Genomic DNA, 48372 nt, shown 5'->3' with positions numbered 1-48372 from the left:
TTGTAAGGCATGATTTTTTAACTGGAAACGAAGATAGATGGCTATGATAAAGTAAGGCACGCTCAAATCAAAATTGATGATTTAATGAGCGCGTCAACAAAGCCATGATAAAACCCATATATCGACACTTGTATAGCTGCATCAACCGCCATTAAAGGCAAATGCTAAACATATATCGCCTTTGAGCTAGGAGCACATTGCATTAACTGGTGAGTACCGTTGGCCAAATCCTTAACGTAGGGTAATTTACTAATTCCCTGTCTACCCTTTAACTGAGATCAGAAGTGATATTGGATATTTGTTATTAATGCAACATCATCTTCTATTTTTACAGTTCTATAAACATAATTATTTGAAAGATTTTGTTGTTCATGGGTAGTTAAAGAAATTTCACCTCCTAGACTCCAGTTTTTTGCAAATTTATAGTCTATACCTGTTTGTACACCTCCGATCGTGCCGTGTATATCATTTAAGTCGTTATCAAAGGCAAATTCATAGCCCATATGCACCCCAGTAGTCCAGCTCAACTTTTCAAAGAGTGGTAAAATATAATCGTAATTTATAGAGATAACACCGAGATCGACTCCTTCAGGAGCATCGTCCGGTTTGATATCATCGTAAACAAAACTCATTTTTATACGGTGGTTATTATTTATAATTACACCAGAATTAAGACCGACGATAGGTTGAGCTCTTAAATCGTAGCTGGAAGTCTCAACCCCCTCATAACTTCCTGTTAAATATTGTCTTTGCTGTTCTAATTTCCCACTAATTCGAGTTCCAACGTCAAGTCCAACAAAGTAATTATAATTGTCAGATGCATTGGCGATAAATGGTGTGCTAACAATCAGAGCTACCAGATTGTTTACTAGTATATTTCTCATAATTTTCTCTTTTGATAAATTTAACCGGCATTGTTGCTCAAATCAGCTTGAGGTTCAACGACGCCATATTTGACTAATAGTTAGCTTCTAACAGGCATACCTAGTCCTATGACTTTGTTTATAGCTTTGACATTCGCCATGACTTCTCCCACTTGAACGTTGTAACATCTCAAGCTCAATTTACCGCTAGTTAGTCCTTTATATCGAGACATTGCAGTCTCAGATATTGAGCGATAGTGGTAACCAGACTCAGATTTCCACTCCGTTATTGTTCCGTTTTCAAGAGCCTCTACAGCTTCATTTCTGGGATGCCCACCTTCCCAAAGAGCCGCATTCTTTCGAGGTGGTATCAACGGAGTACAGCCCTTATTTTTCAGAGTCTCATGGCAACTTTTTGTGTCATATGCTCCATCAGCAGATACTGTATGGATCTTTCTACGTAAAGGGTTGAGTAATGTTGGCAGCACTTCGTTATCGCCAAAACTTACAAAACTGACTTCTGCACGAATAACCTCATGAGTTTCTACATCAACAGCTAAGTGCAGTTTGCGCCAAGTTCTGCGTTTTTCGGCACCATGCTTTTTCACTTTCCATTCACCCTCGCCAAAAACTTTGAGACCAGTCGAGTCAATGGCTATATGGCGAATATCTCCTTTGGATTTATTGCGATATTTGACCTGAACTGTCTTCGAGCGTTTGCTGATACAGGTGTAGTCAGGGGACGTCAGTGGAACATCCAATAGCTCAAAGATAGAATCAATAAAGCCTTGAAGAGCACGTAATGGCAGAGAGAAGATCCCCTTAATCATCAAAGCAGTTTCAATCGCGGTATCAGAATATTGGAAACCTCTACCACGCTTGCACAGAGCCTTATTGTATTCCGCCCAGTTAGTTATCTTCTTTTCCGCTTTACCTATGTCACCACCGTTCTAACTACCATAAAGGATCACAGGACTTGGAAAAGGTTCAACTGATTTAAGCAACAACGCCAATTTAACCTGTAAAAACAACCGCTAAATCATATTTATAATAGACTACATCATCAACCCTGGCTTACCAGGAATATCAATTATAACCTTTTATTATCACAGAAGGCTTGAACACCCTATAGAGGTGCTTGTGGTTTTGTTGCGTAATTCGACGGAAATAAATAATGAAATTGCGATCTGATCAACCACGTCATCTAGCGATTACAATTGAGATCATGGTGAGGCGAATGTCAAGGTAAGGATGGCAAGAGTTGAGTGGCTTTGTTGACGCGCTAATTAAATCATCAATTTTGATTTGAGCGTGTCTTCCTTTAGCCTTGCCATATATCTTCATATCTAGCTCAATAACCATGCCTTACAAATACAACGAATCCAGACGTCATAATTTCAAAAAGCCCACCTATCGGCAAAGCAATTATGCCGAATACAACCTAAGTCTGCGTGATCGGGGGGCGCATTGATATCTGGTTACCCGACGACATTATAGAGAACTGACAAACTGAGCAATGCACTTACGATGGCACTGGGTCATCACCAAAATATCCAACAGCACACTCATGGCATGCCATTATTTGAGACTCGTATTCAAACAACCTCTCTGGTAGATTCAAGGCTTTATCGATAGTCTTCTCAAGGATATGAGCGACACAAACTTCTCCTGTCCTGACTTTTCGTGTCTATCAAAGCGTCTCTGCAAGCTTGAACTTAAGACGCCAACATTCAAAAAAAGACAAACCTGATGAAGGTTTAGCTGCGATAGCCATTGACTCCACTGGCCTTAAAGAATTTGGTAAGGATGAATGGCATCAGGGAAAACATGAGATTAACGCAAAGCGCACTTTGCTGTCGGTGATGAGCATATTATTCGTGTTATGTGGGCAAGTTGATGTGGACGTTGACCATATTTCAGCAGATAAAATGTACGATACCGATGACGTCTATGACGCATTAACGAGCGAATTCCCAGAGACTGACATAGCCATTCCTCCCAAATAAAACCTGTATGCTGACGACGCCCATAACCGAAAAGGATGAGTAATTTTGTGGCGTACTCTTCCTTAGGTCCCATGTGCTGGCAAAAGACAAAGCAGTATGGAAAACGGAATGTCTCAGAGAATACGATGCACCGTTACAAAACAATTGTTGGCCCCAAATTACACAGTAGAGACTTTAATAATCAACAACAGGAAATGATTCTAGCGGCATCAATATTAAATCGATTTACGCAGTTTGGTATGCCCGAGAGCTATCGAGCTGCCTAATGACATCAAAAGGCAGGGTGGGTTGAGTACGGAAACAAAGCCGATTCGAAGTACTCATAAGGCTGACAATCGTTAGCCTTCACGGTTTCGATAAAACTTAATTAACGAGTTCTGTGGTGGACAGTTTGTTCAAAAATGCCTTTTGATTTAATGGCTTCGAATAGTAATAGCCCTGATGTAGAAACACGCCCTTTTTCCGTAAGTAATCTGCTTGTTCTTCATACTCGACGCCTTCAGCTATCATGGTTATATTCGCAGTGTGTCCAAATTCTATGATGCCGTCTAAGACGTTAATCTTGATGTTATTTGACATAATTGTGTCAACAAACATTTTGTCAATTTTTAAAATATCAAAACCTAATTCTTGTATGTATGAGAAACTTCCATAGCCTGTCCCCGCGTCGTCAAGCTCGAAAAGAACACCGAGCTGGGATAACTTCTGCATTACTAATCGTGCTTTTTTGGGATCTTGAAATGGTTCCCTTTCTGTGATTTCAAAGGCGAGTTTAAATGGAGGAGACGGATGACAAAAATCCAGCAGCTCTTGCACAAATTCAGGACGCTCTAGTTGAGAAGGCGTGAGATTAAAACTAAAGATAATTTCCTGACATATCGTGTTATTTTCTTTTACCATTATCCGTGTTTGATTAAGTAAGGAGACGGTAATTAAATCGATGTATCCCGTTGATTCCGCCAACGGAATAAATACGTTGGGCATCATAATCCCCTGTCCGTGTGTCCAACGTGCAAGTACTTCACAGTGTTGTCTTTTATTGTCTCTTGAATCCACAATTAACTGAAAATGCGGTACGATTTCGTGATTATGGATGGCTAGCTTTAGGCGGTTTTGGGGCGACTGATGTTGGTTTTTCCTCCAAATCACAATATAACTAAGGACGAATATATAGAAACAGATGGAAACCACACTTAAAATGAAGGCATGTTTAGCATAAAAGTTGTGGATGGTCTTGATGTTGAACTTGAACGAAACAGGGATGTCCCCTAGGTAAAAACCCACCGGATGACCAGGTTGCTTTCCAATGCTGACCGATGCGCAATTTTGGCAGTCATGAGCACTAAAATACAGAGTCCATGGCTCTAATAATGAGAACCAACGTTTGTCACCGATTTTTTTCGTCAACATTAGCTGTGAGCGACCATCAAGCAGTGATATTACGTCTAACTCTATGTCTTCTTCGTAAATGTATCGATTCAGAATATTAGGTTTTTCAATTATCACATGGCTGTAACCAGGTCGGCTGGTACACGCCTGACGGTTATCCTCTAACCAGCCAATTAGTCGAGAGTTCAAGTCAAAGAACTCTTCGTCTCTTAGTCTAACTATGGCATCTTTATCGCAAACACTTAAATCAGACGATAAAGTGATGATTCGCTGTGAGGTGTCGTTAAGCTGCTGTTGAAATCCTTTGTGAAACGCGCTCTGAAAGTTCTGTTTAAACAACGTAGAATATGTGTAGAGTGTAACCTCAAATGAGGTTACACCAATAACTATTACGCCCCCTAAGGTAAGTAATACTTTTCTTTTTGAAATGCCTGATATCATTAATATTAGTCCTTAACTTGTGACACTGTTGTATAATTAATAGCTCTTTTCTGACGAAATTCCAAATTGTTAGTGTTCTTAGTTGCGCTCGTGTTTTTACTGCTGCCCCCCCTTGCTATATGGACTTTCTAATCTGAAAGGAAGTGGTGATGCGCCACTCTGTGATTGATACATAAAAAAGCGTAAAGCCGTGCGCTCCATTACGGTTTAGGATGTGTTGAAACACCGTCACGAGGTTGGTGTTTGCTTTTTTATTCCTTAGGATCTTTGATGTCTAGGGGCGCTCGAACAAAGCCCCTAAGTTTTTTAATGTCTGTTTTCAGTCAGTACAGCTGCTTATGCAGCTGACTAATGGCGAAAGTGGGCTTTGTTACGTAAATTTAATACAACCAAATCAATAATCTACGATCTGTTCAGCTACATTCACTCCCTCCCTCTCGTAGCCCTATTCCTAAACCTCGTTACAAAACAACCAACTGGAAGCAATACAACCAATCACTCATTAACCGTGGTTCTCTGACCTTTTGGATTGAATGAGTCGATTTTAAAGAGTTGCTAGGAGGACGATTGAGCTTAAGAAATTACAATGCACAGGTGGGTGAAACTTACGCGATGATAAAAGTGCTGAACAAGCTTACTGGGCTTGGTGTGCCTGAAACTTGCCGCTTTGATTAAAAAGCAAACTAAGCGAAGCATGATCGTATCTAAAATAAATTACGGAACAAAGCATCAGTACGTCTAAAAGCTCATGCAAGGTTTTCTCCTTATCCTCACATCTAATCCCTTTAAAGGCTTTGAATCGGTGACCCACGAATTATCTTTATCTGGATTATCAACCTCACCACTCAAGGTTAACGCGGTAATACCTCCAGCACCTGCGGAGCACTCTGCACACCTCTAAAGTTGGCGTATACCGTGACTGAACCTTCCTTTCGAGCAAAACCTGTTCGCTCTTTTTCTGAAATGTACAAGATCTCCGGATCCGTGGATACAAACGTGATCTCAGATAGGGCTGAAATGTTCACACTGGATGGTTGGCTATGTGTGGTAATCTCTTGTGAGTCATCAAACAAAGCTTCCGTTTCAGCGAACACCTCAAACGTGACGGTGCTATTCACAGGTAAAGTGTTGCTGTTGACGGTGACGAGTAAGCTGCGGATCTGAAACGAACGTGTTTTCACCTCCACGTTACCGAGGTCGACCTCTTTGTGCTGGGTCTTGTCTTTACAACCGACCAATAACATACCGCTGATGAGTAACGTACTTATCCATTTTATGGTAGTTCTGTATTTTTTCATCCTTAATATCCTTACGACATTTTAACGTACTACGAGGAATATATACATTATGGTCTTAAATTAATAATGATAAGGTAGTTATACCGTAAGCGTCCCTAAATCGACTCATTGACTTTCTAATATCTCCGCAGATACCGCCAACTAAGGCTGTATCTGTCATTCTGAACGCTATTCGGGGAGGGTGGACTATTCCGTTTTTGGCATGTTCCAAGGTAGAAGATGACCATGATCATCCTCACTATTCAGTTTCGGGATTTCTCGTATCACGAACTCGAGGTACTCATACGGCTCGCAGTCGTTAGCCTTCGCGGTTTCGATAAGACTGTACAGCACGGCACTGGCGCGTGCTCCATTATGAGTATTAGAGAACAACCAGTTGTTCCGTCCTACCGTGAACGGACGTACTGAACGTTCCGCTCGGTTATTATCCATGCTTAACCGGCCATCATCGATAACTCTTACTAGCTTCGACCATTGATTGAGGCTGTAGCTAATCGCCCCACCCAATTTACTTTTAGGGGGCACCTGAGTGACCGATTTATCTAACCACATCTTAAACTCATTGAGCAGAGACTGAGTCTTTGATTGGCGGGTAACATATCGCTCTTCCCTCGGCATATCTTTGAGTGCTTGTTCAACACGATAGAGCTTTTGGAACCAACCAACTGCCCACTGGATCTTTCCCCTGATTTATGAATTTAGAATTTTTTCGCATTCAGCATCAACGGCTGAATTAAAGCCTTTGTGCCATTCTTTGAAGTGAGGAATAGCAGAACCAACTACACCCGTTGTATTAGCCTGTAGCCACGCCATTAACACCGGATCATGTGCTGGCATGGTAATGCCTTTAGCGTGAGCTTCTTTGCCTAGTTCAAGTGGTGATTTGGTCATACAAATTCCTCTCTGTCGGTACAAAGGCGGCGAACCGCCCAATGATTAGTCAATTAGTTAGCGACCACTAAGGAAGCTATTAACCCGTTTAAATAAGCGCCTTTGTGCTCTCTCATAAGTGGTACTGGTAACAGTGGCTTCTTTTATTGCACGTTTCTCTTCCATCATTTTCGCCACTGCTGTATGTGAAGTCGGCTCATCAATACAAGATAGGTTCGCTCTTTGCATATAAAGAGCGTTAACTTTTGCTTTCTGCTCTCTCCACTCATTCAACTGCGGATAATAAACGTCTTGTCTATCACTAAATTCTGGAGTTCCTGATGCGTCCATCATCCATTGCGCCGTTTTCTCTAACTTAGAACCCAAGGAAGTAAGTTGCTCTTCCTCCGTTTTTAGTTGGCTAATAATTGGGTTGATAGTTGCGTCCGTCATAGTTACTTACCGTTGTTTGCCTAACCGATAAATAAATTATAAGCACAACTGTTTATTTTGTATTCTTTAAAATCACTTTCTTTGAAGTCGCTTTATAGATCTCACCAGTTTCCAAGTGAACACTGTGAGTCTTCTTCCAACGTGTAAGCTCTTGGGGAAGTATGTGAGGATTGTCCTTGATGAACTCAGCTTGTGCGCCTCTGTGCGTCCCGTATCGAGTTTCAATGTATTCAGCTAATGTCATTTCTATGTACTTACAATTAAATCAGCCTTAAATATAAACAAACGTGCTTATAAACACAACCGTTAATAAAAAACCACTTCGTAGTGAAGTGGTTTTTAAACTATCGCCATACGTGAATAACGACTATATAACTGCCGTTATACCTTTCTCATCAATGATATTCAAAAGACGCAATGCAGCCCCTTGAGGTTTAGTTTTACCTTGCTCCCACTTTTGAACGCTTTCGCTACTCATATTCAGCACAGTTGCTAAAACAGCTTGGCTTATATGCTCACGCTTTCTCAACTTCTGAATTCTGGCTGCGGTCATATCTTCACGCTTGGCACTCATAGCCAAGGCATCAATTTTACGCATGGTTAACTGATCAATTGAGCCGTTGGCATTAAAGCGCTTCGCCATTGCTTGCATTCTTTCTAAACGATCATCCATCATTTCTAACCTCTCTTAGCAGACCATCTAAGATGTTTTGTTCAATCTGTTCATCCGTTAAGCTACGGAAGCTTTCACCGAGTAACTTGTAGGTTTCCAATAACTTATCTGGTATTTCTTTACCTTTTTTTGGGACATCTTTCTTTCGCCAACCATCGATGAAGAACACCCTATTACCTTTTTGAATAGCTATAACACTTCGGTTTGACTCTCGTTTACCTTGACCTGGTGACGGAACACGCTTTTTATATAGCTTTCCACTTTGTAGCTCACCATCATGCAAACCATTGTTAAGCTCATTCGCCACCTTAACGATAATTTTATTATCTAATCTGGCTTTAATCATCAATTTTTCAAATTCGTCAGTGATATAAATCTTCACTATTTCCACCTCCAAAGTGTAGTAAAGAATACCATAGTTTCAATTTTGACAACAACTTCAAAATGCCATATCAGCAATAGCTAACATACTTACTGTATCTGTTTCGATTAGTCTTAAGGTTGTTTCAAGAGTGATCCGCACCAGCAGTTTTGGACACTGAGTTAAGTGAGTACAATCACTAATGAGGTGAACCATGACAAGCAAGAAGAAACGTATTATCCATTCTCCTGAATTTAAAGCAGAAACCCTGAAGCTGGCAGATAAAGTGGGGGGTCGCTGCAGCCGCAAGACAGCTCTCATTACATGAATCTCAGATCTACGGTTGGCGAAAAGCCACAAAGAAGAATTCTAATATTAGCCAACGAGAACAAGAGTTGGCCGTTGAAGTCGCTAAGCTAAAGAGGCAGTTGGCAGAGCAAGCAGAAGAGCTAGAAATCGTAAAAAAGGCCGCCACCTACTTCGCGAAAAATCTAAAGTAAATTGCTATGAATTTATGCTCGAACACCTGCTGAGTTTTAGTGTTACTCGCATGGCTAAGGAGTTCAGAGTTTCTCGAAGTGGGTTTTATTATTGGGTTGAGAATCGTCACAAGGCGATTCAACGCGAGGCAGCTCGCCAAAAGCTTTATACCAAGGTCAAAGAAGCCTTTGACGTTAGCAAAGAACGAGATGGCTCAAGACGTATTCAAAAGGAATTGGCTGAGAGCGGTGACAACCATAATGTTAAGACCATTGCTGCCAGTATGAAACGTCAGGATTTAGTAGCGAAAGCAGCACGCAAGTTTAAGTGTACAACGGACAGTAAGCATAAAATGCCCGTTGCTCCAAACTTGCTCGCTCAAGATTTTAACGCAACAGCTCCGAATCAAAAATGGGCAGGAGACATCACCTATGTTGCCACAAGCGAAGGCTGGCTGTACTTAGCTGTCATTATTGACCTCTATTCAAGACAAGTTATTGGTTGGTCTATGAATACGAGAATGACGGCCTCACTGGTCTGCGATGCCTTATCAATGGCTTTATTTCGCCGAGGTTTCCCTGAGCAGGTTATTACTCATAGCGATCGAGGTAGTCAGTACTGTTCGAAAGACTATCGAGACCTAATAAGCACTTATAATCTAAGGCAAAGTATGAGTAGGAAAGGAAATTGCTGGGATAATGCTTGTGTTGAGAGCTTCTTCCATTCTATGAAAGTTGAAGCAATCCAATACGAACCGATCATGACGAGAGAGCAAATGATGCTAGCGGCATCAATATTAAATCGATTAACGCAGCTTGGTATGCCCGAGAGCTACCGAGTCGCCTAGTGATATCAAAAGACAGGCCGGGTTGAGTACAGAAACAAAGCCGTAGAGCCACATATAGGGGTTTTGCGCCCATTTCGGTGAACAATCCAATATAAACCGCCAGACCTTTATTTATAAGGGCAGGCGGTTACGGCATATTTTCTTTCGTAGCCCTCTGAAATACGAACATATGACAACGTCGCCTGGTGTTCACAATTCTTGAAAAGTGAAGTTGCGGGACTTAGCACAAGCAGTAAGCTTGCGCTCATTGGAGGGTTTGATTCTTATTGGCACGCACTAAGTGCTGTTACGTTAAATCCAGATAAAATACAAACTCAATATTCATATAGTTTCACATTTAGTGTATCATTTAAAGAAAACCATTTTCTATAAAAATAAAAGCGATGAGCATGATTAAAACTTTAATATTCAGTCTATTAAGTGGGTTTTTACTTGGATCTTCTGTTGAGGTCGTAAAGGAATACTACGAGAGTGGTGCTCTGAAGAGTGTGTTTGAATACCGGAATGGAAAGCGAGAAGGTATAGGAAGAATCTACTACGAGAGTGGAAACCTTAAAAGGGAGTTTACTTATAAGAAAGGTAAGCTAGATGGGATTGGAAAAGTTTATTACGAAGACGGAACTGTTGATAGTGAATTTACTTATCAAAATGGTACGTTAAAAGCCTACACAAAAAAGTAAAACTACTTAGCTCAACAACTAGGTATGGCATTAATAAAAATAACAGCAAAGACAGGCACGCATGACTTTAGCGGTTTTCAACTCAATGAAAAAAGAAATGGTCACATAGTAAATGTGACATTTTAAAATTGTTGCAACAAGAGATTGGAAAAAGCCTCTAGCACAACGGGGATTACGTTAAATTAACGGCAATTATAATATAAAACTTTATATTATAATTGCTTAGTACTACATTTAAATCAAATTACTATTCATTCTTAACGAGTAAGTGAAATATGCGTATTTTTTTATATTTTTTTTCCCTATTTGTTTCCTCTCTATCATTTGCGGGTTTCACCCCCCTGCATGATAAGAAAACTGAATACATAGCTCTTGACACTTTAGAGGTACATTTAGTCGAAGAAGGATTGAAAAGAGAGGATGCAGAAATAGCTCTCGCATATATAGACGGAAGAACAAAGATTTTTTTCTTTTTAGTACGTGAGCATGGCGAAGATGGGGAAGAGCTGTATAGAATAAACTGCATCAAGGATAAATGCCGATTTAAGTATAATTAATCTACCGAGACAGATAGATCTAGGTGTTCAAAGGTAAGGAATCTCAATGATTCCTTACCTGAACAATCGCGGTTTAACTCACGTCAAAATGAATGCCTGACTGACCCAACTCCTGCTCTACAATCTAAACACGGGTATTTAATGAACGCCTTCAGGCTGTTTTGGCAATTTCAGATACACTAATCCTACGAAAACCCTAAATTGACCGTAAGCGTCTGCGAACCGACTCATTGACTTTTTAATATCAACACAGATACCGCCAACTAAGGCGGTATCTGTCATTAGAGGCTCTTCACTTGCCGCAGCTCGACATCCGCTCGCAGTCGTCCCTCCTTCTTCAAGCGAGCAATCACATTGGCGTATGAGGAATGTTTGTCGGTGTTTAATGTTTTAGGCTGATTGTCTACGTCGTAATATCTCAGGCGACGCCTAAGAAACTGATAAGTAGCTTCTTTATTACGTTTGTGGGAGAAATAGAAATCCAGCGTCTCGCCTTGTTTATTGATAGCACGGTAAAGGTAGTGCCATTTCCCCTGCACTTTTACATAGGTTTCATCGAGCTGCCACGAAGAGTCTGTCCGGATAAATTGATGGCGACGTAACTTCTTACGTAATGTCGGGCCATATTCAATGAACCAACGATAAATGGTCGAACGATTAACCGAGATCCCCCGTTCTGCCAGCATGTCACTGAGGTTTGCATAACTCATCGGGCTCGAACCAGACAAGCGAAGGCACCAAAGGATGATCTCAGGGGCAAAGTGTTTCCATTTGAATTCGGGGTTGGTCATTGAATCGCTGGATTCGATGGGAAAGAAATGATTCTGAGCCCTGGCCTGATTTTTTGCAACAACACCGTATAAAGCACTTAGCCTCCATAGGGCAATCAAGTGTTGCGTTTCATCTGGAGGACGGGGAACTGAGTTATATAGCCCGTAGCATAATCTCTAATTAATGTGATCTCTAGCCCAATCACTTAATATGCACTTGATTGGATCATATGTTGTGCATTAAAAATGAACAGCTTTTTTAGCGCATACTAATAACGTCAAGGCTTAACAATATGAAATTAAAACAAATTATCGCTTTCAGTGCTCTGCTCATGGCTTCATCAGCTTTTGCGAATACCTCAACCTACGTTTATTGTGGGCTGCCTGATGGCAGTGATTGGGATTGGCTATTAGATGGCAATAACAATTATGAGACCATTGAGGGGCGGTGGGCACGTATCAATCAAGCGAATGGCACATACTTCAAGGTATTTCGAGTAAGCGAGGCTCTGTTCGATTCTAAAGCGTTTAGCTGCCCTGGGGGTTACGTCCCTCAGCCAGCAGATAGTGGTACTTCTCGCTGGGAAATATTTGAAGTCATTAGAGCTGATGGCACCAGTTATTTTATTGATGGCTATAAAACCTACTACAACTCCGGTACGAACTCAGCTGCGGATAATTTCCAGTTAAGAGTTTAAAGGCCGTATAGTCTAAGTAAAGCTAGGGCGTGTTGATCTTTGTTGTACATTTCGTGTTCAACAATACATCGGTAGCCACATTAACATGAATGCCAGCGATAACATGCTGGCATAATCCCTTTCTAGCTTGTCATATCTACTTGAAATAGCTCGATAATGCTTAATTCTCCCAAAGGCATTTTCGACCAAGTGACGATACTTGTACAGACACCAATCCATACTATCTTTGTCTATATCTTGTCCGTAATTGCGTTTAGCAATTACCGTTTCTCCGCCACACTCCTTAACAAAAGTACGGAAAGGTTCGCTGTCATATCCTTTATCACAAACGATGGTATTAACTTCATCGAGTTGCTCAACTAAGCTTTCGGCATGCACTATATCGTGGCGTTGTCCCTCTGATAAATCAAAGCAAATCGGCAGGCCACCACTATCCACGGCTAAGTGAATTTTGGTTGAGTTGCCCCCGCGACTTTTGCCTATTTGCTCTGAGCTTTCAGTAGCTGCACCTGTACTATGCTGATGCGCTCTAACTATAGAGCCATCAAGAAATACCCATTCAAAATCAGCCATACTAGATAAGCTTTTGAAAATATTATCTAAAATCCCTTTCTTTGAGCAAAGATTAAATCGTCTGTAAACGGTACTCCACTCTCCGAACTCAGAGGGTAGATCCCTCCAAGGAATACCTGTTCTCATTCGATAAAGTATTCCTTCAAATGTCATTCGATGTTCAGTTTTATCGTAAATACGACTTGTATTTTTCATAACTTGGAGTAGCAGTTCCCAACGAATATCAGTTAGCATTGTTCTTGGCATGGTATTGGTTATGGTTTTACTTTTGGCGAAGCAAATTATAACTCTTTACCATGCTGTTCAAAAAAACACTCACGAAAGATCAACACGCCTTAGTAACTCTAGCATCGGAGGCTTCTTTTTCATTCACAATATGTAAAAGAACTGAGCTTGGATACGAAGGTACTGAAGGTTAAGCATTGATGCTTTACTAGGGTAAGCATGGCGGAACCTGTAAATTGTTACTTTTTGAATATCTATTCGAAACATACTTAATAGCAACTGAGATAAATGCTATTTTTCACCCAAAAAAGTAATATCAGGAGAGCTAATTAGAGTTTTATATCTAAGTAACTTTTGCCCAAAAATCAGTTAGTCTAGATTTTGTTCGATTGTAATTTAGCGACAATTGCCCTGTATAACTTAATTGCATATTCTTGGTTGTGAATAACTCTCTTGTTATTTAAGCCACTTACGTTTTACCACTTTCCCTACTCTTGGAAAGTGGTTTTTTTTAACTTTTCCATACCTGTAGGGCTCTTCTCCGCTTAGATGAGCTTGACAGAAGGGTATAACATTGAATTCACCTCAGGTACTGAAAGCTGTTTGATCTTCAGTTTGAAGTATTCGGTATCTCTGATCCCTCGTGCTCTTCTGCGCAACAATCCTATTGATACATTGCCAGCTTCGATTATGGCTATTTTTGCCCATCCCCCGATATGGTCTAATCACAGTATCTAGACGAAATTAAAGTGATAAATAACGATAGAATGTTGCTCGAGAAATAGACAAGGACTGACAGATAGCATCGATTGGGAGAGACTTTTTCTGATGCATTTCTTTCGCCATCTGAACTTTTGGATTGCTGTCACGAATCTTTGGTCTGCCCCCATTCCTTCCTCTGGCTCTAGCTGCCTTCAGTCCAGCATGTGTACGCTCCTGTATTAGGCGACGTTCAAATTGTGCCAGTGCACTGAATATATTGAACATCAACTCACCAGAAGCTGTGGTTGTGTCGATTGCACCATCCTGAATCGATTTAAAGCCAACGCCTTTTTCAATTAAGGATTCAATCAGGTTTATCAGATGTGACATCGAGCGGCCTAGCCGATCCAGTCGCCACACTATAAGTGTGTCTCCAGAAACCAGCGTTTCTAAGCACTCTTCCAGTCCAGGCCTAGACGCATTTGCTCCCGAAATCTTATCTGTAAATATTACTTCGACTTTACACCCTTCTTTTATCAGAGCATCAATCTGAAGATTCAGTTCTTGCTCATGGGTACTGACTCGCGCGTATCCAACTTTTCTGCTCATCGTCTCGTTTATTTGCATTTTAATGAGTTAATGTGATTATGATAGTAGAGATGTGTATATGAGACAACTAAGTACAGGTTTCTTGTACATAGTGATTCTCCGTTCATGCCTCTCAAAAAACGACCGTTTGTTGAGATGGATGAGAGTCCTTGATAATAAAGAAGGGTTAATAATTGTCTATGGCAGTGAATCCCAACCGACTGAACATTCTTACTCAATCTGAAATTCAGGATTATTTCGGTTTCCCTCGATTTACCCAGGAAGACCGAGAGTATTACTTCGATATGACCAACAGCGAAGTCAGCCTTATTGAAGAAAAGTGGCTGCTTAGCTCAAAGATATATTTCGTGCTTCAGCTCGGCTATTTTAAGGCCAAAAGAATGTTTTTTAGGTTTGATGCTGAAGAGGTGGTAAACGATACTTCCCACATTGTCGGCACATATTTCCCATATAGCATCGACCGTGATTTCAAAGTGCCAAGTAAACAAACTCGTATCAACCAGCAAAAAATTATTTGTAGGCATTTCAGTTTTCGTCGATACGACAAACAAACTGGCACTGAGCTAAAAGATGTTGCTGGGCGTATTGTTCGCCGATCTGCCAAACCTATTTTTATTTTACGGGAGCTGCTTGGCTTCCTGAATAAGCAGCACGTTGTGCCACCGGCGTACAGTACATTTCAGGATTTGATTGGTCGTTGCCTCTCTGAAGAGCGTCAACGGATCAGTAAACAGCTGATGCGAAGTATGGAACCTGAAATTGAAGAGGCGCTTTCCGCTATTCTGGCTGATGATTCTACTGGCTTGCACTGGGTCACTCAGCTTAAAAAGGAGCCCAGAGATTTCAGTTACAAAGAAGTACTCAGTGAGGCAACGCGAGTCAAGCAACTCAAACCACTGTATGACTTCGGTGTGCGCTGGTTGCCGACCATTGAGCTTTCTAATGAAAGCATCCGGTATTACGCTGCACTGGTAGAGTACTATTCCGTATACAAGCTTCGTCGCTTTGATACGCCGACTGCTTACTTTTACCTAATCAGCTATGCTTATCATCGCACCCATACGATCCATGATAATCTCATCGATGCTCTGATTTACAACGTGCGCCATTACGAAGAGCAAGCCAAGATGTATGCGCGAGACATCATCTACCGGCAAACCTCCCAGGCCAGCGAAGACATCAAGATGACGGGCAAAATTTTGGAGTTCTTCCTGAGTCCCGACATTGATGACCAGCTATCCTTTGGTGAAATTCGAGAACGCGCTTTCCAACTACTGGCGCGCGAGAAAATGGTGAATGTAACAACTTTTATTAATTCTGCCGGATTTGATGAGGAAGAGTACCAGTGGCAGCATTTGCAGTCATTGTCTGGCTCCAACAAGAAGAATGTACGGCAGATCGTCAGGGCCATTGATTTTAAAAGTAACGCCGAAGAAACCCCTTTAATCGAAGCTACTACCTTTCTTCAGACCAATTTTGAATTGGGCCGTGTCATACGACGAATATCCACATCCAAATTTCCAACGGGTTTCCTGACCAAGGCACTTAAAAAATATGTTTATGCAGATAGCACACCTGGCAGTCTCATTGCGGAACGCTACGAATTTGCTGTGTATAAACTGCTTCGCAAAGCGTTTGAGTCTGGAGATATATTTAATCATAAAACCAATAAATACCGCAGTTTTACCGACTATCTCATCCACGTAGAGCACTGGAACAAGCACAAGGAAATAATACTGACTGAGCTGGATCTCCCCATTTTAATGGCACCGATCGAACAAACCCTATGTGAACTTAAAAAGACACTGGAAGACAAAATACAACACGTGAACCAGCGTATTATGGCCAAGGAAAATAAGGATATTAAAATCACTGGCCAAGGTGAAAAAATAAAATGGACACTGCCATACCAGCGGGATGAGGAGGAGGACAATCACCAGTTTTACCAGTCAGTCCCTATAATTGGTATCGCCAGCCTGCTCAGTTATGTCCAGCGAAAAACCGGTTTACTTGATGGCTTTACTCATGTGCTGGATCGCTATGTCAAAGGCACCAAGGATGAGAAAACGGTTTTCGCTTGTATCGTTGCGCTGGGTACCAACATGAGTCTGGGCCGGATGGGGGATATCTCTGATGTGGATACCCAGGAGCTACAAACCACTTACCGGAATTTCTTCCGCCTGGAAACACTGAAAGAAACCAATGATCTGATTGCCAATGCCACCGCGAAACTTCCCATATTCCGGCACTATGACATTGAAGCTGATGTGTTGCACTCGAGCAGCGATGGTCAGCGATTTGAAACTCAACGAAATACTTTCAACGCCCGACATGCCTCAAAATACTTTGGCTTGAAGAAAGGTATCTCAGCGCTAACCCTGATTGGAAACCATGTACCGATCAATGCGAAGGTGATTGGCACGCATGAACATGAAAGCTACTTTGTATTTGATCTGCTCTATAACAACACCACCGATATTGACCCTGATCGTCACTCGGTCGATACCCACGGCACAAATCAGATTAACTTTTGGATCCTTCATGCCTTTGGTTACCAGTTTGCCCCCCGATACCGCAATTTTTCATCTAAGACTGATAGTATCGTGGGCTTTCAATCTCCAGCGAACTATGACGATGAGTTTTTGGTCAAACCTGGTCGAAAAGTCAATGAAGAGCTTATTATCGAGGAGTGGTCCAATATCCAGCACATCATGGCGTCACTGGGACAGAAAGAAACTACGCAGTCTGCCATCGTGAGAAAGCTCAGTTCATACGCAAGGCAAAACCGAACCAAGAAAGCTCTATGGGAACTCGATAATATCTATCGCAGTATATACTTACTGGATTATCTGGATGACCGCCTGCTTCGTAAACATGTGACTAAAGCGCTAAACCGGGGTGAGGCTTACCACCGACTGAAGAAAGCTATTGCCCATGTAAACGGTGGTAAGTTGCGAGTGAAAAGCGAAATTGAACAACACATCCTGCATGAATGTACGCGTCTGATCGCCAACGCAATTATTTATTTTAATGCGGAATTGCTCTCTGGGCTGATAACCGGTGAGTCACCTGATTCAATACTTACGCCTGAGCAAATCAAGAAAATATCACCAGTCGCCTGGCAACATATTAATTTTTATGGTCGATTTGAATTCAGCGATCTGGGGGCATCATTCAATGTGGATGAATTTATGCAGACAGTTGACTTCAATAAATTAGCCGCGGCACTCAAATCGGCAAACATCAGTACAAATGATGAAAATTTGGCCTAGGAGAGAGAAGAGTTTACAACAATAGCAGGTTAGTAGAATGCAAAGCTGGTTGTTGCGTTGGACATTGAATATGTGATTGACATCATATTAGACCATTTCGGGGGATGGGCAAAAATGGCCAGACCGGTATGCTTAAATGATTTTAGAGAAAGATCCAACCCGTTTCGCTTATTTCTTAGTCAACACGACAAGTTTCAGGCATACCTAACCCAGTAAGCTTGTTCAACGCTTTTATCATCGCGTAAGTTTCACCCACCTGTGCATTGTAATTTCTTAAGCTCAGTTTCCCTCCTAGCAACTGTTTAACTCGATACATCGCTGTTTCTGAGAGTGAACGTTTGTGGTATCCATACCGCTTTTTCCAATACTTATTTGAGCCGTATAATTTCTGGCAACCCACGGCGGGATTTCGAGGGTGACCACGCTCCCAGAAGGCTGCCCCTTCTCTTGGGGGAATAAGCGCAATAGCCCCCTTAATCTTAATAGAAGCGTGACACACTCTCGTGTCGTAAGCGCCATCACCAGACACCTTAAGGATACTTCGCCGTGTTTGTTTCAGTAAGTTTGGGAGGGCTTCTCCATCTGTAACTGTTGATAAACTTAGCTCGGCGGCAATGACCTCATGAGTGCTTGTATCGACGGCAATATGAAGTTTTCGCCAGACTCTACGCTTGCCATCCGTCCCGTGCTTTTTGACTTTCTGTTCACCTTCGCCATAAACCTTAAGGCCAGTAGCATCAATGACTAGGTGCTGTATCGCTCCTCTCGTTTTAGTCTTAAATGAGACCTCAACTTGCTTGGCTCCTTATTCTGTTTGCTTTGCGCCCACCCGCTAATCGCCTCTTGATCAATCCAAAAGGTCAGAGAGCCACAGTTAATTAGTGATTGGTTGTATTGCTTCCAGTTGGGTGTTGTGTAACGAGGTTTAGGCACAGGGCTACGAGAGGGAGTGAATGTAGCAGATCAGATCGTAGGTTCTTGATTTAGTTCCATTGAATTACGCAACAAAGCCACAATAAGAATAGATACAGTAGGGTGGTGCAACACCTCCACTGCTCCCATTTTCATTGTCCCAATAGACTGTATCGCCTTTGATCAACAACGCCCTTCAAGTATGGAAAATCACTTAGTGTGGTATTCAGAATTGATGGTGTGGGGTAATAAATTTTTTGAGTAATCATTGACGGATATAACTTTTCTCAAACGCTATACATTATTGCTCTAACTTAGGGTTTGAGAAGATATAAAGAAGATTGGTTGGCGTGATTGGAATCGAACACAATGACCTCTGTTAAGTTGGAACAGCGCTCTACCACTGAGCTACACGCCTTCTATGAGCATATTTATACACATATAATGAATGCCTGTAAAGAGATTTGTTGCATATTGCTGATATAAACAATCGGACAGGTTAAAAACACTCTTCAATCGTTTATTGTTCTACTTCCTCTTAAATTGAAACAACTTAAAGCTAATCAGGTTGGAATTATTCAATTTTCATGTAAAACGATAGGTATACACTTCATCAGGTCGGGATTCCACTTTGAATAAATATTAGCCAAAGATTATTTTTGAGCGATATTCACCAGACCAACCTGACTTTCTACGTTTGGCAGCCAAGCTATCCTTGTCACTCTCATCCTGCTTTATCGTGTTCAATGTAGCACTATTAAATGCCACTAAGTGGGCAGCTGGAAGCAATACAACCAATCACTAATTAACTGTGGCTCTCTGACCTTTTGGATTGATCAAGAGGCGATTAGCGGGTGGGCGCAAAGCAAACAGAATAAGCGCGGGAGGCCACGTCGGTTCAGTGATTTAGCTATCACGACAGCACTCATGGTGAAACGAGTTTTTCCATGCCATTGAGAGCGCTGCAACGATTTATCGACTCGATATTTAGATTAGCTCATGTACCGTTAATTTGTCCGCATTACACCTGCATCAGTGGTAGAGCCAAGCAAGTTGAGGTCTCATTTTAGACTAAAACGAGAGGAGCGGTACAGCACCTAGTCATTGATGCTACTGGCCTTAAGGTTTATGGCGAAGGTGAATGGAAAGTCAAAAAACACGGGACGGATGGCAAGCGTAGAGTCTGGCGAAAGCTTCATATTGCCGTCGATACAAGCACTCATGAGATCATTGCCGCCGAGTTAATTTTATCAACGGTTACAGATGGAGAAGTATTCCCTAACTTACTGAAACAAACACATACGGCTCAAATAAGTATTGGAAAGGGAGATATGGATACCACAAACGTTCACTCTCAGAAACACCGATGTATCGAGTTAAACAGTTGCTAGGAGGGCAACTGAGCTTAAAAAATTACAATGCACAGATGGGTGAAACTTACGCGATATACTGGGTTAGGTATGCCTGAAGCTTGTTGTATTAACTAAGAAACACACGAAACGGGGTAGCTCTATCTCTAAATTTAATAGCGCAACAAAACCACACAAACCAACTAATTTTAAGTCAAAACAAACAAGTTATGCATTTATTTTTATAGCCTACTGTTGCATTATGTTTTTTTCATGCTATGTTCCTCGCCTATTTATTGTAACGAAATGTTTCGTTACATTTTTAATGGGAGATAAAGTTACATGATTGAAGACACCTGCAAACCTACTTTTACTCAATATCACCGAGTAGATATGGAGACTATTAAAAGTATTGTAGAAAGCGGTATTGAAAAGAATTTAGGCGAGGTGAAAAACTTCCGAGCTAATGAAGAAATTAATCGTTTTATTCCTGAGCAAGCACGCCTAGCTGTAAGTTGGGTTCGACTGGCTAAAGGTGAAAAACTGGATCTACACGTCCATCCAATTTCTTCGTTGTATATTATTTGCGAAGGCGAAGCAATATTACTTGGGAATGGTATTGACCGCCTGGCAGTTCCTGGCGATGTAATCTGCATACCACCCGGTGCAGATCACGGTTTTATTGGTGTAGGAGAAAATGGTTATTGGGGACTCTCTATACAGTTTGAAGAGCGTGGACTTTATGAAGACCCAGACATGCCTCTTGTTAATTTCAAAAAAGACCCATATGCGTACTACCATCTAATAAAAGAGCGTAATAACCAGTACATCGAACGCTATAAAGACAACAAAATATTTCAAACGTTTTCTAAAGACAAAATATTTTCTCATTCAAAAAAAGCTTTGTTTTTAGATTACCTTCAAGTTTTGTCCGACCAATTCCAAAAAATGGTTTTATTACGTAGCGCATTATGTGAAGACGATAGTTTCTCAAAATTCTTTAGTGAACACCTCAAAGAGGAATTTGGTCATGATGAATTACTGAAAAATAGCCGTGAAAACTTTCAGAAACGGGAAGACCCAATTTTTGAAGCATTATGCATATGGTTCAATCATCAGATGCTCACCTTGGATAATTTAGAGAAAGCTATTTTGGTACATTTTGTCATAGAAGGTTCGGCGTTCATCTTTTATAACAATATCAAACACGTTTTTGACCCTAGCAAATATAACCACTTTGATGATCATTCCGAATTTGATGGTGATCACCAAGAAGTCGATAAAATGTTCTTCAAAGATATGACTGAAGAGCAGTTTAATCGCACTCTAGCCTTACTTGATAAAAGTTGGAATATCGTTGAACAACAGTACGAGAGATTTGCTGAACTTATTGAAGAGTAAATAAAACAGGCCATCTGGAGAGATTATGAAAATTATTTTTTTAGGATTTGGAGGTATTGGACAAGAGGCACTAAATGCACTGTTGAACGTATCCGAGTTACGAAACAACGTTAATGAAATAGTTATTTTTTGCCGGAATGTCGAAAAATCACAAGCCATTTACGAAGATATTCTAGATGGCCTTTTAGTACGACATATCTTCGAAAACCACACTAAGGTACGCTTACCTAAAACTTTTATTACCGATAATTATTGCCATCTTGACGGGGCTGATGTAATCCTTTGTTGTTATGGTGTTCCGTCAACTTTTCCGATGAGTGATCGTCAAACCCTACTTGAAGAACATGTACATCTTAGCGCTAAAATTTTCAACCAAATTAAACCGCTCATTACCCCAGGGTGTCACATTATAAATGCAGTTAACCCTGTGGATAGTATTAGTTATTACATAGAAAAAGTATTGCTTGATTCTAACTGTAAAGTCATTGGTATAGGCGCTATACACAATACAGCTAGGCTTTTGAAAAACATATGTCGCGTTTCTAAATTAGACCCGCAATGTATTAACACAAGTAGCTTGCAAGTTTGCGGAGAGCACGGCAATGGATTGGTGCCATTGCTCAGTTTAGTCAAGACTAACAAAGGGCCTTTGAATCAATTACTTTCAGCACAAGAGTTAGAAGAAGTTATCAATGATACTTGTAATCAGGGCTTGAGCATATACCATAAAATGAAGCGCCCTCCTAAATATGGCCCGACTGCTTCTATTCTAATTGTTCTTATGCGATTGGTTCAAAAAGATAAAGCACCTTTCTGTGGTTCGATTTGGCTCCCAAAATTAGGAGTATTTATGTCTTGGCCTCTGATACTAAAGAATGGCGTATTTGAACCTTTATCTGTGTCAACTAGCCAATATGAACAGCAACAAATTAACCTCTCAGCAAATAAATTAAGACAAATTATCAAAGGTTTTCACTAATGACAAGCCAACAAAATATACAGAATTTTCGCGATCTGTATATGCCATTACATCCCGAGTACCGCTCAATATCACCATTGTATGGTGTATTATGGTGCAACAATGAAGTTGCTGAAAAATATTACCGATTTCTCGGAGAGGACCACCCGTTAGGGCAACTTTCTCGATCTTTATTTTACCGAACTGACTTAGTTGAGTTCGACGTAAGTAATGACGTCAAAAATCCATTTACTTGGTTCTCACCCACCACTATTGCTCATGTGATGGTGTTTATGACCAGACATAATTTCACTGATACTGATACTGATACTGACACGCTCTATCAATATATTAGAGATGAGACAGATTTTCACAACTCTATTGAGAAACAGCATCTACTTTCGTCACAGATACGTCAGTTATGCAACATCGTACAACAGCAATTCGAAAATACAAAAATACAGTTAGCTACAGAGGAAAGCGAATTACTTGCTTGTGAAACGATTTTAAAAGACCAGAAAAAAAGGTTAAACCAAGTATTGCAAAAGGCAGAAAATAGTGTCGAACATAAAAACTTAAATATTCAACAATCGCGCGCTGCATTAACTAAGCTAAAAGGGAGAAAAAAAGAACTGATAAAAGGGAAAAGTGGGGAAAGAAAGTTACAGCTGATTAATATTAACAATGAAATTAAAATCCTGGAAAAAAACCTGAATGTAGATCTAACTGAGGCGGTACATAAAGCTGGATTAACCTCATCCATGCAAGAAGCTCAAGTTAACATTGAAAATGCTAACCTTCGTAAGGATGAAGCAACTTTACGTGCAAGTAAATTAGTAGATAGTTTTACTGAAAACACTTTAAACAAACTGAACCGAGAGGGATTTGAGGCAGACTTCATTACGCAACATCTACCTTTTAATAAGTTTCACCGTTATTTACCGCGACGTGTTCAAGATTATGTCAACATCCATTGTGCCGAGAGGGACGGCTTGCTATCCGAATTATATAACCTGTGCCGCCAACTAATCTCAGGAATGCAAACTGCCGAAAATAATCACGATGTATTTCATCTACTCAATACCTCTCTATGGCTTAAATGTAAAGGTGATTTCGAAAATCTAATAGTATATATGAGCCAACTGCGCATATTGCATCCTGCTCTGTTCAACGAAAAATTTATTGATGATACGTATTTCCCTGATCTTTGTTGCGAGTATTACGACCGTGAGGTACATAATCGCTACTTTCCACCACTATGTATAACTAAGAGTTGTCGACCAGCTCCGGAGTCCAAAGTATCATTCTCTGATTGTGGAGAGAGCTCGCTTCGAAATTTTATCAATATTTTAGTTAAAAACCAGTCCACTTCTTCATTTGATGCCGAAATACTCAAAAAAAGCGGATTAGTTATAGATCCAAGCGTCATTGAATTTTACGAACAAAACCCGAATCTAGAAAGGATAAGAAATCAGGATGTGCATAGCCAATGGGCAGAAATAACTTCATCACTAAATAAGTGCGACAGTAATATAAAATATCTAACCCCGAAAAAAGGCGCTTATTGCGAGTTGGCTGCAGGCGGGAAAAACATGCAACGTATGTTAAAAGCATTATTGGGTGAAGAAGATTTAACTTCTATCTGCAAAAAAATATCTTCTGTTTCAGGCACGGAAATTTATTGCGATCTTAGTGACTTCCACCCCGATCGACACGACCTAGAAGATTTTAGTAACTTTATTCGTCTTGAGTTTGAGGGAAAATACGTTTTTTTCTGGTACTTCCTCAAGCAACATTTCCGTTGCTCAACGACAGACCTTTTCAACGAAGAAGAGAACTACATACTTCAAACACTGACAAAGTTGAATAATGACCTGAAGCAGCAACGCTTGGACCGAGATCAACATCGTGCACTTCTCAGCTTCCACTTAAAAGAAAAACCTGTACCGAAGGTTAAAGCAATGTTTGATGAGCTGGGCATGTCTTTAGTGGGGGATGAGATGACATTTTTAATGCTGAGTAAGTTGAATTCGATTGACTCAATGTTCGATTTTTGCATGAACGTTTTAATCATTCCTAGACTTAAGCATAGTAGTCAAGTATTAGCAACCGTCACTTCGATTATTAAAAGTATTAGTCCTCACCCAGTAATCTATGACCAACGTAAAAATCTTATTGAAAGAATACGAGATATAGAGATAGAACCCTTATTGCCTATCGTAAATCAATGGGAAAAAGAGAGTTTGGAAAAAGCGTAAAATTAAATATTTAGGAGACATTACTTTCATGTTCAAAATCACCCAAAATTTCCCCAAAGAAATATTAGTAGTCTTTATAGGCACTTTTTTGACAAGAGCCTGCTTTTTCATGATTTGGCCATTCATAACTATTATTATGAGAAATAACTACTCTATGACACCAATAGAGATAGGTATTATGATGAGTATAGCGTTAACCATATCTATTGCTTTTGGCTATCTTTTTGGTGGTGCTTCGGATAAATATGGCCGTAAGTCCATCATGATTTTAGGTATTATAGCTGCTGTGATTTCTTTTACTATACTAGCGGTAGCTAATTCACCTACTTGGTATTTTATTGGTATTTTGTTGAATGGCATATCTCGTTCATTAATTGAACCAGCTAGCAAATCTGTGATTGGAGATATTCTGCATAACCAACAAGAACGAGAGCGTTCGTTGAACATTCGGTATTTTCTTATGAACGTTGGGGCTGCAGTTGGCCCACTTGTTGGTGTATTTTTCGGCTTAGCTGCACAGAAAAGTACTTTTTTTATAACTGGATTATCATTCTTGTTATATTTAATTCTAGTGCTTATCGTCTTCAGGTATGGAAAATATAAAGAAACACGCAACCTCAACTTTTCATTCACTGGCTCCTTGAAGGTTATCTGGAATGATCAACCGTTCAAGATTCTAGTCGTCGCCAATATTTTAGTTATGTTAATATATGGCCAAATAGATGTAACGCTACCTCAATATCTTTTGATAAGCAAAGTACACAACCCCGAATACCTTCTAAGTGTAATGATCTTCATCAACGCAGCCACCGTGATAACATTGCATTACTTCACCGTACGCTTTACTCGCCATATATCATTGGAATTGAAAACTAAATTGGGCGTGTTTTTTTTAGCGCTTTCGCAAATTGCTTTCTTACTTGTATCAAGCGAAAGTTGGGTGTTGTGGTTGGTAGCCATGTTTCTACTTAGCCTAGGAGAAGTTATCCTGTTTCCTACGCTCAATATCCAAATTGATCGAATGGCTCCGCCCCACCTAAAAGGAGCCTATTTCGGTGCTGCTACATTCTATGAATTTGGTTTAGCATTAGCACCATTTGTTGGCGGCTTGTTATTAAAACAAAGTGGTAATATCTTGTACGCTACAATGTTTTTTTTATGTATAGGTGTTCTCCTTCTTTATACAATTTCAGATAGAATATCAACAAGAAGAGAAATTACAGCATAAACGAGTAGCGCAGATCCAAAAGCATGTACAACAGAGAGACTTGTTGGATTTTACAGACATACTAGGGCGTGTTGATCTTTGCTGTACATTTCGTATTCAACAATACATCGGTAGCCACATTAACATGAATGCCAGCGATAACATGCTGGCATAATTCTTTTCTAGCTTGTCATATCTACTTGAAATAGCTCGATAATGCTTAATTATCCCAAAGGCATTTTCGACCAAGTGACGATATTTGTATAGACACCAATCCATACTGTCTTTGTCTATATCTTGCCCGTAATTGCGTTTAGCAATTACCGTTTCTCCGCCGCGTTCCTGGACAAAAGTACGGAAAGGTTCGCTGTCATATCCTTTATCAGGGATTTGAAGTCCAATGGAACGAAAACGTACGCTAAGGCCAATCATCAAAATCTGAAGGATTTTTCAGTAGCCTTAGCTGCCCCTTTATCACTTGATCTGCTAACGTAAATGAGTGGTGCCCAAGCATATTAACGTATTTGTAACCAAGTGGTGACAACCGAGCCTCATCTTCTTCTTTTATCTCAGTATCTTGTTCTCGCAGATGATCCAGTGAAGCCTGCATATATATTGTATTCCAGAGCACGAGAGCATTAGTGACAAGACCTAGGGCACCAAGCTGGTCTTCCTGTCTTTCTCGATACCGTTTTCTGATTTAACCTCGTTGACCATGACAGATGGCACGAGCCACAGCATGACGGCCTTCTCCCCGGTTCAATTGGGTTAAAATCCGACGACGATAATCTTCATCATCAACATAGTTCAATAGGTACAACGTCTTATTAATACGACCAGCTTCAATGATGGCCAGTGCCAGGCTTGAAGGACGCTCACTTTTTAGCAAAGTGCGGATTAGTTCAGAGGCATGTACGGTGCCGAGCTTAAGTGAACTGGCAATGCGCATCATGTCATCCCAGTGCTGCTCGATCTTATATGTATTAATGCAGCTACGTGCCAGCTCATTTAATACTCCGTAATTGGCAGCTTTGTCTACTCGCCAGAATACGGATTCCCCAGCATCTGCCAAACGTGGTGAAAACTGGTATCCAAGTAGCCAGAACAGACCAAATAGGGGTTCTACGCCGGAACCCCAGATTTTTCCGTTATTCCAGTTTCAAACTAGCAATTAACTCATCCAAATCAATAATTTCATTACTGTTTTGGAAGGTATAGTGTCCGTTCAATAAAATGTGTTGCCAGGCCACCGGTGATATCCGAGTTAGAGCATCAATGCCTTTAGTATTGCCTTCCGCTTCTAGTCGTTCTAGTAATCGTGACAGAATCGCTGAGTTGTAGTAGATGATTGCGTTGGAAATTAACCGACCACATTGGTTGCTGATTTCCGTTTCAATGTCATTTTTTCCTGTTAATTCCTTCTTTCCACCAACTTTGGCTATTGCAGCACGTAACTGGTGGTAGGATTCAACCCTGTTCTGGGAGCGCCGTATATTACGCTCTAACTGCGGGTCACGCAGGTACTTCAACGTGTAAATACTGCGCACCAATCGGTCATATTCGAACAGAGCTTGTCTTGTCGGATTGGTTGTTGAATATGTGCACAATTTGCGGACTAACGTCCCTTGCGTCATTTCTTTCAACCCCAGCGTGGCGACAATGCGATCAAGGTTGTTTTTTTCACGACTGATAAGGTCAAGATCAATCCGTCCTGCTGGTTGAATTAGACAATTTTTATAGGCCGATGGAGCTCTGGCGCAATACAACTCCTGTAGTTGCTTGTTCAGATTTGTAAAATGAGGTTCAAAGCGCAAACCAAACCAGTGCAAGATCGCAAAGTTGGCTTTGTTTAAGCTGTGCATGTCACCAGTGATGGCTGTAGGTTTTACCTCAGAAGTGTTTCTATACCAGATGTCAAAGACATGATGGGCTTCATAGTCGTTTGTACCAATTAGGTAGCCGTTAATCGGAATGTGATTACACACCATTGTGTAGGCCACCATACCCTTACCTCGACCAAAATATTTACGCGAATGTCGCGCCTTTACTGTTGGTCGTTCAACACCATACTTTTGTCCGTCAACAGCACCATAAAGTGTTTCGGGATCAAATGAATAGTATGGAAAAATCGGCAGTGCCTCTATCGCGTTGGTAATACAGTCATTGGCTGTAGCAAGTGACGCAAAGCGGAGATATTGTTCGTATGTGCTTTCTAATACATGGAATGGAATATCGCTGGTTCGAGCCATCACATGATTACCATGATTCATTGCTTGAGCAACGATAACCGCCATCAAACTATCAACATCAGCATTCTTTTTAGCATAACGGGGTTGTAGTGGTTTCATGGTTTGAAGAAAATTGCACTGCTCGTTAACAAAGTGGAAAACGTCAGCCACATCACAAAATGGTAGTTGTTCATAGAATCGCGTCTCCTTTGCTTTATTACGATTGACAACGGGTTTATGCCAGGTCAGTTTCTGCGTTTCTTTATCGTACATCACATGCTTCAACTTCCCCTGTTTCAGCTCGCGGTTGAATGCTTTCCATTGTCGATGCAGTTCAGATTCCAACTTCTTTAGTTGTGTTTTGATCGGCTTGTGCAAAAATGGGATATTCATTTCAGCCAGCACCGTCGCCTTTTTTCCTTCTGGTACCAGTTCATCAGAAAGATGACGATGACGGAGGCTGTTGTTAAGGTGGAATTCACCTGCCTGAAAGCGTTTTCTAATCTGTCGGTAGAGCCAGAACTCATAGCGCCCAGCATTCAGTCCAATGACCTCTCCACTCTCGTCAAACTCCAGCAAATACGGGCGTAATCGTTTGGGTAACGTTCCCTTGGGGCATTCTATTAGGGGTCGCTGCGAAAGCGTCTGCTTTTTACCAAACACCACTTTAAGCCAGTTCATAGCTTCAACCCACGGACTAGCGCTGACTGTGCTGTTGAGGTCGAGCGACAGAAATAATGGTCGAAGGTGACGCCGGATTAATGCGGTCATACCATCGACAGCTTGCCACTGTAATGCCAGTTTGCTGACAGGTTTTACGCTCATGCGCTGAGCGGTAGTTTGCAGTGTATCCCGTGGCATAATCTTCCAAGCTCTACGGCGGACTTCGCCAAAAGTGGTAAAGTCTGAGACACTATCATCAACATAAAGAGACAGTAGTCGTCCAATCTTGGGCGTTTCACGCCGGTGTTTTTCTTGAACGTCAACCAGAAGCTGCTTAGCTACACGGCGACTCTCATCCTCGAGTTTTTTCAAATGGAAAAACATGGCTTCCACCAAGTTATCGCTGAACTGACGATAACGAACCCATGCATAGCACAGCAGATAAAGACGCGCCTGCTCGGGTTTCAGTTGACGCAGATCGTAAACGGTATAGAAATTTGCCAGACTCGCGTAGTACAGTAGGTTTTGCTGAGAAATATTCAGTGTAGGTAAAATATTGCAGGCTTTATGGTGCAGTGGCTCTAAAATGGTTCGTTTTTCTCTTTCTTGGGCCATCTGTCGCCATCCGAAGTCACGCGCATCCTGTCTGAGAATAGCAAGGCGAGAAAGGGTTTCATCGCGTTCAATCAGTTTGTTCAAATGATCAATGGTTGCGTCATCAAGTTGTTCCGTTAAAACACGTCCCAACCTCTGCCTTTCATCAGAAAGCACCTTGCTGACCAGCTCTTGGAGTGTGGTATAGCCGGGGCGGATAATTTTGTTCTCATTGAGCCAGATAATCAGTTCAGTGGCAACAAATCCAGGAGCGATATCGCGGTGGACAATATAGACTGCTTGCTGCTCAATCAGCGAAGACAATGCTGATGACCACGGACGATAATTATACAGTTTGCAGATTTTTTCTCGTTGAATATAACGTTCATATTTAGAGGGCGATTGTTCTGGAAGTGACTCACCAGGGAAATAGCGACTCAGGATAAAGTTGCAGTCGTCCAGAACATCGTTCCACTCGAAACGAAAAAACAGACTTTTAGCTTTAAAATAAGCAATCTGGAGAATACAACAAAGCTGTGCATGAAGTCCTTTTCGGCCATTGGCTAACGCTAACTCAGATTCATCCAAAGTCAGAAACTCCAACCTCTGCACATCATCGAAATCAGGAATACCATACAGCGCTTCCTGCTCGGCCTCTGAAAGAATACTTAAGAGTTTATTTTTGCTGGCCATTCTAGAACCTTATAAATTATAGGTGTCACATTATCCTAAGATACAGCCTTTACTTGTCATAGTTTAAATGACGGGTAATGTGACTACTATTGACAGTATCATGTACCAAAATCACAATGTCACATAATCGAACGTATATGTGACAGGTGTGAAATGCTAATTGGTTATATGCGAGTATCAAAAGCCGATGGTTCTCAAATAAATGATTTGCAGCGTGACTCGTTAATTGCTGCAGGTGTTGATATCACCTATCTTTATGAGGATCGAGCATCTGGCAAGCGAGATGACCGTCCTGGACTCATTTCCTGTTTAAAAGCTCTCCGACCAGGCGATACTCTGATTGTATGGAAACTAGATCGACTTGGTCGTGACCTTCGTCATCTCATAAATACGGTGCATGATCTGACTGGGCGTGGGATAGGTTTGAAGGTATTGACTGGTCACGGTGCGACCATTGATACCACAACAGCAGCCGGTAAGCTTGTTTTTGGTATCTTTGCAGCATTGGCTGAGTTTGAACGTGAATTGATTGCCGAGCGAACAATTGCTGGATTAGCTTCAGCAAGAGCGCGCGGGAGAAAAGGTGGACGACCTTACAAAATGACCCCAGTAAAATTGCGAATGGCAATGGCATCTATGGGTCGACCAGAAACAAAAGTTAGTACCTTATGTAAAGAGTTAGGTATAACGCGACAAACGTTATACCGTCATGTTTCCCCTGACGGTCAGCTACGAGCGGACGGGATAAAGTTACTCAATCGAGAATAATCTCACAATCGGAAAAATCTGGGGTTCCGGCGTAGAACCCCAAACCAGAATGTCTCGAAATTTCTTGCCACTGGCTCTCTTTCAACACAAATCAACTCTTGTTTTTTTGCGTCGAAATCTTCGTAAAATTCTCGTGGCTTATACTCAAGCACTTCGATAGCATCATTGATTGAGATAACACCTTCGTTTTTTGCGACAAGGTTTTGTCCGAAAAATATTTTGCCTTGCTCGTTGGCTCTAAAACGCGAAAAGGTCGTTAGTGGCTCTTTACTGGTCCTAAACTCCCCATTTTCCATGTCAAGTGTCGTTAATATGCATCGCTCACAAGGCTCTACTATTTCCAATTCGACATCACCTATCTTGATACGCTTCCATGAGTCTTCGATAAAGGGGTCGTCTGCTTGAACCACAAGGTTGGTACGAAACTGTTCCATTGTATGAACTTCGCTGCTACGTCGATTCAGCTCTTTTAACGAACTTGAGCTAATAAGTAACAGGGGAAAACCATCGGCAAAGCTCACATTGTGACCAATACTTTCTCTTACACGATTAGATTGCTCCCCAGTAAACAGTAGCTCGACTCGTTTTCCAATCACTTGACTAAACCAATTATTCGCTTCGTCGGTTGTCGTATAGGCGGAAAATCTGTCTCTCCAAACACTGGCATCTGTAGTCTGCATTTTGAAGGTAGAGTAGTATAATTTAAGAGTCTCCATCCCTGGGTAAGAAAAAATGACACCGGTTGGTAGTAAAATGGAACTCACCTTCACCATATTTGGATACTGGCGCGCCGTCACCATGGTTGGGTATTTAGCTGAGGCGGAGATATCATCACCAGTTAACGCCAACATGAAGCGGCGATCAAAAGCAAGGCCTTGCTTTTCGACCCACGCAGAAGAGAGAGAAAGTCCGCCAATGGATTTGACTGGATAGATATTGATCTGGGAAAGTACGGTAGGATTTACCACAATGTCACCCTTTATTATTGTGTTGATTTATTGAACCGAAAAGAACGGTTTTAACGACCTAACAATGCAGATGATTTATCTTGCGACCACAAAGATTGCCTCGCGGGCTTAAGCATGAATCGCATCGAAACCAACGCATTCAATGTTATTTTTTTTTAACCAGAAAGCAAAATCATCGTTGGTTAAAATCTTCCACTCTTCAACACGAGCATGAGCATAACTAGAGATTCCCTCTAGCTCTTCACTTAGCGTCCTTGCTGGGTGGCACATTAACTCAATAGTACCGTTAGGCATGCTGTCTTGATAAGCTAGCAGCATTGCTTTGAGATATTCAATATTGACACCTTCAGCATGAAAGCCCATATCAAACGCATCTGGGGTAGGTACCGACAGTAAGTTTTGACCTCGTATAAAGCTATCAATACGCCTCACTGGAAGACCTATTTCATTCGCTGCCTGCGTGAAACCTATTTTAAGAGGACGGTAGGCACCAGCAAAGTGGTGGCTATCGATATGATTGATATTAAATCCTGCGTCCAAAGCTGCTTGATATTGCGTCATACACTCTTTAAATACTTCATCAGCAGAGACATTAGATTTGTTAAATAGAATCTTTCTATCAAAAAAATGGCCATTCTCGTCGACCAGTGTTGGAATTAATTTAGGATCCGATATTGATCTGCCTGATGTCACTGTAAAATGCAGCCCAACTTCATGAATAAGACCATGTTGATAGAGTTGTGACGCGTGAGAAACTCCTGGTTGGTTCATCATTATAGTCGTCGATTTTACCGTTCCGGCACGAAAACAATCGGCGATACCCAAGTTTACTGATTCCGTAAGCCCGAAATCATCAGCATTTAATATAAGTTTCATCGTATCTATTCCAAGTTACGTTTCATCGGCTTTTATAACGGCTCTATCATATTTTGAGACTCACACACGACAGCTTTGCCTTTTTGATTTAGTCACAATTAACATCTTCCCCACACATCGCTATGTAAGGTAATTTATAGTGACTTACACGCTCAAACAAACGAATAAAACCCCATCACTAATTAACAGGAGTAATGCATGAGCTTAGCAATCAACCAACAACTACTTTCATTGCTTCATACTTTCAGCGTTGCAGCGCGTCACTTGAGTTTTACTAAAGCTGCAGAGGAACTATTTCTCACTCAAGGTGGAGTCAGCCAACGAATTAAAAGGCTTGAAATGCAACTTCAATTTAGTTTATTTATTAGAAAAACCAGAAAACTAGAACTCACACCTGAAGGACAAAGAATTCTTAGTGTCCTTAATACATCATTTGAATCCATATTTTCTACCCTCTCTGACATTCAAACAGGAGAGCTTACTGGTAGCTTGTATATAGCAACATCACCTTATGTCGCCTCTGCTTGGCTGATTCCGAGACTCCCCTCACTTCGTCAGCAATACCCAAGCTTGAGCATCAAGTTGCAAACCAAACAAAATCAATCTGATTTTCAATTTGAGCCGTACGATGTTGCAATTTTTTATAATAAAAGACGGTACCCAAATCACTACAGTGAGCGATTGTTTTCTGGAAAGAGAACGCCAGTGTGCAGTGTTGACTACGCCGCCCAGAATGGTCTTGATGACGGAATAAATGCTCTATCAGACGTTAATTTTATCCATAGAGGTGATACCAGTGCATGGCGGTATTGGTTAGATGAGATGAATGTAGACATTGACTGCGAAAAACGATGTGATTTCTATAGTGATAACAGGCTGGCGATGGAAGCTGCGGAATTATCGCTTGGTGTGTTTATTGCTCGATTAGAATTTGCGCTACCTTTAATTCAATCGGGGAAGTTAGTCGCGCCCTTTCCTTATATTGAATCAGAAAAGGGCTACGATTTGGTTTGTCCTAAAGGAATGGAAACAAGAGCAAAATTCCAAGCGTTTTCTCACTGGGTACATTCTGAGATAGGCAACAGAGCCTCCTTCTAATGATTATGGTCACCAATGTTTTTGTAAGCTCTATTCACAAATCAACCTTCAAGATCTTCGCAGAGAATTAATAAGTTACCTTGTCACCTCCAGTGCTATGAGTCGCTGTGCGACGAATACCAGAACGCGCTCACGCAGTGAGTAAGATAAGGACTTATCCTCCAGATTAAGTTTAATGAATTGATCATACCTACGGCACGAAAATTGCCCTTCGCCTTGCTAGAATGCGCGAGCGAAGCGAGTAAGACGTACGTTGTTGGCTGATGTAACTCGTGGTTATTGTGGTGGTTCCACGAAATCTTACGTGTATGCCAAGAGTTTCCTGTCGAATGACAAAAGAAAGATCCAGCGCAGCCAGCGATGGCGTTGTTCTTTTTTAGTTTATTAATGTTTAATGCTGGCTGTGGGTATCATGGAGCGAAGCGACCGTTGTTGTAGGATCGATCAAGTTAGACTTGGGGATGTGACTGACGCGCTATCGCTTGTCGGCTTCACACCGGCTCTACATACAAGTATGTAGCAGCCAGCGTGAACCTTAATTTTCTATCTAATGTTTACTTAAATATTTATTTATATACGAAGTTTAACTACGGAGTACACATAACCGCAGTCCATTTTTTAGTGCTATCTTTGTGCTCTTTTCTTACACGCTTTTATTGCACTCCCTTTAGAAATTGACATAAAAAAGCGACTCAGAACAATCAGGAGGGGAAGGGGATCAGGGTTAAACTCTGGTAAATACGAAGAATATTGGTGGATATTCAACCAAAAATAGGCTGCAGACGTGCAAAATCCTCCGCCGTTAAGCGGATACTTCTCTATAGCTAGTGTGGGGAAGGGGAGTAGTGAGGCGTTGCTGTGAACAGGTTAGCCACGTTCTTAGCAAAATCATTACAGCGCGTTGCGTTGTAGATCTCCTGAATGCCAGAAGCAATGGTGCGGAAGTTTAGCCAGTCAAAACGCAAGCCTTTCTTTTCCATGCGTTTGCGAGAGGCGATAATCAACTCACAAATATTAGGATAGCGCACCACTTTAATGTCTCTAAAGAAAGCTTCGGTGAATTGCTTGTAAGCCGCTGCGCTGCGCACTGTACCTTCGGCATCATCGACGCACACATTAATGCGCTCACTGTACAAGTAAGTCGCACGTTGCAAGTATCGAATCACCTTAGCGAACGACTTCGGTGAGATATACTCGCCCCAACGTAGCGCGTAGTCTTCCTGGAGCTGGTCATAGCTGATGGTTTTCAAACCGGCTTCGGTCGGCACACCGATACGGCCACCAATCAAATCCGTATTCGGTAAGATACAAGCTAAGACTTTGGCGATCAGCGTTCGGCACTGGATGTTATTGATCGCCGCACCGCCCCAAGCGAATAGGGCAGGGAAGCGCTGTGGGTTATTGATAAACTCTTGGCACGCTTTCAAGATAAAAGCGTACTCGTGGGGAAGATTGACCACCTCACCACTACGAAGCAGACGTTGAGCCTTAAAACCGATCGCGTAATCGTCCTGGTCAAGTTCAACCTCGTGTTGAGCTGACTTAGGATTGAGCACTTCATGGTGCATCTCAATGAGTTCACGCTTACGCGCTTTACGCATCAAACGATACGCTTTGTCGTATTGGGATTTGGCTAACGCTGGTGCGAGGTTATCTGCAAACATGAGACTCGCCCTCTAAGCCATAACCGAGCCAGATCAAAGTGTGAGGATCTGATTCTAATGCGGTTATTGCTGAGGTCTGGAGTCTGATGGTCGCTTGCCATAAGCAAGACACAATGGGATTATTCATGTTTTGATTCCACAAGGTTTTTAGGGTTGTTTGGATTGGTGGTCCAAACAATGAGCTTTCAATTTACACAAGATCGCCAGAAAGATCAAATGCTTAAATTTCAGGCACAAAAAAGCCGTTCACTTGTGGGAGAACGGCTGCTTTGCGAATGCTATATAGTCGAAGTACCACCTCCAACACACTCTCAATTCTTAAAAAATACACTACATAGAAAACTATGTAGTAGCGTGCTATGTAATGCACTTTTCACTCTAAGAATCTGCACTAATTATAGCGCACTTACTTTATGGGGCTCAAGCCTTAAATCACACTTTCACAAAATCGCTTTACATAATGGACATTATACGCAGTTATATCAATAACTTACATGTCTTCATTATAATCTGTGATATCTAATCACATATTATACTTTATTAATATAAATTTCATAGTCTTTATATTTATTTAATCGCTCAATTCTTAGCCGCACCCTCACCACCCATCTAACTTTTCTATTACTTTTCAATAACTTAAAGTGGTGCGTATTATGTCCATTATGTTAAATGCAAGCAATGAGTGACGCCGTTTTGAGCCAAAAATCATCCAGCCCTAAAGGTACACACGTCAACGTGAAACTCTCAGGCAAACATAACCAAATTCTGGAGAGCTCAACGGCTCACAATCGCCGTACAAAACGCGCGGAAGCCCAAGCTCGCCTAGAGCACCACCTTGATGTGTTCGGTGTGAACTGGGAAGTACCCAAAGATAAACCGTAATTTTTTCAAAAAAAAGATCCCCGAATGGGATCAATGACATCAAAACGATTGTCGATTTGCTCTTTAACAACTTGCGCCATGAACGACTTAACACGGAACTTGTTTTGTGTGGGTCACTCCGAGCAAACCAGTGACGGAGGACAGGAATTCACTGAAACAGACCTTATTGACCGCTATGGCGACCGGATGCATGACCTATAGATAATGGAAGTGCATAAGCTGGTATGGCTGAACTGTGTGAATGACCCGAAATGTGAATAAGCCCCGCCTACTGTCTCGGCGGTCAGGTAGAGACAATCTCCAAAGCCTACTTCTACAGTGGGCTTTGGAGAGAACCAAAATAAACCACGCAGAGGAGCGACCCCATGAAATCAAAAATGACCGCCATTCAAGAGCTTAGATTTTGGGTTGATGTCATCGAGCAAGCCGCTATTCCGGCCAACGGGGAGCGTTTAACACAAGACGAGCAAGGTGCGCTATCCCAAACGTATCGTGCTCTCGCGCAAACTGCGCTCTACGCAGCGGACAAGCATAACAACACAGGAGAAAGTTCAATTAACTGAGCAATCACCGTGCGCTAGGCTTGGCCATTCACTCGCTTTTGGCTGCGATAAACGAGGCTAAGCCTCTTGTTGAGACAAAAGGAGTACCGCGTCAACGGATAGGGTAAATGTTTTTCAATGCTCACTGACCAGACAGAGGTTTACCCCTGAAAACGGCATAGAAAACCGTCTGTTCACAGTCAAACTGTGAGTGATGCCAACACTTAACTCACTGGGGAGTCAGTCTTGTAAGCGTCTCGCCCAAAACACTCTGTGTCCTATCGACCGTCAGTGAGCATTGAAAAGCCAAACCGCATTAAAAATACCTTGCCTTCTTGTCTATCCGGCAAGGAGATAATACGGGGGGAACCCCTCCTTTATCTATTCTCTTTTGCGCTTAACCGCGTGAGTAAACTCTTCCGGTCTTTCGGCTGGTCGCTTTTTGGCGCCGCGTCGCGGCGTCTTGTTCTCTTAGAAACAAGGAAACTTTCCTATGCAAGTCAAAAAAACACCCCTTAAACCCCTGCCATGGCTGGCAGGCGTGGCCATTCTATCGGTTGCCCTGGCCCAGCCCGCACTTGCCGCCGACTTATTTGCCACGGGTAAAGACATGGTGAAAGAAACCGCGGGCGATGATTCGGGGATTGAAACCGCGATGCTCGGCTTTTCCGCGCTCAGCGCGGCGGTGGTCGGCATTACATCGCGCAACTGGTTTGGCGCCGTCGGTGGCTTTGCGGGCGGCATGATGTTCTGGGAGGTGGTGAAGCCACTGGTTGGCTTAGCGTAATCATAAGGCGGCGATGACATGGAAAATAAAGCGCAGTATTACGCGATCCCTAAGTACCTCAATTCAGGCAAACGCCTGTGCGGCCTTCCAAGAGAAGAGCTCCTTCCTGCAGTGTGCATCTTTGCGCTTGGCTTTTTTGCCAAACACTACGCGATTGGTTTTGTCCTCGCGGCGGCTTGGTTTATGGGATTGAGGTACATAAAAACGCAATACGGTGAACACATCGTCGCCTACGCCCTTTATTGGTGGGGCAGCGCTTCGATTAATCAAATGCTGTTCAAACATACCCCACCGGCGATTAAACGCTATTGGTTGTCTTAAGGAGTCGTATGGAAATTTCGAACAAAAAAGACCTGTTGGCGATGAGTAAGATGCTCAACGTGTTTTTGGCGGTGGGCTTTTTTACCGCCAGCTTCGCCTGTGTGGTGCTCGCAGCGGCGTTGACCTACCTCTCACTCAAAGAGAGCCGAACGCTGGTTCCGCCGACGCTCTCACAAGCGTTTTCGGTGTCCAATGGTGATGTGGATGAGTCGTATTTGATGTTGATGGGCAGTTACTTCTTGCACCTGAAATACGACATCACCCCCGCCAGCGTCTCCCGTCAATACGGGTTACTTCTCGATTATGTGCCCGCTGAGTCCTGGTCGGCTGTTCAACCGACCTTGCTGTCGGACGCGCAACAAATCACGACCAGCAACATCTCCAGTCGATTTGTGGCGGATAAAGATGGCGCCTTAGTGGCGTTGGGAACGATGCAGTTTAAACAGACCGGCACGCTCTACAAGTCTGTGGGTGACCGCGACTTAGCGCCTGAAAAAGTCACGTATGTCGTGCAAATGGCGTATCCCCATGGGGTACTGGAGCTGATTGGCATTAAAAGAGAAGGAGAACCCTCGTGAAACGCCTGCTGACCTTAGTGCCGTTACTGGCGGCCTTATCAAGCCCGTTATCGCTGGCCGACAATGTGGCGAAACGAGAAATTGATTTTAACGATGGGGATACCATCCCCGTCACCCTGTCTTCCCTTAACATCAACCGTTTGATGGTCAAGGACGATAAAATCGTCAACATCACCTGCCCCAGTGGCTTTTGTACCACGACCGCCAATCAAAAGGATAAGACGGGCTCGGTGTCGCTGAAAATCAACATTCAATTGCCGTTCAATGTTCACGTCACGACCCGTAAGGGGCGGGTCTTCTCCCTGTTTGTGAGCCCTAAAGCGACGCCGTCGGTGGTGACGGAGTTTTTACCTTCGGACAGAGCGCGTCAACAACCTTCAGTGTTCGACCGTGCGTTTGATTACCCCTCAGCGCTGGCCGAATTCACTAAGCAAATGATGCATTGGCAATTCGATGGGACGCCAGTTTCCGGTTTCACCGTGCATCCGGTCGACCCTGACACGTTACCGCCTGACGAGGGCGCTTTACCCCTTATTCCGCAAGTGGTGTTTGTCGGGCAAGACTACTCGGGGATCATTTACGAGGTCCAAAACCGCTCTAATGAGACCGTCACGTTGACCACGGCGCAGTTTTACAGTTACGCGGCGCGCAGTGCGGCGCTCGACCGTTTAACGCTTGGCCCCAACGAGAGCACTCAGCTTTACTTGGTCACGGGTGGAGGGGTGAGCGATGTTCGATAAATTCAGAGAACGCTTTTTTAGCGATAAAGAGGGCGATTTTGACCGTGGCGGAGACATCAACGCCGAGACCACCAAGCGCAATCAACACATTACGTCCGTGATTGTCTTGTTTCTCGTGTTGGCTGTCCTTGGGGTGTACCAGTACACCCGCCCTAAAACGGTCAAAGTGGCGCCCACGACAGCGGTGGAGTTTGGGGCCATCGTGGATAAAGGCTTCACAGAAAAAGACAATCAGTCGGCCCTCACTCAGCAACAGATGTTGATTGCCACGCTCACCAAAGAGATGCGCGATCTGAAAGGGAAGATGCAAGGGTTTAAAAAAGAGACCGAGCAGCGTATCCGCAGCGCCAAGTTGGACACGGCGTCTTTGGTGGAAGACAAGGTGCGGCGTGAAATGCAAAGCACGGTGGACGAGCTGAAAGCGAAGATGGCGGCGATGCAAAGCCCGGCCTCACCGCCTGTGGATGGGTTCAATGATGGCGGTGAGGCCGCGTATCCCCTGGTGGGTGGCGATGAGACGTTTGGACAAGCGAGGCTCCCTCCTCGGCCTTTGCCTTCCTCAGACAACAACCCCAACCTCGACACTCTGGCTTACCCCCCACGCCAGCAACGCTCCTTTGCTCAGCATCAGTTTGATAGCACCGATTTTTCGTGGCAGGAAGAGACCGAAGCGCCCCGCCGAACCACGGACAATTATGTTCCGACGGGCACGTTTGTCACGGCGGTCGTGACGGGCGGCGCGGACGCGAATGCGGGCGTTTTAGGGCAAGGCGATACCACCCCCATGGTCTTTCAGACCTTGAACAACGGCATCTTACCCAATGGTAAGCCCTCCAAACTCAAAGATTGCACCATCACAGGGGCGACCTACGGGGAGATCTCATCGTCACGGGGCATAGTTCGGACTCACCGCATGAGCTGCATCTTCGACAATAAAGACATTTTAGACGTGGCGGTCAAAGGCACGGTGTTCAATTTTGGTCGTAACGGCATTCGCGGTACCACCATTTTAAAAAATGGCAAAGTGGTACAGATGGCCGGCATCTCTGGCATTTTGACGGGGCTTGGGGAAGCCGGTAAAGGTTTGTCGGAAACCACTTCTACCTCGGCGCTTGGCTCAACGAGCAGCGTCTCGGGCCAAGACATTGGCCTCAATTTGTTGGGGAATGCCACCGCGTCGGTGGGCGCGAAGTTGGCCGATTACTACATCGGGCTGGCAGAGATGTATCACCCCATTGTTGAAATCAATCCAGGCTCGGTGGTCAACATCGTCTTTCTGGAGGGGTTCCCGCTCGATCCGCTGGAAGCGGCCGAGTATGAACAGGCCCAAGCCCAAGAGCAGTCCTCTCAATCGAATCAACTCATGGAAGTGATCAGCAACGTGACTCAGAACCCATTAGCGAACCAAATCAACGCGCAAGGCATCCAAGTGCCGTCGTCGCCGTTTGGTCAAAAATAAGGAAACGTCATGCACAAACTCATTGTGTTTTTACCCTTGTTGCTCGGTGGCTGCGCGGCAGGCCTGGGCGAAGATTTCAGTTGTACGCAGGTGGGCGGCACATCCGGTTGCACCACCATGGATGAGATACGGCGCCAACCGATGGGGCCCTCCCCAGTGTCTGCGGCGCAGGGGGCCCCTGACAATATGTTCTTAACGTTGCCACGGCGCGATCGTCAAGGGGTGCCTAAACGCACTCAAGATACGGTGAGAAAAATCACCATTTTCCCATTCACGGACACGCTCGGGCATTACGTCGACACCACGGATATTTACGTGATACTCGATGAAAGTCGTTGGTCTGGGCGTCCCGTTAATGCCATCTGGAAGGATTAAGCATGCTCAGTCAACTGTTGAAACGTAAACCTTCGTTGGGGCTTGGCGGTTTAGTCGCCGACGCCAATCAGCATCAAAACCACTTCCATCATGAATTGCCGTACCGCGACTTTGATGCGCAGACCCAACTCTTTCATAACCGAAAATCGTATGGCTTTGCGCTTAAGCTGACGGTGCTTGGCGGGGCCAACGACGAATTGGTGATGTCGCTCAACAAGATGGTAATGGATTTCCCTCAAGGCGATAAATGGGATTATCAGCTGTCGATGTTTGGTCACAATCGAGTCGCGCATTACTTAGAAGCCAATGGGGACATCATGGCCAAGCGAGGCGGCATTTGCCAACGTTTGGCCGAAGAAGAAGTGCGCTACGCGGGGTTTTCTGCGGCGAAAGGTTTTTTCCACCGTCAGCGACATAAGTTTGATTTGCGCGATTACGACGCGTATTTCTTCGTGTCGACGAAAGAGAAAAAGACCGACAAGTTGGATGATGTGCGCGCGGCGATGGAAACGGCGCTGTTGCAACTCGGTGTTGAGACCGCGCGGGTCGACCCTAAAGGGCTCATTACCTTTGCAGGTGATCTCTTGAACTTTGATGCCAAGCAAGACCGCCCGATTGAGCGTGACTACAACCCATTCGACCCTATCAACCGCCAAGTGCTGTCGCCGGATACCGAGATGATCATCAAACGGGATCACATTGCAACACGTCACACCAATCCTTTCGGTCAAGAGACGCGCGGGCGCACGGTGTGCATGGGACTCTCTAGAGCCCCCACCGACTTTCGGTTGTACGCGATGCCCGAAGCGTTTGCGTCGATTCGTAATGTCTCGCGCATGTTGACGTGCCCACATGTGTTGTCGTTGAGTTTTCGTCACAACGTCACGGGGAATTTTGAGCACGAGAACAACAAGAAAATTAATGATTTGACCAAAACACTGAAATCCCCGATGGCCATGTTTTCGCCCACCGCGGGTGAAGAGTTGGAAGAGCGCACGGCCTTGCAAAAGGGGTTGGCCGACAAAGCAACCTCGGTGTGCTCGATGGTGTTGAACTTGACCTTGTTTACCCATAAAGCGCAGCAGCGCCACGATGTGCAATCGGCCAAAGAAGCGTTTTCGGCTACGGGACTCGACATCAAAGAGCAAATCATGATGCAAAGTCAAAGCGTGCTCAGTGCGCTGCCGTTTTTAATGAGCGAAGGCGTGTGGGAGGATTGTGGTCGAGCGGGTCGCGTCCGAACGTTAAAAAGTGCCAACGTGGTCAATTTCTTTCCGATGGTGCTCGATTTTAAACGCCTGGTCAGTGGCATGTTGCTGCCGACGATGCGCGGGCAAATCTCGTTTTTTGATCCCTTTCATTGTGGCAGTGACAACAAAAACATCGCCTTAACCGGCGGCTCGGGGGCGGGAAAAAGCTTTTTTACCCAGGGTTTGGTGCGCAGCGTCTACGCCAAAGGGGGGAAGTGTTGGATCCTCGACAAAGGGGACAGTTACAAAAAGCTCACCCTAATGCTCGGGGGCACCTACCTCAATCACACCAATATTTTCCTTAATCCGTTTACCCATCTAGAACAAGTCAAAAACAGCGCGCATCACGAGCCGGTCGACGGAGAGAACGTCGACCCGATGAAAGAAGCGCTCAGCAACATCACCGCCTTGTTCGCGACCATCGCGTCGCCTCATGCTGAATTGGAAGGCTATCAGATGGCGGTGCTGGGTGACGCCATTTTACGGGCGTGGGAGGACAATGGCACGATAACGATTGTGGATGACGTCCAAGCGCAGTTGTTTACGTTGGCCGATGAACATGGCCACGATCGCCGTATTCGAGACATCGCCGTACAACTGAATAAATATTGCGCAAAGGGCATTTATGGCGACACGTTCAATAAGCCTTCAATGCTCGATCCCACGGTGGATATCACCACCCTAGAGCTTGAAGGGTTCCCTGAAGATGTGCTGCGTCCGGTGGTGTTTGCGCTGATTGTGTCCATCAACCAGCAGATGTACCTCTCAGGCTCTCGCTCAACCCCCAAAATGTGCATCATCGAAGAGGCCTGGAGCTTGATGTCAGGCACCAATGCCCAGACGCGCAGTTTCATTAACACCGGTTATCGAACCGCGCGTAAATTTGGGGGATCATTTTGTACGGTGACCCAAGGTATTGGGGACTTTTTTGTGAACGAAGAAGCGCGCGCCTCTTACGATAATTCCGACATTCACATTACGCTGCGCCAAGGCGAAGGCTTTGAAAAGTTTTTGCAAGACAACCCCAAGGCGTTCAACGAAATGGAACAAGGGATCATCAAAAGTTTCCCACGAGCTGGGGACGCTGGGTACAGCTGCGTGCGCATCAAAGCCGGTGGCCACACCACCTATCACCGCGTGTTTTCCGATCCGTTTACGCGAGCGTGCTACAGCACCGAAGCGACCGAATTTGAATACTGCGAAAACTTAGTGAAACAAGGCATGCCGAGTATCGAAGCGATAGAAGCGACCGCGCAACATTTCTACGGTCAAGAAATCGCCGACTATCAGCAAGCGCTTCAACAAAAAGCACAAGGGGTTTCCCATGACGTTTGATTTACACGGCCTATTTATAGTGGCGTGCGTGAGTATTGCCTCCTCGGTGGTGACCACCTTAGCGCTGGAGTCGCCGCCTCGCTTAGTCAGCATGGACGTAAAAAGCACCCTCGACCAATACCATAAAGAATTGCTGAAATCCCCCCTTTCTCTGCCGGAGCAAACGGATAAATTGGCGCACTTTGCCCACGTCATGAACGAAGAAGTGGCACGTTACGCCACTGAGCAAGGGCAAGTGGTGTTGGTCAGCGCCGCGGTCGTCGGCGGCACACCGGACATCACCGCGCACATCCAACGTGCCATTGTTGAGCGCTATGAGCAGTAGGAGTCAGTATGCGACACCTGATGATGGTCTTCGCCCTGCTGCTTTCGTTAGGGGCGGTGGCGAAGGACTTAGGTCGAATGGGATCGACGTTCCCGATTGGCGAAATCGACATGCTGACGTGGATAGAGGCGCGGCTTAAACACTTTGAGACAACGGGTAAACTTGAGCAAATGCAAACCGAGTTTGCTGAGCAAGTGAAACAAAGCGTGGAAACGCCGCCGCCGCTTTCCTTATCGACCACGACCACCCCAAAAACGTTTTTGGTGGATCCCAGCATCACCGTGCCCAAGGATTTAACCGACGCCCAGGGGCGAGTCTTTGCCAAAGCGGGGACGCGAGTGAATCCCTTTGATACCCGCACTTGGCCAACGGGCGCAAAATTACCGCAGTTTGAGTATTCAAACGTGCTGGTTTTTTTTGATGCGCGTGATGCCAAGCAAGTCGAGTTCGTGGCCAACCTAGAGCACGCCAAACCCCTTCGCTACATTTTAACCGGTGGTAGCCCTAATCAAGCCGCTAAACGATTCAATACCCGTATGTACTTCGACCAACAAGGGACGCTCAGCGACCGGCTTCACATCCAAGCGGTGCCCAGTCTTGTCGAGCAGTCGGGGCACGCATGGCGCATTCAAGAGTTTGATGTGCAACACATTGTGGTGGGAGCGAAACCATGAAAATATCGTCTTTCCTCGGGTTACTGACTCTGTGCGGCGCCTTGCTGGTCAGTTCGACCGCGAAGGCCGGAGGACCCGCGTGCGTCAGCCGATTTATCAACCCCATCACCGACGTGTGTTGGAGCTGCCTATTCCCGATGACGCTGGGCTCTGTGCCCCTTATTCCGTCCATTTACCCTGACACCAACAACCCCACAATGCCGATCTCTTTTTGCCCAAAACCGCCGCCGATTTTCATGCAAATTGGGTTAAACATTGGTTATTGGGAGCCGTACGCGCTGACCGATGTGACGCGGGTGCCCTATTGCATGGTCAATATGGGAATGCAACTGGCCGGCGCCAATCAGCAAAAACTCGGTGGTCGAACCACCGCGCGCGATTCCGGTTCGAGTGATGGCGGTTTTTATCACGCGCACTGGTACAAATACCCCCTCATCTACTGGCTGCAATTGATGCAATCGGCGGCGTGCATGGCCACCGATAACTTTGATGTGGCCTACCTGACCGAGGTCGACCCTCTGTGGGATGACGACGAGCTGGCGTTTATCTTAAACCCCGAAGCGATTTTGTTTGGTAACCCCATTGCGCAGTTAGCGTGCGTACCGGAGTCCATTGCCACCACGACCAATGTGGTGCTCCCGTTTGATTTTTTGTTTTGGTGTTTGGGCTCTCAAGGCAGCGCTTACCCGTTAACGGGCAACACCAACTATCGAGACACCCCGATACAAGCGGGCACGCTGATTATGGAGCGGCTCAATTACAAGTTGCACCGGCAAGGGATGGTGTGGGAGACGCGTGGAGAAGATGGGGCGATCTGTTACCAGTACCCGACGCCAATCTTACCCAAGTCTCGATACCGCTATCAAATGAGCGCGCCGATCACGGACGCCGCATGGTGTCACCCTTACACCACGACGACCACCATTTGGGAAATGGGCCACGATAACCCCACTACGGGCGATAACTTCGGTTACGTTCAATGGCGTAAGCGCAATTGCGTGTTTCTTTAACCTGAGCTCGCTTTTGGCTGGGTAGGCTTGCCTGCCCCGTCAAAAGGAGTACCACGCTTGCGTGGAGCTTTTATTTATTTGAGGTTTTTATGTCCCCCTTGCTCTCCCTAGTCGCCACGGCTGCCTTGTGCGCGGCGACGCTGTGTCACGCGTACACTCAAGAAGAGCTTCAAGCGTTCACCGAGCTTGAAAAAACGATGGTGCAAACAGCCATGCCGTCAGAGCTCGAACGTCATCTTCAATCCCAGCAACGCGCCAGCGATGAGATAGTATCTGATGCGAAAGCCATGGCACGTTTTTGGCAAGACAAGCTCAAGCCGCAACACCTTAAGCGCGTCATTGATATTCCCGAGCCAACGCAAAACCCCAAAACTGCCCCAACGGGGGTTATGGTGTTTGTGTCTTTGACCATGCCAGAGGCGTCCTTGCGCGCGCTTTTAAAACAAAGTGAGCAATGGCAAGTGCCTTTGGTGATACGCGGTGTGTTGCCAAGCGGCTTTCCGGCGACCGCAAGGCGCATTCAATCGCTACTGAAAACCCATCAACCAGACCAACCCATCCAAAGTGGTTTTGCCATTAACCCTGAGTGGTTTCGGACCTTTTCGGTGACTGAAGTGCCAACGTTTGTGGCGATAAAATCTGGGAAGTGCTTACCCAAGCAGCCGTGCAATGAAACGGACTATGACCTCATTAAAGGCAACCTCTCGATCCCCGATGCGCTGAATCAATTGGTTCGTGGTGACAATCCCGAGGTGGTGAATGCCGTCTTAAGGAGGCAGCCGTGAAACACGTTCTATTGATCGCGAGCCTGGCCATCGTTAGCGGCGCATTCGCAAACCAAGGCGACCATTATTACGACAATGTGGATTGGGTGAAAAGCGCACAGAAAAATATCCCTTCAACGGCGAAGGGGAAGCTCGATGTGGGGGATTACTGCGCGGGGCAAGGGTGTGACAATGATCTGCGTAACCCTGAGCAGGCTCAGCTGAACGACGGCAATATGGACGCGAACGCGCGCACTCATTATCAGTCCAATGATAAGGCGCAAGCCGTGCAAACCCGTTTTGATAAAGGCCGACCGGATGTGAAAAGCGACCCCGCGTATGAATTTGCGCTCATGGTCCAGGATAATGCTTATGAGATATCTCATGGCTTATCCAATCAATACGTGGATTGTGACAACGCGACGCAATGCGTCATCGATGACATTCCCAAAGTGTGTCGTCAACCGACCAATAACACCGTGCCTTGCACTAAAATGCCGACGTTCACCGCGGTCACGTCTCCTGTGATTTACAGTTGCCCATCAGGGTGGTCTCGTCATGGGCGATTTTGTAAAAACACCCGACAAGAGTGTCGCTATGATTCTAGAAATTATGTTGAACGCTCTTGTGGTGATTTCTCTTTTCACTGGCAAGGGGCTGGGTTTGGGTTTTGGAAACGTGGTCATTCTCGATACCGCTCAGAGCAGGGGTGTGGAAGAGAGAACGGTACTGATTACCGCGAGAAATATGAAATATGCGGCAACATTGAACAACAAGTCCTTGCGACCCTATCTTGTCGTGGTGGTTATACGCTTTCAGGCGGTAACTGCATCAAAAACACCGTGCGTTGGACCACTCATTGCAATCTATTAAGTGAGTGTAAAGTCGTGTCCCAAACCTGTGTCGAGGGGCGAGGCACACGCCGTATTAACGGCGTGCCCACCACGCTCGATTGCTGGAAGTACCAAGTTAACCACCAATGCACGCGGGACAATACGTGTAATGCGCTGCCGACCGATTGCACCACCACCGCGACGCATTGCAGTGCCAAACAAAAAGGCGTGTGCATCGAGGAAGAGCTCCAAAAATCCTGCCCAGAGAAGCGCTGCAGCGCCACCAACTTAACCTGTGGCGAAGAAAGTTTTTGTCTCGACGGTGATTGCTATGCGGGCACGCCTAAGCCCTCCAGTGATTTTAATGAATCGGCGGCGGCTTTAGCGGCGCTGGCCAAAGCGGCAGAAGGGCTCGGTGATCCGCCTCTCATCTTTACTGGGCAAGGTCAGAAGTGCACTAAAAAAATGCTCGGCATTTCGGACTGCTGTAAAGATGGCGGTTGGGGCACCGATGTGGGGCTCGCTCAGTGCAGCGAAGAAGAAAAAGCCCTGGGTAAAGCGAAAGATGACAAGTTGACCATTTATCTCGGCAGTTACTGCGCAGAAAAAGTGCTCGGGCAATGCTTACGCAAGAAGAGAACCTATTGCGTGTTCGACAGCTTATTGGCGCGCATTATTCAAGAGCAAGGAACGCGCGACCAACTGGGATTGAGCTTGGGCACCGCTAAGGTGCCCATCTGCGGGGCGATCACCCCAGAGCAGATGCAGCAAATTAACTTTGAAGATATCGATTTCTCGGATTTCTTTGGTGAGATGAACAGCAACACCCACTTGCCGTCCAGCCAAGAAATTCAACATCGGTTATCCAGTGCTTTAGGAGATCCATAACGTGATGCCCTCTTTTTCGACCCCTTTGGTGAGGGTCGCCCTGATGTTGGGAGTGATGGGCGCGTTCAGCGCCCAAGCCTCGTCTAACCCGCAAGGTTGGAAGTGGTATAACGAGCCCCATGCGGCCCCAACCTTAACCCCGCCGCCCCCAAAACCCCTTGAGCCCAATACCACCACGAGGATCATGAGCGCTACCGAACAGATG

42 protein-coding genes, 1 tRNA gene and 9 pseudogenes are annotated in these 48372 nt (G+C 44.2%); 28 read left to right on the top strand and 24 right to left on the bottom strand.

The window, feature by feature from the left end; translation table 11 throughout:
* Positions 1-278 precede the first annotated feature (278 nt).
* Positions 279-884 (bottom strand): autotransporter outer membrane beta-barrel domain-containing protein, encoded by a 606-nt coding sequence (locus F0228_RS25205; RefSeq protein WP_171763026.1) that lies wholly within the window; start codon positions 882-884, stop codon positions 279-281.
* Positions 885-964: 80 nt separating this feature from the next.
* Positions 965-1801 carry an IS5 family transposase gene (locus F0228_RS25200; RefSeq protein ID WP_171763028.1) on the bottom strand — a complete coding sequence of 279 codons (837 nt, stop codon included), beginning with the start codon at positions 1799-1801 and terminating at the stop codon, positions 965-967.
* Between the two features lie 771 nt (positions 1802-2572).
* Between F0228_RS25200 and F0228_RS25920 the strand changes: the two genes are divergently transcribed.
* Positions 2573-2869, top strand: a complete 297-nt coding sequence (locus F0228_RS25920; RefSeq protein WP_253820342.1) for a hypothetical protein — start codon at positions 2573-2575, stop codon at positions 2867-2869.
* A 363-nt stretch (positions 2870-3232) separates the two neighbouring features.
* Here the strand turns inward: F0228_RS25920 and F0228_RS25190 are convergent, their stop codons facing one another.
* Positions 3233-4699 (bottom strand): EAL domain-containing protein, encoded by a 1467-nt coding sequence (locus tag F0228_RS25190; RefSeq protein ID WP_171763025.1) that lies wholly within the window; start codon positions 4697-4699, stop codon positions 3233-3235.
* Between the two features lie 546 nt (positions 4700-5245).
* Between F0228_RS25190 and F0228_RS25185 the strand changes: the two are divergent.
* Positions 5246-5374 (top strand): annotated as a pseudogene (locus F0228_RS25185) (IS5/IS1182 family transposase); the annotation flags it as partial.
* Positions 5375-5550: 176 nt separating this feature from the next.
* Here the strand turns inward: F0228_RS25185 and F0228_RS25180 are convergent.
* The 7 genes from F0228_RS25180 to F0228_RS25150 all read right to left on the bottom strand — a co-directional run bounded on the left by F0228_RS25180 (position 5551) and on the right by F0228_RS25150 (position 8375).
* A complete protein-coding gene (locus F0228_RS25180; protein WP_145572202.1) occupies positions 5551-5997 on the bottom strand; it encodes a hypothetical protein in 447 nt (148 codons plus the stop codon).
* 186 nt (positions 5998-6183) lie between these two features.
* Positions 6184-6675: a transposase gene (locus tag F0228_RS26015; RefSeq protein ID WP_345775992.1), complete on the bottom strand. Its 492-nt coding sequence runs from the start codon at positions 6673-6675 to the stop codon at positions 6184-6186.
* Positions 6676-6687: 12 nt separating this feature from the next.
* Positions 6688-6888, bottom strand: a complete 201-nt coding sequence (locus tag F0228_RS25170) for a hypothetical protein (RefSeq protein ID WP_171763024.1) — start codon at positions 6886-6888, stop codon at positions 6688-6690.
* A gap of 57 nt (positions 6889-6945) precedes the next feature.
* Positions 6946-7320, bottom strand: a complete 375-nt coding sequence (locus F0228_RS25165) for a hypothetical protein (RefSeq protein WP_171763023.1) — start codon at positions 7318-7320, stop codon at positions 6946-6948.
* A 52-nt stretch (positions 7321-7372) separates the two neighbouring features.
* The gene (locus F0228_RS25160) at positions 7373-7564 is read right to left on the bottom strand and encodes a hypothetical protein (RefSeq protein WP_171763022.1); all 192 of its coding nucleotides are present in this window, start codon (positions 7562-7564) and stop codon (positions 7373-7375) included.
* Between the two features lie 123 nt (positions 7565-7687).
* Positions 7688-7996 carry a helix-turn-helix domain-containing protein gene (locus F0228_RS25155; protein WP_171763021.1) on the bottom strand — a complete coding sequence of 103 codons (309 nt, stop codon included), beginning with the start codon at positions 7994-7996 and terminating at the stop codon, positions 7688-7690.
* Positions 7986-8375 (bottom strand): type II toxin-antitoxin system RelE/ParE family toxin, encoded by a 390-nt coding sequence (locus tag F0228_RS25150; protein ID WP_171763020.1) that lies wholly within the window; start codon positions 8373-8375, stop codon positions 7986-7988. Before F0228_RS25150 ends, F0228_RS25155 begins: the two co-directional genes overlap by 11 nt.
* 418 nt (positions 8376-8793) lie before the next feature.
* On the opposite strand from F0228_RS25150, the pseudogene F0228_RS25145 reads away from it, so the two are divergent.
* From F0228_RS25145 to F0228_RS25135, 3 genes and pseudogenes are all read left to right on the top strand, one after another.
* Positions 8794-9681, top strand: a pseudogene (locus F0228_RS25145) (IS3 family transposase); the annotation flags it as partial.
* Positions 9682-10070: 389 nt separating this feature from the next.
* Positions 10071-10361, top strand: a complete 291-nt coding sequence (locus F0228_RS25140) for a hypothetical protein (protein WP_171763019.1) — start codon at positions 10071-10073, stop codon at positions 10359-10361.
* Positions 10362-10636: 275 nt separating this feature from the next.
* On the top strand, positions 10637-10918 hold the full coding sequence (locus tag F0228_RS25135; RefSeq protein WP_171763018.1) for a hypothetical protein: 282 nt from the start codon (positions 10637-10639) through the stop codon (positions 10916-10918).
* A gap of 138 nt (positions 10919-11056) precedes the next feature.
* Here the strand turns inward: F0228_RS25135 and F0228_RS25130 are convergent, their stop codons facing one another.
* Both F0228_RS25130 and F0228_RS25125 read right to left on the bottom strand, forming a co-directional pair.
* A complete protein-coding gene (locus tag F0228_RS25130) occupies positions 11057-11200 on the bottom strand; it encodes a hypothetical protein (protein ID WP_171763017.1) in 144 nt (47 codons plus the stop codon).
* A gap of 8 nt (positions 11201-11208) precedes the next feature.
* Positions 11209-11709 (bottom strand): annotated as a pseudogene (locus F0228_RS25125) (IS6 family transposase); the annotation flags it as partial.
* Positions 11710-11981: 272 nt separating this feature from the next.
* On the opposite strand from F0228_RS25125, the gene F0228_RS25120 reads away from it, so the two are divergent.
* Positions 11982-12386, top strand: coding sequence for a hypothetical protein (locus F0228_RS25120; RefSeq protein ID WP_171763016.1), 405 nt, complete (start codon positions 11982-11984; stop codon positions 12384-12386).
* A gap of 57 nt (positions 12387-12443) precedes the next feature.
* Here F0228_RS25120 and F0228_RS25115 read toward each other — a convergent pair whose 3' ends face one another.
* The 3 genes and pseudogenes from F0228_RS25115 to F0228_RS25105 form a co-directional block, all read right to left on the bottom strand.
* Positions 12444-13205, bottom strand: a complete 762-nt coding sequence (locus F0228_RS25115; RefSeq protein WP_171763015.1) for an IS5 family transposase — start codon at positions 13203-13205, stop codon at positions 12444-12446.
* Positions 13206-13729: 524 nt separating this feature from the next.
* Positions 13730-13879: pseudogene (locus F0228_RS25110) on the bottom strand (ISL3 family transposase); the annotation flags it as partial.
* Positions 13880-13928: 49 nt separating this feature from the next.
* On the bottom strand, positions 13929-14495 hold the full coding sequence (locus F0228_RS25105) for a recombinase family protein (protein ID WP_171763014.1): 567 nt from the start codon (positions 14493-14495) through the stop codon (positions 13929-13931).
* A gap of 179 nt (positions 14496-14674) precedes the next feature.
* Here F0228_RS25105 and F0228_RS25100 point away from each other — a divergent pair, with 179 nt between their 5' ends.
* On the top strand, positions 14675-17767 hold the full coding sequence (locus tag F0228_RS25100; RefSeq protein WP_171763013.1) for a Tn3 family transposase: 3093 nt from the start codon (positions 14675-14677) through the stop codon (positions 17765-17767).
* A gap of 175 nt (positions 17768-17942) precedes the next feature.
* On the opposite strand, the pseudogene F0228_RS25095 reads toward F0228_RS25100, so the two are convergent.
* Both F0228_RS25095 and F0228_RS25090 read right to left on the bottom strand, forming a co-directional pair.
* A pseudogene (locus F0228_RS25095) lies at positions 17943-18700 on the bottom strand (IS5 family transposase).
* A 321-nt stretch (positions 18701-19021) separates the two neighbouring features.
* Positions 19022-19097, bottom strand: a tRNA-Leu gene (locus F0228_RS25090).
* Between the two features lie 353 nt (positions 19098-19450).
* Here F0228_RS25090 and F0228_RS25085 point away from each other — a divergent pair.
* From F0228_RS25085 to F0228_RS25065, 5 genes and pseudogenes are all read left to right on the top strand, one after another.
* A pseudogene (locus F0228_RS25085) lies at positions 19451-20166 on the top strand (IS5 family transposase).
* 204 nt (positions 20167-20370) lie between these two features.
* Complete coding sequence (locus F0228_RS25080) at positions 20371-21429, top strand: cupin domain-containing protein (RefSeq protein WP_216619396.1); 1059 nt, start codon at positions 20371-20373, stop codon at positions 21427-21429.
* 25 nt (positions 21430-21454) lie between these two features.
* A complete protein-coding gene (locus F0228_RS25075; RefSeq protein WP_171763012.1) occupies positions 21455-22408 on the top strand; it encodes a malate dehydrogenase in 954 nt (317 codons plus the stop codon).
* On the top strand, positions 22408-24645 hold the full coding sequence (locus tag F0228_RS25070; protein ID WP_171763011.1) for a hypothetical protein: 2238 nt from the start codon (positions 22408-22410) through the stop codon (positions 24643-24645). Before F0228_RS25075 ends, F0228_RS25070 begins: the two co-directional genes overlap by 1 nt.
* Before the next feature lie 28 nt (positions 24646-24673).
* Positions 24674-25873: an MFS transporter gene (locus F0228_RS25065; RefSeq protein ID WP_171763010.1), complete on the top strand. Its 1200-nt coding sequence runs from the start codon at positions 24674-24676 to the stop codon at positions 25871-25873.
* Between the two features lie 96 nt (positions 25874-25969).
* Here F0228_RS25065 and F0228_RS25060 read toward each other — a convergent pair.
* The 3 genes and pseudogenes from F0228_RS25060 to F0228_RS25050 form a co-directional block, all read right to left on the bottom strand.
* Positions 25970-26236, bottom strand: a pseudogene (locus tag F0228_RS25060) (transposase); the annotation flags it as partial.
* Between the two features lie 34 nt (positions 26237-26270).
* Positions 26271-26987, bottom strand: a pseudogene (locus tag F0228_RS25055) (Tn3 family transposase); the annotation flags it as partial.
* Between the two features lie 13 nt (positions 26988-27000).
* Positions 27001-30030 carry a Tn3 family transposase gene (locus F0228_RS25050; RefSeq protein ID WP_171763009.1) on the bottom strand — a complete coding sequence of 1010 codons (3030 nt, stop codon included), beginning with the start codon at positions 30028-30030 and terminating at the stop codon, positions 27001-27003.
* A 153-nt stretch (positions 30031-30183) separates the two neighbouring features.
* On the opposite strand from F0228_RS25050, the gene F0228_RS25045 reads away from it, so the two are divergent.
* Positions 30184-30798 (top strand): recombinase family protein, encoded by a 615-nt coding sequence (locus tag F0228_RS25045; RefSeq protein ID WP_171763008.1) that lies wholly within the window; start codon positions 30184-30186, stop codon positions 30796-30798.
* Positions 30799-30842: 44 nt separating this feature from the next.
* Here F0228_RS25045 and F0228_RS25040 read toward each other — a convergent pair.
* A pseudogene (locus tag F0228_RS25040) lies at positions 30843-31766 on the bottom strand (MOSC domain-containing protein); the annotation flags it as partial.
* A 108-nt stretch (positions 31767-31874) separates the two neighbouring features.
* Positions 31875-32642 (bottom strand): carbohydrate deacetylase, encoded by a 768-nt coding sequence (locus F0228_RS25035; RefSeq protein WP_171763007.1) that lies wholly within the window; start codon positions 32640-32642, stop codon positions 31875-31877.
* 198 nt (positions 32643-32840) lie between these two features.
* Between F0228_RS25035 and F0228_RS25030 the strand changes: the two genes are divergently transcribed.
* On the top strand, positions 32841-33740 hold the full coding sequence (locus F0228_RS25030; protein WP_171763006.1) for a LysR substrate-binding domain-containing protein: 900 nt from the start codon (positions 32841-32843) through the stop codon (positions 33738-33740).
* Between the two features lie 824 nt (positions 33741-34564).
* Here F0228_RS25030 and F0228_RS25025 read toward each other — a convergent pair.
* On the bottom strand, positions 34565-35404 hold the full coding sequence (locus tag F0228_RS25025; protein WP_102482224.1) for a hypothetical protein: 840 nt from the start codon (positions 35402-35404) through the stop codon (positions 34565-34567).
* A gap of 678 nt (positions 35405-36082) precedes the next feature.
* Here F0228_RS25025 and F0228_RS25020 point away from each other — a divergent pair.
* The 14 genes from F0228_RS25020 to traN all read left to right on the top strand — a co-directional run bounded on the left by F0228_RS25020 (position 36083) and on the right by traN (position 48167).
* A complete protein-coding gene (locus F0228_RS25020; protein ID WP_171763005.1) occupies positions 36083-36286 on the top strand; it encodes a TraY domain-containing protein in 204 nt (67 codons plus the stop codon).
* 365 nt (positions 36287-36651) lie between these two features.
* Positions 36652-36849 carry a hypothetical protein gene (locus F0228_RS25015; protein ID WP_076645893.1) on the top strand — a complete coding sequence of 66 codons (198 nt, stop codon included), beginning with the start codon at positions 36652-36654 and terminating at the stop codon, positions 36847-36849.
* A gap of 472 nt (positions 36850-37321) precedes the next feature.
* Positions 37322-37615 carry a type IV conjugative transfer system pilin TraA gene (gene traA / locus F0228_RS25010; protein ID WP_069593581.1) on the top strand — a complete coding sequence of 98 codons (294 nt, stop codon included), beginning with the start codon at positions 37322-37324 and terminating at the stop codon, positions 37613-37615.
* A gap of 18 nt (positions 37616-37633) precedes the next feature.
* A complete protein-coding gene (gene traL / locus F0228_RS25005; RefSeq protein WP_016768463.1) occupies positions 37634-37936 on the top strand; it encodes a type IV conjugative transfer system protein TraL in 303 nt (100 codons plus the stop codon).
* An 8-nt stretch (positions 37937-37944) separates the two neighbouring features.
* Entirely contained in the window at positions 37945-38514 is a 570-nt protein-coding gene (gene traE / locus F0228_RS25000) for a type IV conjugative transfer system protein TraE (RefSeq protein WP_016768462.1), read from the top strand.
* Positions 38511-39254, top strand: a complete 744-nt coding sequence (gene traK / locus F0228_RS24995) for a type-F conjugative transfer system secretin TraK (protein WP_171763004.1) — start codon at positions 38511-38513, stop codon at positions 39252-39254. The genes traE and traK overlap by 4 nt, the downstream gene beginning before the upstream one ends.
* Positions 39244-40713, top strand: coding sequence for a TrbI/VirB10 family protein (locus F0228_RS24990; protein ID WP_171763003.1), 1470 nt, complete (start codon positions 39244-39246; stop codon positions 40711-40713). The genes traK and F0228_RS24990 overlap by 11 nt, the downstream gene beginning before the upstream one ends.
* 9 nt (positions 40714-40722) lie before the next feature.
* Positions 40723-41088 carry a type IV conjugative transfer system lipoprotein TraV gene (traV, locus tag F0228_RS24985; RefSeq protein ID WP_171763002.1) on the top strand — a complete coding sequence of 122 codons (366 nt, stop codon included), beginning with the start codon at positions 40723-40725 and terminating at the stop codon, positions 41086-41088.
* 2 nt (positions 41089-41090) lie between these two features.
* Positions 41091-43673: a type IV secretion system protein TraC gene (traC, locus tag F0228_RS24980; RefSeq protein WP_076645890.1), complete on the top strand. Its 2583-nt coding sequence runs from the start codon at positions 41091-41093 to the stop codon at positions 43671-43673.
* Positions 43663-43998 carry a TrbI F-type domain-containing protein gene (locus F0228_RS24975; RefSeq protein ID WP_171763001.1) on the top strand — a complete coding sequence of 112 codons (336 nt, stop codon included), beginning with the start codon at positions 43663-43665 and terminating at the stop codon, positions 43996-43998. The genes traC and F0228_RS24975 overlap by 11 nt, the downstream gene beginning before the upstream one ends.
* Before the next feature lie 8 nt (positions 43999-44006).
* Positions 44007-44672: a type-F conjugative transfer system protein TraW gene (gene traW / locus F0228_RS24970; protein WP_171763000.1), complete on the top strand. Its 666-nt coding sequence runs from the start codon at positions 44007-44009 to the stop codon at positions 44670-44672.
* Entirely contained in the window at positions 44669-45682 is a 1014-nt protein-coding gene (gene traU, locus F0228_RS24965; RefSeq protein WP_171762999.1) for a conjugal transfer pilus assembly protein TraU, read from the top strand. The genes traW and traU overlap by 4 nt, the downstream gene beginning before the upstream one ends.
* Before the next feature lie 89 nt (positions 45683-45771).
* Positions 45772-46467 carry a type-F conjugative transfer system pilin assembly protein TrbC gene (gene trbC, locus F0228_RS24960; RefSeq protein ID WP_171762998.1) on the top strand — a complete coding sequence of 232 codons (696 nt, stop codon included), beginning with the start codon at positions 45772-45774 and terminating at the stop codon, positions 46465-46467.
* Positions 46464-48167, top strand: a complete 1704-nt coding sequence (gene traN / locus F0228_RS24955; protein WP_171762997.1) for a type-F conjugative transfer system mating-pair stabilization protein TraN — start codon at positions 46464-46466, stop codon at positions 48165-48167. The genes trbC and traN overlap by 4 nt, the downstream gene beginning before the upstream one ends.
* On the opposite strand, the gene F0228_RS25775 is transcribed toward traN, so the two are convergent.
* Positions 48153-48372, bottom strand: a 220-nt coding sequence (locus F0228_RS25775) for a hypothetical protein (protein ID WP_216619395.1), incomplete at its 5' end; no start/stop codon positions are given. The genes traN and F0228_RS25775 overlap by 15 nt on opposite strands.

Origin of the sequence: Vibrio sp. 99K-1 (assembly GCF_013114585.1) — a bacterium.
In the GTDB taxonomy this organism is placed as follows: domain Bacteria; phylum Pseudomonadota; class Gammaproteobacteria; order Enterobacterales; family Vibrionaceae; genus Vibrio; species Vibrio chagasii_B.
The sequence above is the reverse complement of the archived record's forward strand: the minus strand, read 5'-3'. Positions and strand labels throughout refer to the sequence as shown.

Coding starts and splice junctions, on each gene's coding strand:
- traU (WP_171762999.1), top strand. CDS start 44,669: ATGAAAATATCGTCTTTCCTCGGGTTACTGACTCTGTGCGGCGCCTTG.
- F0228_RS25075 (WP_171763012.1), top strand. CDS start 21,455: ATGAAAATTATTTTTTTAGGATTTGGAGGTATTGGACAAGAGGCACTA.
- traV (WP_171763002.1), top strand. CDS start 40,723: ATGCACAAACTCATTGTGTTTTTACCCTTGTTGCTCGGTGGCTGCGCG.
- traW (WP_171763000.1), top strand. CDS start 44,007: ATGCGACACCTGATGATGGTCTTCGCCCTGCTGCTTTCGTTAGGGGCG.
- F0228_RS25180 (WP_145572202.1), bottom strand. CDS start 5,997: ATGAAAAAATACAGAACTACCATAAAATGGATAAGTACGTTACTCATC.
- traE (WP_016768462.1), top strand. CDS start 37,945: ATGGAAATTTCGAACAAAAAAGACCTGTTGGCGATGAGTAAGATGCTC.
- F0228_RS25080 (WP_216619396.1), top strand. CDS start 20,371: ATGATTGAAGACACCTGCAAACCTACTTTTACTCAATATCACCGAGTA.
- F0228_RS25130 (WP_171763017.1), bottom strand. CDS start 11,200: ATGACAGATACCGCCTTAGTTGGCGGTATCTGTGTTGATATTAAAAAG.
- F0228_RS25035 (WP_171763007.1), bottom strand. CDS start 32,642: ATGAAACTTATATTAAATGCTGATGATTTCGGGCTTACGGAATCAGTA.
- F0228_RS25025 (WP_102482224.1), bottom strand. CDS start 35,404: ATGTTTGCAGATAACCTCGCACCAGCGTTAGCCAAATCCCAATACGAC.
- traC (WP_076645890.1), top strand. CDS start 41,091: ATGCTCAGTCAACTGTTGAAACGTAAACCTTCGTTGGGGCTTGGCGGT.
- F0228_RS25135 (WP_171763018.1), top strand. CDS start 10,637: ATGCGTATTTTTTTATATTTTTTTTCCCTATTTGTTTCCTCTCTATCA.
- F0228_RS25120 (WP_171763016.1), top strand. CDS start 11,982: ATGAAATTAAAACAAATTATCGCTTTCAGTGCTCTGCTCATGGCTTCA.
- F0228_RS25105 (WP_171763014.1), bottom strand. CDS start 14,495: ATGAGCAGAAAAGTTGGATACGCGCGAGTCAGTACCCATGAGCAAGAA.
- F0228_RS25140 (WP_171763019.1), top strand. CDS start 10,071: ATGATTAAAACTTTAATATTCAGTCTATTAAGTGGGTTTTTACTTGGA.
- F0228_RS25190 (WP_171763025.1), bottom strand. CDS start 4,699: ATGATATCAGGCATTTCAAAAAGAAAAGTATTACTTACCTTAGGGGGC.
- F0228_RS25065 (WP_171763010.1), top strand. CDS start 24,674: ATGTTCAAAATCACCCAAAATTTCCCCAAAGAAATATTAGTAGTCTTT.
- F0228_RS25100 (WP_171763013.1), top strand. CDS start 14,675: ATGGCAGTGAATCCCAACCGACTGAACATTCTTACTCAATCTGAAATT.
- F0228_RS25070 (WP_171763011.1), top strand. CDS start 22,408: ATGACAAGCCAACAAAATATACAGAATTTTCGCGATCTGTATATGCCA.
- traL (WP_016768463.1), top strand. CDS start 37,634: ATGGAAAATAAAGCGCAGTATTACGCGATCCCTAAGTACCTCAATTCA.
- F0228_RS25155 (WP_171763021.1), bottom strand. CDS start 7,996: ATGATGGATGATCGTTTAGAAAGAATGCAAGCAATGGCGAAGCGCTTT.
- F0228_RS25015 (WP_076645893.1), top strand. CDS start 36,652: ATGAAATCAAAAATGACCGCCATTCAAGAGCTTAGATTTTGGGTTGAT.
- F0228_RS25165 (WP_171763023.1), bottom strand. CDS start 7,320: ATGACGGACGCAACTATCAACCCAATTATTAGCCAACTAAAAACGGAG.
- F0228_RS25020 (WP_171763005.1), top strand. CDS start 36,083: ATGAGTGACGCCGTTTTGAGCCAAAAATCATCCAGCCCTAAAGGTACA.
- F0228_RS24975 (WP_171763001.1), top strand. CDS start 43,663: ATGACGTTTGATTTACACGGCCTATTTATAGTGGCGTGCGTGAGTATT.
- F0228_RS25170 (WP_171763024.1), bottom strand. CDS start 6,888: ATGACCAAATCACCACTTGAACTAGGCAAAGAAGCTCACGCTAAAGGC.
- traA (WP_069593581.1), top strand. CDS start 37,322: ATGCAAGTCAAAAAAACACCCCTTAAACCCCTGCCATGGCTGGCAGGC.
- trbC (WP_171762998.1), top strand. CDS start 45,772: ATGTCCCCCTTGCTCTCCCTAGTCGCCACGGCTGCCTTGTGCGCGGCG.
- F0228_RS25050 (WP_171763009.1), bottom strand. CDS start 30,030: ATGGCCAGCAAAAATAAACTCTTAAGTATTCTTTCAGAGGCCGAGCAG.
- F0228_RS25160 (WP_171763022.1), bottom strand. CDS start 7,564: ATGACATTAGCTGAATACATTGAAACTCGATACGGGACGCACAGAGGC.
- F0228_RS25045 (WP_171763008.1), top strand. CDS start 30,184: ATGCTAATTGGTTATATGCGAGTATCAAAAGCCGATGGTTCTCAAATA.
- F0228_RS25030 (WP_171763006.1), top strand. CDS start 32,841: ATGAGCTTAGCAATCAACCAACAACTACTTTCATTGCTTCATACTTTC.
- F0228_RS25115 (WP_171763015.1), bottom strand. CDS start 13,205: ATGCCAAGAACAATGCTAACTGATATTCGTTGGGAACTGCTACTCCAA.
- F0228_RS25205 (WP_171763026.1), bottom strand. CDS start 884: ATGAGAAATATACTAGTAAACAATCTGGTAGCTCTGATTGTTAGCACA.
- F0228_RS24990 (WP_171763003.1), top strand. CDS start 39,244: ATGTTCGATAAATTCAGAGAACGCTTTTTTAGCGATAAAGAGGGCGAT.